Here is a 55,355-nt window from a genome sequence, read left to right as displayed (position 1 = left end):
CGAAGGGCTGTTGAAGGTGTATGACGCCGACAACCGGATGATCGCGCAATTTCCGGTGACGACGGGATCGGAGCATGATCCGCTGCCGATCGGCGAATGGACGATCAAGGGCGTGAGCCGCAATCCCGACTTCCACTACAATCCCGACCTCTTCTGGGACGCGTCGTCGAAGGACCAGAAGGCCGTGCTCAAGCCCGGTCCCAATGGCCCCGTCGGCGTGGTGTGGATCGACATCAGCAAGGATCATTACGGCATTCACGGCACGCCCGAGCCGCAGACGATCGGGCGGACGGAAAGCCATGGCTGCATCCGCCTCACCAACTGGGATGCGGCGCGTCTGGCCCAGATGGTGAAGAGCGGCATGAAGGCACGGTTCCAGGCATGACCGCGCGGCGGTGGGGCGGCATCGCCGTCGCGCTGCTGCTGTGCGTCGCCTTCGCGCGGTTCTGCGTGCGGATCGTGCCGGCTGATGGGCCGGAGGAGCACGCGCCGCCGGCCGCGCAGAAGCCGGCCGTGCAGACGCCGGTTGATGCCGGCGCGCTGCTGATCCCGGTCGACGGGGTGCCGCCTTCCGCGCTTACGGATAGCTTCGCCCAGGCGCGCGCCGGGGGCGCGCGGGCGCATGACGCCATTGACATCATGGCGGCGCGGGGCCGGCGCGTTATCGCGGCGGCCGACGGACGGATCGAGAAGATCTTCTGGAGCGAGGAGGGCGGGCGTACCCTCTACCAGCGGTCGCGCGACGGCAGGCTGCTTTATTATTACGCCCATCTGGACAGCTACGCGCCGGGATTGGGCGAGGGGATGGCGCTGCGGCGCGGGCAGGGGATCGGGAGCGTCGGCAGCACCGGCAACGCCGATCCGGCCGCGCCGCACCTGCATTTCGCGGTTCATGTCATGCGGCCGGGCGAGCCATGGTATGGCGGACAGGCGATCAACCCCTATCCGCTGCTGGTGCGGCCAAGATGACGTAGGGGAAACATGGTTACGCCATTTGTAACCATGATGCGACTCGCATATGATCGCCCACGCGGCGGGGGCCGCGCGGGAGGCGGGCATGGCTTCTGTTGCGATTTTCAATTCCAAGGGGGGCGTCGGCAAGACGACGCTGGCGGTCAATCTGGCATGGGAAGCGGCACGGGCCGGGCATCGCGTGCTGCTGTGGGAGATGGACGAGGGCGGCGATAGCAGCTGGCTGATGTCCGAAGGCCCGGCCATGCCCCGGCCCGACATGGAACAAGTGGTCAACGGGCTGCAACCCATCGACGACAGCGTGCATCCCAGCAAATATCCCGGCATCGCCTGCATCGCCGGGGACAACAGCGCGCGGCGGACCGATCGTTTCTTCGTGCGGATGCGCCGCGAGCGCCGCATGGTCGCCCTGATGGATGGCCTCAAGGCGCGGTTCGACGTGATCGTCATGGATTGTTCGCCCGGCTTCAGCGACGCCAACCGGCAGATATTGATGCTGGCCGACCTGGTGATCGTGCCGACCATTCCGTCGATCCTGTCGATGCGGGGGATGCAACGGGTGCGGCAGTTTCTGACCCGCTATCGCGACCGGGCCCACCCGCCGATCCTGCCGGTCTTTTCGATGGTCGATCGCCGGCGCAAGGGGCACAAGGCGGCGCTGGCGCAATATCCGGCCTGGCCCTGCATCCCGATGGCGGCCGAGATCGAGCAGATGGCCGATCGCCGCGCACCAGTCGGGGCGTTCGCGCCGTCGGGCGCGGCAGCGGCGCTGTTCGGCGGGCTGTGGGACGGGGTGGAGGACAAGCTGCGCAAGATGCGCCGCATCCGCGCGCCCCGCCATGACGGGCACATCGCGGTCCCGGCCGCGGAGCCGGCCCCCCTTGCCCTTCCAGCCTGAGGGATGTAGAGGCACCGCCGTTCTTTATCATCCTTCGGAAAAATACAGGCAGGCGGTCCCATGAAGATCAGCGGCGTGGACATTCGTCCCGGCAACAATATCGAATATGAAGGCGGCCTGTGGCGCGCCGTCAAGATTCAGCACACCCAGCCCGGCAAGGGCGGCGCCTATATGCAGGTGGAGCTGAAGAACCTGATCGACGGGCGCAAGAACAATGTCCGCTTCCGTTCCGCCGAAACGGTCGAGCGCATCCGTCTCGACACGAAGGATTTCCAGTATCTCTACGCCGAAGGCGACATGCTGGTGTTCATGGACACCGAAACCTACGAGCAGATCAATCTGCCGCAGGATCTGATCGGTGACGCCGCCGCCTTCCTTCAGGACGGCATGATGGTGGTGCTGGAAATGTATGACGAGCGCCCGATCAGCGTGCAGTTGCCCGAAACCATCGAGGCGACGGTCGTGGAGGCCGACGCGGTGGTGAAGGGGCAGACCGCTTCGGCCAGCTACAAGCCCGCGATTCTCGACAATGGCGTGCGCGTCATGGTGCCGCCGCACATCGTCACCGGCACGCGCATCGTCGTCGATGTCTATGCGCGCGAATATGTGAAGCGGGCCGACTGATGCGGCTGGCGCGCGGCAGAGCAGGGGCGGCGATCCTGGCGATCGCCCTCATGCCGGCTGTGCTCCATGCCCAGACGACCGCGCCGGCCCGGCCGAGCCGCGCCCAGATCGACAACGCCGCGCAGGTGTTGCGGATCATCATGACCGCGCTGCAGTCGAGCGAGGTCGGGCAGCCGGTCAAGAACGCGCTGTTCGATTGCGTCTATTCCAACCCCATCGGCATGGTGAGCGCCGAGACCGACAAGGTGATCGCCGCCAATACGGGCAAGGTCGATCGGAAGGACGCGTCGCAGATGCTGGCGGTGATCGCGGGTGTTTGCGGATATCGCGCCGCCGCCCCGGCGGCCAAGCCTGCCCCCCAAAGATAGCAAACCAACCGCGCCTGCCCCTGATGCGGCGCGGCGGAGACAAAGACCATGGTATCGCACTCCGGCCTTCTGACCGTCATGGAACGCGCCGCGCGCAAGGCCGGCTCCAGGCTGCGCCGCGATTTCGGCGAGGTCGAGCATCTTCAGGTGAGCCGCAAGGGGCCGGCCGACTTCGTGTCGAAGGCCGACCAGCAGGCCGAGCGCACGCTGGTCGAGGAACTCCAGAAGGCGCGGCCCGATTGGGGTTTCCTGCTGGAGGAGGGCGGTGTCATCGATGGCGACCCGACCAAGCCCCGCTGGATCATCGACCCGCTCGACGGCACTACCAATTTCCTGCACGGCATCCCGCATTTCGCCATTTCGATCGCGGTGGAAGAACCGCTATATGGCGGCAACAAGCGCGAGGTCACGACCGGCCTTATCTACCAGCCGGTGACCGACGAAAGCTATTGGGCGGAAAAGAGCCGGGGGGCGTGGCGGCACGACCAGCGGCTGCGGGTATCGGCGCGCCGCGACCTGGGCGATTGCGTCATCGCGACCGGCATTCCGTTCATGGGCCATGGCGACTTGGCGCAATGGACGCGCATCTTCGGCGCGGTGGCGCCGTCGGTCGCGGGCATCCGCCGCTTCGGCGCGGCCTCGCTCGATCTCGCCCATGTGGCGTCCGGCCGTTATGACGGCTATTGGGAAAGCGGCCTGCAACCGTGGGATGTCGCCGCCGGCCTGCTGCTGGTGCGGGAGGCGGGCGGCTTCACGAGCGATTTCCGGGGCGGTGATCAGATGATCGAGCGGCAGGAAGTGATCGCCGGAAACGACGCTATTCATTCCAAATTGCACAAGTTGGTGGCCGGCGCGTTGCGCTGATGTAACAGACGTCCAGCGTTTCGGGTGACTGCCCTTTTTTGCGAGTCATTCTCACCGCCGCCGCCCCTTGCTTCGCATGTGCAGCGGGCCTAAAGCGCGCCCACAACCTTTTCGCCCAGGGGATACCGTTGGTCGATCTAAGCCAATATCTGCCGATCCTGATCTTTCTCGGGGTCGCGCTGCTGCTCTCCGGCACGTTCGTTTTCCTGCCGATGCTGGTGGGCCGCCTGACCGGCGCGCACCAGCCAGACCCCGCCAAGCTCAGCGAATATGAGTGCGGATTTCCAGCGTTCGAGGAGCCGCGCAGCCAGTTCGACGTGCGCTTCTACCTCGTCGCCATCCTGTTCATCATTTTCGACCTGGAGGCGGCGTTCCTCTTTCCCTGGGCGGTGAGCCTGGACCAGATCGGCTGGGCCGGCTGGGCGACCATGATGATCTTCATAGCGGAGCTGGTGCTCGGCCTCGTCTATGCGTGGAAGAAGGGAGCACTCGATTGGGAGTAGAACTCACGACGCCAGCGCCCGGCACCCTGCCGCCGCTCGGCACCCAGCCCGATCAGGCCTTCTTCGACTCGCTGAACGGCGAAGTGAACGACAAGGGCTTTCTCGTCACCTCGACCGAGGAGCTGTTCCAGTGGGCGCGCACCGGGTCGCTGTGGTGGATGACCTTCGGCCTTGCCTGCTGCGCGGTGGAGATGATCCACGTCAACATGCCGCGTTACGACATGGAACGCTTCGGCGCGGCGCCGCGCGCGTCCCCGCGCCAGAGCGACGTGATGATCGTCGCCGGCACGCTGTGCAACAAGATGGCCCCGGCGCTCCGCAAGGTCTATGACCAGATGTCCAACCCGAAATATGTGATTTCGATGGGCAGCTGCGCCAATGGCGGCGGCTATTATCATTACAGCTATTCGGTGGTTCGCGGGTGCGACCGCATCGTGCCGGTGGACATCTACGTTCCCGGCTGTCCGCCGACCGCCGAGGCGCTGCTCTATGGCGTGATGCAGTTGCAGCGGAAGATCCGCCGCATCGGAACGATTGAGCGCTGATATGGGCCATTCCGCACCGAAGATCGCGACCATCGACGGGATCGCCGAGGAAATCGGCGGGCTGCTGGGGTCGATGCTGGTGGAGACCGTCCACCATGCCGATGAATATAGCTTTACCGTCGTGCGCGAGAGCCTGGCCGAAGCGCTGACGCTGTTGCGCGATCGCGCCGGCTATCAGCAGCTGATGGAGATTGCCGGGGTCGACTATCCCGACCGTCCCGAACGGTTCGAGGTCTGCTATCATCTCCTCAGCGTCACCCGGAACCATCGCGTGCGGGTGAAGGTGACGACCGACGAGGATAGGCCCGTTCCGTCCGTCACGCACATCTGGCCGGTCGCCGGCTGGCTGGAGCGCGAGGTGTTCGACATGTATGGCGTGGTGTTCGACGGCAATGCCGACCTGCGCCGCATCCTGACCGACTATGGCTTCAAGGGTCATCCGCAGCGCAAGGACTTTCCGCTGACCGGCTATGTCGAGCTGCGTTATTCGGAGGAAGACAAGCGCGTCGTCTATGAGCCGGTCAAGCTGGCGCAGGATTTCCGCAGCTTCGACTTCATGAGTCCGTGGGAAGGCGCGGAATATATCCTGCCCGGCGACGAGAAGGCCCCGCAGGCGCCCGGCGCGCCGTCGCCTGCCGCTGCGCCGCCGCCGCCTCCTGCCGCGCCAAAGGGTGACGCTGCGGCTGCGACGCCCAAGGTGACCGAGAAGAAAGAAGACACCGGCGCGGGCGAAGCCGCCAACGCGAAGGCGGCGGAGAAATCGGCTGACGCGCCGGTCAAGCCGGAACACCATACCGACGAGGGCAAAGGCGTCGCCAAGCCCGAGGACAAGGGCTGATGGCAGACTATCTCGACGAACTGGCGCACCGCACCGACGCGGCCGATCCGACGCTGGGCGACACGGACATCCAGAATTACACGATCAATTTCGGCCCGCAGCATCCCGCCGCGCACGGCGTGCTGCGGCTCGTCATGGAACTGGACGGCGAGATCGTGGAGCGGTGCGACCCCCATGTGGGCCTGCTGCATCGCGGCACCGAGAAGCTCATCGAATACAAGACCTATCTTCAGGCGCTGCCCTATTTCGACCGGCTCGACTATTGTTCGCCGCTCGGGATGGAACACTCCTACGTTCTGGCGGTCGAGAAGCTGCTGAATCTGGAAGTGCCGCTGCGCGCGCAATATCTGCGCGTCTTTTTCGCGGAACTGACCCGCATCTGCAATCACATGCTGAACCTGGGTTCGCACGTCATGGATGTGGGCGCGATGACGCCCAACCTGTGGCTGTTCGAAATCCGCGAGGATTGCCTCAACTTCTTCGAGCGGGCGTCGGGCGCGCGGATGCACTCGGCTTATTTCCGGCCGGGTGGCGTGCATCAGGATGTGCCGCTGAAGCTCCTGACCGACATCGCCGACTGGCTCGACACGCGCCTGCCGCGCCTGTTCGAGGATGCGATGAGCCTGGTCGCGGACAACCGCATCTTCAAGCAGCGCAATGTCGACATTGCCGTGGTCAGCAAGGAAGACGCCCTGAAATGGGGCTTTTCCGGCCCGATGATCCGCGGCAGCGGCATCCCTTGGGACATCCGCAAGGCGCAGCCCTACGACGTCTATGACCGCATGGAGTTCGACGTCCCGGTCGGCACCAATTTCGACTGCTACGACCGGTTCATGGTCCGCGTCGAGGAGGTCCGCCAGTCCGCGCGGATCATGAAGCAGTGCCTCAATGAAATGCCCGAAGGTCCGATCGCCAGCTTCGACCGCAAGGTGGTGCCGCCCAAGCGCGGCGAGATGAAGCGATCGATGGAGGCGCTCATCCACCACTTCAAGCTCTATACCGAGGGCTTCCACGTGCCCGCCGGCGAGGTCTATGTGGCGACCGAAAGCCCCAAGGGCGAATTCGGCGTCTATCTCGTCGCGGACGGCAGCAACAAGCCCTATCGTTGCAAGATCCGCCCCACGGCCTTCTCGCACCTGCAGGCGATGGACTTCATGATGAAGGGCCACATGCTCGCCGACACCACCGCCGTGCTGGGCGCGATGGACATCGTGTTCGGGGAGTGTGACCGGTGACGAGCTGGCGCTTTTTTAGAGTGGCTGCCAAACAGTTTTGCTTCGGCTTCACGCTGTTTACGCTCGGCGGTTGGGCTCGTTCGCGAGCGGATGTTGTGGAGTTCGGTATCGTCGCAGGACTAGTTTGCGTGGCTTTCGGGCTTTGGCAGGAATTTACTGAAGCGCCCCTTGATGTTTTGCTTTCGGAGCCAAAGCATGGCTGACGCACCCCATATTCCCGACGAAGCCGAGACCCGCGCGCGCTGGGGCGCGTTTGCGTGGACGGCTGAAAACGCCGCGCAGGCGGAGAAGGTCATCGCCCGCTATCCCGCCGGCCGCCAGCAGTCTGCGGTGATGCCGCTGCTCGATCTCGCTCAGCGGCAGGTCGGCGCGGAGACGCAGACGCAGGGCTGGCTGCCCGTGCCGGTGATGGAATATATCGGGCGGCAGCTCGATATGCCGTATATGCGTGTCTATGAGGTCGCGACCTTCTACACCATGTACAACCTCGCGCCGGTCGGCCGCTATCATGTGCAGGTGTGCGGCACGACGCCCTGCATGTTGCGCGGCTCCGACGATGTGTTCGCGGCCTGCAAGAACAAGGGGCTGGTGAAGGGCGCGACCACACCCGATGGCCTGTTCACCCTGACCGAGGTCGAGTGCCTGGGCGCGTGCGCCAACGCGCCGATGGTCCAGATCAACGACGACAATTATGAAGACCTGACCTATGACAGCATGACGGCGGTGCTGGACACGCTGGCGGCTGGTGGTCAGCCCAAGATCGGGCCGCAGATCGACCGCCAGACGAGCGCGCCCGAAGGCGGCCCGACGACGCTGAAAGAGATGATCAGCGAAAATCACGACTATCGGGGAGAGTGGTGATGACCATTCCGCTCGAAATCCACCGTTCGTCCAGAGTAGCCACTGAGCTTGTCGAAGTGGCGTATCGAAGGACGGTTGTTGCGCATGACCCTTCGATACGGGTCTTCGGCTTCGCTCAGCCCCTACTCAGGGCGAACGGATGTCAGATGGGACTGTTCGCATGACCGACGCACCCGCACCCGCCCCCTTCGTTGGCCCGCTCGCCGACAAGGACCGCATCTTCACCAACGTCCATGGCTTCCAGGATTGGGGCATCGACGCCGCCATGAAGCGCGGCGATTGGGACAATACCAAGAAGCTGCTCGAAATTGGGCAGGACGAGATCATCAATATCATCAAGGCGTCCAACCTGCGCGGCCGTGGCGGCGCGGGCTTCCCGACCGGCATGAAGTGGAGCTTCATGCCCAAGGAAAGCAAGGACGGCCGCCCGAGCTTCCTGGTGATCAACGCCGACGAATCCGAACCCGGTTCGTGCAAGGACCGCGAGATCATCCGCCACGATCCGCACAAGCTGATCGAAGGCGCGCTGATCGCCGGTTTCGCGATGCGTGCGCGCGCCGCCTATATCTACATCCGCGGCGAGTTCATCTATGAGGCGAAGGTGCTCTTCGCCGCCGTGGAGCAGGCCTATGAAAAGGGCTTCCTCGGCAAGAATGCCTGCGGGTCGGGCTATGATTTCGACGTGTTCGTCCATCGCGGCGCGGGTGCCTATATCTGTGGCGAGGAAACCGCGCAGATCGAAAGCCTCGAAGGCAAGAAGGGCCAGCCGCGCCTCAAGCCGCCCTTCCCGGCGGGCGCGGGCCTCTATGGCTGCCCGACCACGGTCAACAATGTGGAATCGATCGCGGTCAGCCCCACGATCCTCAGGCGCGGCGCGGCGTGGTTCAACGGCTTCGGGCGCGAGAATAATCGCGGCACCAAGCTGTTCCAGATCAGCGGCCATGTAAACAAGCCCTGCGTGGTCGAGGAAAGCATGTCGATCCCGTTCCGCGAACTGATCGACCGCCATTGCGGCGGCATCCGGGGCGGGTGGGACAATCTGCTCGCGGTCATTCCCGGCGGCTCGTCGGTGCCTCTGGTGCCTGCGAAGGAGATCATGGACGCGCCGATGGACTTTGACGGGCTGCGCGCGCTTGGGAGCGGCCTCGGCACCGCCGCCGTCATCGTCATGGACAAGTCCACCGACATCGTCCGCGCGATCAGCCGCCTCAGCTATTTCTACAAGCATGAAAGCTGCGGCCAGTGCACGCCCTGCCGCGAAGGCACTGGCTGGATGTGGCGCGTGATGGAGCGGTTGCGCACCGGCGACGCCGACCAGAGCGAGATCGACATGCTGTTCCAGGTGACCAAGCAGGTCGAAGGCCACACCATCTGCGCGCTGGGCGATGCGGCAGCCTGGCCGATTCAGGGCCTGATCCGCCACTTCCGCCCGGAAATCGAACGCCGGATCGCCGAACGCGGCGCGCCGGTGATGGAGGCGGCGGAGTAATGGGGCTGGTTCGCCAACATATCCGGCTGTCGAATTTCGCTGAACCGCAGATCGAAGAAGTCGATGCGAATGCGCTGGTGGATAGCGGTGCGCTCGAACTGTGCATTCCGCGCCTGATCGCCAAGCAACTCCGCCTGACGAAGGTAGAAGAGCGCAAGGTCCATCTGGCCGACGGTCGCGTGGAGATTGTCGACTATGTCGCGCCGGTCAAGATCGAGGCTTTCGGGCGCTCGGCCGTCGCGGGTGCGCTGGTGATGGGGGATATGGTCCTGCTGGGCGCGATCCCGATGGAATCCATGGACGTGCTGATCGATCCAGTTCGCCAGCAGCTGATTCCGAACCCTGAAAATCCTTTTATTCCCGGAGCACTCGCCATGGGTTTCACCTATGCCGAAAAGGGCGACGATCATGCCTAAAGTCAAAGTAGATGGCGTAGAAATCGACGTCCCGGCGGGCGCCACGGTCCTTCAGGCGTGCGAACTGGCCGGCAAGGAAATCCCGCGCTTCTGCTATCATGAGCGCCTGAGCATCGCCGGCAATTGCCGCATGTGCCTGGTCGAGGTGAAGCCCGGACCGCCCAAGCCGCAGGCGTCGTGCGCGCTGCCGGCGGCGGACAATCAGGAAATCTTCACCCAGACCGAAATGGTGAAGAAGGCCCGCGAAGGGGTGATGGAGTTTCTGCTCATCAACCACCCGCTCGATTGCCCGATTTGCGATCAGGGCGGCGAGTGCGACCTTCAGGACCAGTCGGTGGCCTATGGCCGCGGCGCGTCGCGCTATGACGAGAACAAGCGCGCCGTCACCGAGAAATATATGGGGCCGATCGTCAAGACGGTCATGACCCGCTGCATCCAGTGCACCCGCTGCGTGCGCTTTGCCGAGGAAGTCGCCGGCGTGCCGGAAATCGGCGCGATCTATCGCGGCGAGAATATGCAGATCACCACGTACCTCGAACATGCCGCCAAGAGCGAGCTGTCGGGCAATGTGGTGGACCTGTGCCCGGTGGGCGCGCTGACGTCCAAGCCCTATGCGTTCGAGGCGCGGCCGTGGGAGCTGAAGAAGACGCACGCCATCGATGTGATGGACGCGGTCGGCACCAACATTCGCCTCGACAGCCGTGGTCGTCAGGTGCTGCGCGCCGTGCCGCGCATCAATGACGACGTGAACGAGGAATGGGCGTCGGACAAGACGCGCCACAATGTCGATGGCCTGGTGCGCAAGCGGCTCGACAAGCCGTTCGTGCGCAAGGACGGCAAGCTGGTTCCTGCGACCTGGGAAGAGGCGTTCAAGGCCATCGCGGCCGTTCCGCATGGCGGCAGTGTCGCGGCCATTGCCGGCGACCTGCTCGATTGCGAGACGATGTTCGCCGGCAAGCTGCTGGTCGAAAAGCTAGGCGGCACGATGCTGGAGGGACGGCAGACGGGCCTGGCCTATGACGTGTCGAGCCTGTCGGCGGTGGTGTTCAACACGCCGCTCGCCGATCTGGAAACGGCGGACGTCATCCTGCTGGTCGGCACCAATTTGCGCTGGGAAGCGCCGCTGGTGAACACGCGGCTGCGCAAGGCGATCAAGCGCGGGGCGAGGGTGTTCGGCATCGGGCCGGAACATGACCTGACCTACAAGGTCGAATGGCTGGGCGACGATGCGGCGCTGCTGGGCAAGCTGCCGCAGGCGGTGCTTGATGCGTTCGGCGGCGCGGCGCGGCCGGCGATGATCGTGGGCGGCGGCACGCTGGCAAAGGACGGCGCGCATGGCGACACGCTGGCGCTGGTCGAGACGCTGGGCCTGATCAAGGACAACTGGAACGGCTATAATGTCGTGCATTTTGCCGCGGCGCGGATGGGCGGGCTGATGCTCGGCTGGGCGATGGACGGCGGCGTCAAGGCGATGGCGGCGGCCAAGCCCAAGCTGCTCTTCTCGTTCGGCGCGGACGAGGTGGATTATTCGGCGTTCGGCGAAAGCTTCAAGGTCTATGTCGGCCATCATGGCGACAAGGGCGCGCATGCGGCGGACGTGATCTTGCCGGGCGCAAGCTATGCCGAGAAGGCGGGCACCTACGTCAATCTGGAAGGCCGGGTTCAGCGCGGCGACAAGGCCGTGTTCGCGCCGGGCGATGCGCGCGAGGACTGGTCGATCCTGCGGGCGCTGTCCGACGTGATGGGCGCGCGGTTGCCGTTCGATAGCTTTGAGCAGCTTCGCACCCAGATGGCGGAGGCGGTGCCGGCGCTGGGGGTCGAGGGGCTGGCCGACTATGGCTGGTCCGTGCCCAAGTTGCCGACCGGGGCGACCGGCGCGATCGGGTCGCCGATCAAGGATTATTACCTCACAAACGCGATCTGCCGCGCCAGCCCGACGATGCAGCAATGTTCGGCGGAACTGGTCCATGGCGAGACCTTTGCGGAGGCGGCGGAGTGATGCCGTTGGCCGCGACCACCCACAGCCGTTCGGTTCGAGCCTGTCGAGAACTGCGCGCCAACTTCTCGACTGACGCTTCTCGGCTTCGCTCGAAGCTGCTCGAAGCGAACGGGGAGGGTAACGAGAAGTAATGACCGCTTTCTTCCAAAATCTGGGCCTGCCGTTCGAGGGCGCGTGGTTCGTTTCGACCATCATCGGCATTTTGCTGATAGCGCTGCCGGTCATGCTGGCGGTGGCGATGATCATTTATGCCGACCGCAAGATCTGGGCGGCGATGGCGTTGCGGCGCGGGCCGAACGTGGTCGGCCCGTTCGGGCTGCTCCAGTCCTTCGCGGACGGCCTGAAGGTCTTCCTTCAAGAAACCATCATCCCGTCGGCCGCGAACAAGACCCTGTTCCTGATCGCGCCGATCATCACCTTCACCGTCGCGCTGATGGCCTGGGCGGTGGTGCCGTTCCAGGTCGGCGTGGTGCTGGCGAACATCAATGTCGGCCTGCTCTACATCCTCGCGATTTCGTCGCTCGGCGTTTATGGCGTGGTGCTGGCGGGGTGGGCGTCCAACTCCAAATATCCCTTCTATTCCGCGATTCGCGCGTCGGCGCAGATGATTTCCTACGAAGTCTCGATCGGCTTCATCCTGATCTGCGTCGTGCTGTGGGCGGGCAGCTTCAACCTGACCCAGATCGTGGAGAGCCAGAAGGGCTATTATGGCTTTCTGAACGGCAACGGCTTCAATCCGCTGCTCTTCCCGATGGCGATCATGTTCCTGATCTCCGCGATGGCGGAAACGGCGCGCGCGCCCTTCGACCTCACCGAAGCGGAAAGCGAGCTGGTCGCGGGATACCAGACCGAATATTCGTCGATGGCTTTCGCCCTCTACTGGCTCGGCGAATATGCCAACGTCATCCTGATGTGCGCGCTGAACGCCATCCTGTTCTGGGGCGGCTATCTTCCGCCCGTGGACTGGGCGCCGCTCTATTGGGTGCCGGGCATCCTCTGGCTGTTCGCCAAGATCCTGTTCTTCTTCTTCGTCTTCTCCTGGGTGAAGGCGACGGTGCCCCGTTATCGCTATGACCAGCTGATGCGGCTGGGCTGGAAAATCTTCCTGCCGACCTCGCTGCTGTTCGTGTTCCTGGTGTCGGGCTTCCTCATGCTGACGAGGTATGGGGGATGATGGGGTTAGCATTTGCCGCGCTTGCGAGCATCTGTACCGCAAGCACATTCGGATCATCGGGTGATCAATTTGTGATTGAACTTACCCGGGATGGAGCTGTGCCTCATGTGGCGGTGCGTTCAAATGAGCGTACGTCATGGTTGACAGGCCGCGTTGACGCGAGCCGCAGCATCGTCCGTGTGTTTGATCGTGACGATGGGTCCAAAGTTCTAATGGGCGATGCGCGAGGTGGCGCGGACGGAAAATATTATTCGATCCAGTTAAGTGGCGATGTTGTTGGCGGCAAAGCTGAAAATCTTTCTGTAGATGTAGTTAGCTACACCGATGACACCTATCGGAAAGGATACAAGCGAATAGTATCCGCAGATTGCAAAAGCGTGTCGGGCGAGTTTAGCGTGGAAGGCTTGTGATGAGCGTCGGATACTACGTCAAATCCTTCACCCTCTGGGAGTTCATGAAGGCGCATTGGTTGACCTTGAAGTATTTCTTCAAGCCCAAGGCGACCATCAACTATCCCTATGAAAAGAACCCGATCTCGCCGCGCTTCCGGGGCGAGCATGCGCTGCGTCGCTATCCCAACGGGGAAGAGCGCTGCATCGCGTGCAAGTTGTGCGAGGCCATCTGTCCGGCGCAGGCGATCACCATCGAGGCGCAGCCGCGCGAGGATGGTAGCCGCCGCACCACGCGCTATGACATCGACATGACAAAGTGCATCTATTGCGGCTTCTGCCAGGAAGCCTGCCCGGTGGACGCGGTCGTGGAAGGGCCGAATTTCGAATTTTCGACCGAAACCCGCGAGGAGCTGATCTACGACAAGGCCAAGCTCCTCGAGAATGGCGACAAGTGGGAACGCGCGATCGCCGCGAACCTTGCCGCCGATGCGCCCTATCGGTAATGGGCGTGCGGAATCTCCAAGAGCCGTTCGGCCTGAGTAAGGACCGAGCTTGTCGAGGGCCTGTATCGAAGGCTCTGCGCGCGTCCTTCGATACGCTGCTTCGACAGGCTCAGCAGCTACTCAGGATGAACGGGGTAGGGGCCGAGGGGGCCGAGTATATCCAATGATCCATGTAATCGCCTTCTACCTGTTCGCGACGCTCGTCGTGTGCAGCGGTGCGCTGACGATCCTGTCGCGCAACCCCGTTCATTCGGTGCTGTGGCTGATCCTCGCCTTCTTCAACGCGGCCGGCCTCATGGTGCTGCTGGGGGCCGAATTCATCGCGATGCTGCTGGTCATCGTCTATGTCGGCGCGGTCGCGGTGCTGTTCCTGTTCGTCGTCATGATGCTCGACATCGATTTTGCCGAACTGCGCGCGGGGTTCGTCGATTATCTGCCGTTCGGCCTGCTGATCGCGGCGGTGCTGCTGGCCGAGATCGTGCTGGGCATTGGCCTGTGGAGCGCGGGGCCCATCGAACTGGCGCAGCGTGCCGCGCCGGCCAACCCGGAACTGAGCAACATCCAGGCGATCGGCGGGCTGCTCTATACGCGCTACATCTTCCTGTTCGAGGCGGCGGGCATCGTCCTGCTGGTGGCGATGATCGGCGCGATCGTGCTGACCCATCGGGCGCGGGGCGGGGTGCGCGGCCAGAATATCGCCCGCCAGAACCAGCGCCGGCCGCAGGACGCGGTGCGCAACGTCAATCAGCCCGTCGGGCAGGGGGTGGAGCTGTGATCTTTCGCACCGTCATGCCAGCGAAGGCTGGCATCTCGGGCCGGCTGGCGCGGCACGTGGGGCATGAGACCCCAGCATTCGCTGGGGTGACGGCCTCCTTCGAAAGGATGCCGTCATGATCGGCCTGCAACATTATCTGGTCGTGAGCGCGATCCTGTTCGTGATGGGGGTGCTGGGCATCTTCATCAACCGCAAGAACGTCATCATCATCCTGATGGCGATCGAGCTGATCCTGCTGAGCGTGAACATCAACCTCGTCGCTTTCAGCGCCTTCCTGGGCGATCTGGTCGGGCAGGTGTTCAGCATGTTCGTGCTGACCGTCGCGGCGGGCGAGGCGGCCATCGGCCTTGCGATCCTCGTCATCTATTTCCGCGGTCGCGGCACGATTGCCGTCGATGACATCAACCAGATGAAGGGCTGAGCCGTTTCATGATCCAGCTTATCGTCCTTCTTCCCCTGCTGGCGGCGGCCATTGCCGGCCTTGGCAACAAGGCGCTGGGCAAGCTGCCGGCCAAGATCGTCACCACCGGCGCGCTGTTCGCCAGCTGCGCCATGAGCTGGCCGATCTTCATCGGGTTCCTGACCGGCCATAGCGAAGCCTATGTGCAGCCGCTCTTCACCTGGATCGAAAGCGGCAGCTTCGACGCGCAATGGGCGCTGCGGGTGGACACGATGACGGCGGTCATGCTGGTGGTCATCACCAGTGTGTCGAGCCTCGTCCACCTCTACAGCTGGGGCTATATGGAAGAGGAGCCGGATCAGCCGCGCTTCTTCGCCTATCTCTCGCTCTTCACCTTCGCGATGCTGATGCTGGTGACGGCGAACAACCTGCTCCAGATGTTCTTCGGCTGGGAAGGGGTGGGCCTCGCTTCCTACCTCCTCATCGGTTTCTGGTTCCGCAAGCCGTCGGCCAACGCCGCCGCGATCAAGGCGTTCGTGGTCAACCGCGTCGGCGACCTCGGCTTCATGATGGGGATTTTCGGCACCTATCTGGTGTTCAACACCATCTCCATCCCCGAAATCCTGGAGGCCGCGCCGTCGATGGCCGGCTCCACCATCGGGTTCCTGGGGCACCGCTTCGACACGATGACGGTGCTGTGCCTGCTGCTGTTCATCGGCGCGATGGGCAAATCGGCGCAGCTTGGCCTCCACACCTGGCTCCCTGACGCGATGGAAGGCCCGACGCCGGTGTCGGCGCTGATCCACGCGGCGACCATGGTGACGGCGGGCGTGTTCATGGTGTGCCGCCTGTCGCCGATGTTCGAGACGTCGCCGACGGCGCTTGGCTTCGTGACCTTCATCGGGGCTGCGACCTGCCTGTTCGCGGCGACGGTCGGCACGGTGCAGAACGACATCAAGCGCGTGATCGCCTATTCGACCTGTTCGCAGCTGGGCTACATGTTCTTCGCAGCGGGTGTCGGCGCTTATGGCGCGGCGATGTTCCACCTCTTCACCCACGCCTTTTTCAAGGCGCTGCTGTTTCTGGGCGCGGGATCGGTCATCCATGCGATGCACCATGAGCAGGACATGCGCTATTATGGCGGCCTGCGGAAAGAAATCCCGGTCACCTTCTGGACGATGACGCTGGGCACCCTCGCCATCACCGGCGTCGGTCTGCCGCTGATCGGCTATGGCTTTGCGGGCTTCTATTCCAAAGACGGCATACTGGAAGCGGCCTTCGCGTCGGGCGGATCGGGCGTGGGCGCATATTATGTCGGCATCTTCGCCGCGCTGCTGACCAGCTTCTATAGCTGGCGGCTGGTGTTCCTGACCTTCTTCGGCAAGCCGCGCTGGGCCGCTTCGGAGCATATCCAGCACGCGCTGCATGACGCGCACGGGCATGACGATCATGCCACGCACGGCCACGGGTCGGAACATGACAATGCGCCGGCGCAGGAAGATGCGGGCCATGATCCCCATGGGCATGAGGCGGGCGCGCATGCGCTGCCCACCGGCACCGGCGGCTATCATCCGCATGAGAGCCCTTGGGTCATGCTGGTGCCGCTCGTGGTGTTGAGCCTTGGCGCGGTGTTCGCAGGGTTCGTCTTCCATGACCAGTTCATCGGACCGGAGGGCGGGATCGAGTTCTGGAAGGGCGCGCTCGCGTTCGACAGTCATCTGATGCACGCGGCGCATGAAGTGCCGACCTGGGTCAAGTTCGGGCCGTTCGCGGTGATGTTGACGGGGCTGCTGATCGCCTGGCTGAGCTACATCAAGAACACCGACTGGCCGCGGCGTTTCGTCTCGCAGTTCGGCGCGCTGTACCAGTTCCTGCTCAACAAATGGTATTTCGACGAGCTGTATAATGTCCTGTTCGTGAAGCCCGCCTTCGCCATCGGCCGCTTCTTCTGGAAGTTCGGTGACGTGGGCTTCATCGACCGCTTCGGCCCCAATGGGCTCGCCGCGCTCGTGGTGCAGGGCAACAGGATCAGCCGCCGGCTCCAGTCCGGCTACCTCTACACCTACGCGCTGGTGATGCTGATCGGGCTCGCCGCGGCCGCAACCTGGGCGATGACACGATAATGGACGGCTTCCCCATCCTTTCCCTGATGATGGCAGTGCCGATGGCGGGGGCCATCGCCTGCCTCTTCGCGGGCGCCAATGCCGCGCGCTGGATCGCGCTGATCGCGACCTTGGTCGATCTGGTGCTGGGCATCGTCCTCTGGGCGAACTTCGACCAGGGCGGCCTCCAGTGGCAGTTCCAGGAATATGCACCGATTTTCGGTCGCTTCGCTTGGGCGCTGGGGATCGATGGCATCGCGCTGATGCTGATCGTCCTGACCGTGTTCCTGATGCCGATCTGCATCGGCGCGAGCTGGGAAGCCATTCAGAAGCGCGTCGGCGAATATATGGCGGCCTTCCTGTTCATGGAGGTGCTGATGATCGGCGTCTTCACGGCGCAGGACATCTACCTTTTCTACGTGATGTTCGAGGCCGGCCTGATCCCGATGTACCTGATCATCGGCATCTGGGGCGGCGCGGACCGCATCTACGCCAGCTATAAATTCTTCCTCTACACGCTGCTCGGCTCGGTTCTGATGCTGATCGCGATGATGTGGATGGTGCATGAGGCCGGCACGACCGAAATCCCGGCGCTGATGGCCTATGATTTCGACCCGCATGTCCAGACGTGGCTGTTCCTGGCCTTCTTCGCCAGCTTCGCGGTCAAGATGCCGATGTGGCCGGTCCACACCTGGCTGCCCGACGCGCACGTGCAGGCGCCGACCGCAGGGTCGGTCATTCTGGCCGGTGTGCTGTTGAAGATGGGCGGATACGGCTTCATTCGCTTCTCGCTGCCGATGTTCCCGGAAGCCTCGGCGCAACTCGCCTGGCTGGTCTGGGGTCTTTCGATGGTCGCGGTGGTCTATACCAGCCTCGTTGCGCTGGTGCAGAGCGACATGAAGAAGCTGATCGCCTATTCCTCGGTCGCGCACATGGCGATCGTGACGGTCGGCCTGTTCGCCTTCAATCAGGCGGGCATAGAGGGCGCGATGATGGTGATGCTGGGCCACGGCCTGGTGTCGGGCGCATTGTTCCTGTGCGTCGGCGTCATCTACGACCGGCTGCACACGCGCGAGATCAGCCGTTATGGCGGGCTCAGCATCAACATGCCCAAATATGCGGTGCTGTTCCTGCTGTTCACCATGGCCTCGGTCGGCCTGCCGGGCACGTCGAATTTCGTCGGCGAATTCCTGTCGCTGATGGGCATCTATCAGGCATCGAGCTGGGTGGCTCTGGTCTGCACGACCGGCATCATCCTCGGCGCGGCCTATATGCTCTACCTCTATCGCCGCATCGCCTATGGCGAGCAGGTCAATGCCGACGCGGCGGCCATGCCCGACCTGTCGGTGCGCGAGATCGCGCTGCTGGCGCCGATTGCGGCGGCGGTGCTGTGGATGGGCGTCTATCCGGAAAGCTTCCTGGCGCCGATGCGGTCCGACATCCGTGCGCTTGAAGCGCGCCTGGCGCCGGCGGCGCCCGCAGGCGATTCCCACATCAAGATGGGCGCGCCCAAGCCTGCCGGCGGCGCCACCCATGAAGAAGCTAGCGCGCACGGGGAGGCGCACTGATGATCGATTCCGCTTCCCTTCTGGCGGTTCTGCCGGAACTCATCCTGACCGCTGGCGGCCTGGTGCTGATGCTGGTCGCGGCTTTTGGCGGCGACGGCACGGCGCGCGTCGTCAACTGGCTGGCGGTGCTGACGCTGGCGATTGCCGGCGTCTCGATCTCGACCTCGGTCGCGCATGGTCCCGACGCATTTGACGGCCTCGTCCGCGCCGACGCCTTCTCCGCCTTCGCCAAGGCGCTGATCTACGGTGCGGCGGCGGCTGCGATCCTGCTCGCGCCGCGCTTCTTCCAGACCGATGGCAAGGAGCGGCCGGAATATCCGGTGCTGATCCTGTTCAGCAGCATCGGCATGGGCATGATGGTGTCGGCGGGTGACCTGCTGACCCTTTATGTCGGTCTCGAAATGCAGAGCCTTGCCGCCTATGTGCTGGCGAGCTTCATGCGGCAGGATGGGCGTTCGTCCGAAGCGGGGCTCAAATATTTCGTGCTGGGGTCGCTGGCGAGCGGCATCCTGCTCTATGGCTCGGCGCTGCTCTATGGCTTCACCGGGACGACGGCGTTTGACGGTATCGCGGTGGCGATGGGCGACGGCGTGTCGAACGGCGAACTGTTCGGCATGGTGTTCCTGCTCGCCGGTCTCGCCTTCAAGATGAGCGCCGTGCCCTTCCACATGTGGACGCCCGACGTGTATGAAGGCGCGCCCACGCCCGTCACCACCTTCTTCGGCAGCGCGCCCAAGGTCGCCGCTATGGGCCTTGCCGTGCGCGTGGCGATCGAGGCGCTGGGGCCGGCGGGCCTCGACTGGCAACAGATCGTGATCTTCGTGGCGCTGGCCTCGATCATTCTCGGTGCGGTGGCGGCGATCGGCCAGACCAATATCAAGCGGCTGATGGCCTATTCGTCGATCAACAATGTCGGCTTCGCGCTGATCGGCCTCGCCTGCGGCACGCCTGCGGGTGTCGCCGCGACGATGAGCTACATGGCGATCTATGTCGTGATGACGATCGGCGGCTTCGCGTGCGTACTCCAGATGCGCGACGCGCACGGCAAGCCGGTCGAGACCATCGCCAGCCTGTCCGGCCTGTCGCAGAGCCGCAAGGGGCTGGCCGCTGCCTTTGCCATCTTCATGTTCTCGATGGCCGGCATTCCGCCGCTGTTCGGTTTCTGGGCGAAGTTCCTGGTGTTCGACGCGGCGGTCGCCGCCAACCTGACCGCGCTTGCCGCCTTCGGCATCGCGGCCTCGGTGATCGGCGCCTTCTATTATCTCAAGATCATCAAGACGATCTATTTCGACGAGCCGGCCGCCGCCTATGAGGCGAAGGGCGGGGCGGTCGAGAATGTCATCCTGACGGCGTGCGCCGTGGTGATCGTGTTCGGTTATCTGCTCAATCCCATGCTGGATGCGGCGAGCGCGGCGGCGGCGGCGTCGCTCTTCTGACGTTGCTTCGTTACGTCGAGGAGACCGGCTCCACCAACGCCGACATGCTGGCGCTGGCGGAGCAGGGCGCGCCCGAAGGCACATGGTTGCGCGCCGGTCGCCAGACCGGAGGCAAGGGGCGGATGGGGCGGTCCTGGGAAAGCCCGCACGGCAATCTTTATTGCTCGACGCTGGTGCGGGTGGGGCCGAACGATCCCGCGCCGCATACGCTGGCGCTGGTCGCGGCCAATGCGGTTCATGCCCTGGTTGCGCCCTTGTGCGGTGAGGGACGTGATCCTGCGGACGCAGGAGCCCAGGGTGCAAGCCACTCCAGTCATCCCTGGGCTCCGGCTTTCGCCGGAGCACAAGCTGCGGCGGGGCCAGGCGTCACCAAGATCAAATGGCCCAATGACATCTTGGTCGATGGCGCAAAGATCGCCGGCATCCTGCTTGAGCGGGTGGGCGATGCGATCGTCGTCGGCATCGGCGTCAATGTGACGGGCCATCCCACCGGCCTCGACCGTCCCGTCACCAGTCTGGCGGCACAGGGCGCTGCCGACGCGGAAGCGGGCGCCTTGCTGGAACGGCTGGCGCAGATTTTCGCCCATTGGCTCGGCATCTGGCGCGCACAGGGGCTGGAGCCGGTGCGGGTCCACTGGCTGCTCAACGCCCACCCCGCCGGCACGCCGATGCGCGTCGCCTCGCCCGATGGAGAGGTGGTAGAGGGCGCGTTCGATACTCTGGACCGTAACGGCATGCTGATCCTGCGCTTGGCGAACGGGCAGAGCCGTGCCATTCACGCCGGCGACGTCATTCTCACCTGAAGGACAGGCCCCATGCTTCTCGCGATCGACGCGGGCAACACCAATGTGGTTTTCGCGCTGCTCGACGGGCGGGAAATCCGCGCGCGCTGGCGGATCGCCACCGATCCGCGCCGCACCGCCGACGAATATGCGGTGTGGCTTAATCAGCTGCTGATGCTGGAGGGCTATGGCATCGCCGATGTGAGCGCGGTCATCATCGCCACGGTGGTGCCCCGCGCGCTGCACAATCTTCAGGTGCTGGCCGACAAATATTTCAAGACCAGCGCGCTGGTCGCCGGGCAGGCGCCGGTCGAATGGGGCATCGAACTGGACGTGGCGGAGCCGGCCTCGGTCGGCGCCGACCGGGTTGTAAATGCCATCGCCGCCCACCATCTTTACGAAGGCGATTTGATCGTCATCGATTTCGGCACGGCAACCACGTTCGACGTGGTCGACTACACGGGCGCCTACAAGGGCGGGATCATCGCGCCGGGCATCAACCTGTCGCTCGACGCGCTGGTCGCGGCGGCGGCGAAACTGCCCAAGATCGCCATCGCCGCGCCGGAGAGCACATCGGTAGTCGGCCGCACGACCGAAGCGCAGATGCATATCGGCGTCTTCTGGGGCTATGTGGCGATGATGGAAGGATTAGTGGCGCGGATGCGCGCCGAAATAGGCCGCCCGGCTCGGGTGGTCTCCACCGGGGGCCTCGCGGTCCTCTTCAACGACAATAGCGATATTTTCGATGCGATCGCGCCGGACCTAACCATTCAAGGTCTTGCGCTATTGTACGAACGGAGTTTGAAAAAAGAATGACACCTGGAAATGAGCTGCTCTTCCTGGCCCTTGGCGGGTCGGGAGAGATCGGCATGAACGTCAACCTTTACGGCTGTCAGGGCAAGTGGGTCATGGTCGATCTCGGCCTGACCTTCGCGGACCCTGCCTATCCCGGCGTGGAGCTGGTGCTGCCGGACCTCTCCTTCATCGAGGATCGCCGCGACGACCTGCTCGGCATCGTGCTGACCCATGGGCATGAGGATCATATCGGCGCGATCCCCTATCTGGCCGCCGATCTGGGTGTGCCGCTTTATGCCACGCCCTTTACCGCTGGCCTCATCCGGCTGAAGCTGGAGGAAGAGGGCCTGACGAGCGACGTGAAGCTGCACGTCATCGAGAATGAGGGCAGCTTCGCGCTCGGCCCGTTCGGTTTTCGTTATGTGCCGCTGGCGCATTCGATTCCCGAAGGCAACGCGGTGCTGATCGACACGCCGCACGGCCGCATATTCCACACCGGCGACTGGAAGCTGGACGAGCAGCCCTTGCTCGGCCAGCCATCGACCCCGCAGGAACTCACCGCGATCGGCGACGAAGGCGTATTGGCGCTGGTGTGCGACAGCACCAACGTCTTCAATCCCGAGGCCAGCGGTTCCGAGAGCGAGGTGCGCGAGGGGCTGATGCAGACCATCGCCGGGGCCAAGGGACGGGTGCTCGTCACCACCTTCGCGTCGAACGCCGCGCGGGTACAGACGCTGGGCGAAGTCGCCATCGCCACCGGGCGCAAGCTGTGCGTCGCGGGGCGCTCGCTCGACCGGATCATCGGCACCGCGAAGGCTGCGGGCTACCTCAAGGACTTTCCGCCGCTGGTGGATTGGGACGACGCGATGGCGCTGCCTCGCGACGAGGTGATGATCGTCGCGACCGGCGGGCAGGGGGAAGCGCGTGCGGCACTCGCCCGCATCGCCTTCGACAGCCATCCGATCAAGCTGAGCGAGGGCGATATGGTCGTCTTTTCCTCCAAGCAGATCCCCGGCAACGAGATCGCCATCGGCCGCATCCAGAATGCGCTCGCGCAGAAGAACATTCTGATGGTCACCGATCGGCAGGCGGAGGTCCATGTGTCGGGCCATCCCGGCCGACCTGAGTTGGAGGCCATGTATCGCTGGATCAGGCCGCAGATTTTGCTGCCCGTCCATGGCGAGCGCCGCCATATGGCCGAGCAGGCGCGGCTGGGGATCGCCAGCGGCATCCCCCATGCGGTGGTGCAGTCCAATGGCGACCTGTTGCGGCTGGCCCCTGGCGCGCCTGCGATCATCGGGCATGAAGAGACCGGGCGGCTGGTGCTGGATGGCGACGTCATCCTGCCGGCCGACGGATCGACGATGAACGAGCGCCGCAAGGTCGCGCTGCACGGGCAGATCAGCGTCGCCGTGGCGCTCGACCGCAAGGGCAAGCTGATCGGTGATCCCGCGCTCCGCACCCAGGGCGTGCCGGTAGAGGAGGACAAGGACGCCTTCCTTGCCGAAGCGGCCGACGAAGCCGCCGCCGTGATCGCCAAGGGATCGTCCGAGCAGGAGGCGCTGCGCGAGCGAGTCCGCCTTGCCGTCCGCCGCACCGCAACCCGCTGGACGGGGAAGAAGCCGGTGGTGGACGTGCTGCTGATCCGCGCCTAAAATCGCAAGCTATGAACTGGTACGCGATCTTCGCCATTTACTTCCTGATATGGGTCATCAGCGCGTTCGTGATGCTCCCCTTCGGCATCCGCACGCCCGACGAGACTGGCGAGGTGCTGCTGAAGGGGCAGGCGGACAGCGCGCCGAGCAATTTCCGGCCGGGCTTGGTGGTTGTCCGAGCGACGATATTATCAGCTGTGCTGTTCGGCCTTTACTACGCCAACTATGTGCAGGGCTGGGTAACGATCGACATGCTGCCGGGATATCCCGCCGCGCGATGAGCGAGGGGGTGTCGCAGATCGTGGCCGCGGGCGCGCGTCATGTCGAGCGCTGGGCATTGATGCGCGCGGCGCTTTGGCCCGAGGGGAGCATTGCCGAGCATCGCGAGGAGATTCTCGACCTTTTGCGGCAAGGCGACGGCAAGGGGGTCACGCTGCTGGCTTTGGACGCGCAGGACGAGGCGATCGGTTTTGTCGAAGTCGCGCTACGCCATGATTATGTGAACGGTTGCGAAACTAGCCCGGTTGCCTTTCTGGAGGGCATCTATGTCGATCCCGATGCGCGGCGGCGGGGGGTGGCGGCGGCGCTGACCCGCGCGGCGGCGGACTGGGGGCGGGCGAGGGGCTGCACCGAGATGGCATCGGACGCCGACATCGCCAACGCCGCCAGCCATGCCTTCCACGCGGCGATCGGCTTTGCCGAGACCGAGCGGGTGGTCTATTTCAGGCAGTCCATCGGCTGATCGGATTTGCGCTGAGGCGATGTGTCAGGGTGCGGGCGGCGCGACGCCTTCGACGATGAACTGGCGGCCGGTGGCGGCGCGGCGGCGCAGGGTCAGGGCTTCCTGTTCCTCGGGCGAAAATTGGAATGTGCGGGCGGCGGCGAGGCTCGGAAATTCCATGATGACGACGCGCGGGGCGGGCGGAGCGCCTTCCGCCGGCACGGTTTGGCCGCCGCGCGCGAGATAAACGCCGCCATATTTGGCCGCGGCGACCCCTGCCTTGACGATATAGGCTTTATAGGCCTCGGGGTCGGTGATGGTGATTTCGGCGATGACATAGGCCTTGGGGGCAGGCGGTGTTTGGGCGTGGGTTGGGCCGGCAAAGCCCAGGCCGATCATCATCGCCGTCCATCGCAGAGTGCCGCCCATGCCCGTTCTCCCTCTCAATCCACCCAGTCCAGCCCGATGTCGCGGTAGATGAAGCGGTCGTCCTCCCAATCCTCCTTCACCTTGACGTGGAGGTAGAGGTGGACCTTGACGCCCAATAGCTGGGCGAGTTCGGCGCGGGCTTTCGATCCGATTTCCTTCAGGCGCTGGCCGCCCTTGCCCAGCACGATGGCGCGCTGGGTCGGGCGGGCGACGAGGATTTGCTGGTGGATTTCGACCGATCCGTCCTCGCGCTCCTTATATTGCTCGGTATCGACGGCGGCGGCGTAGGGCAGTTCGGCGTGAAGCTGGTGATAGAGCTGCTCGCGGGTGATCTCCGCCGCCAGCATCCGGTCGGTGGCGTCGGAGACCTGATCCTCGGGGAAATGCCACGGCCCTTCCGGCATGGCGTCGGCAAAGGCGGTCTTGAGCTGCGCGAGGCCGTCGCCGGTCTGGGCGGAGATGAAGAAGGTCTCTTCAAAGCCGATGCGCTCGTAAAGCTTCTGGGTGTGGACCAGCAGCTTTTCCTTGATGGCGATGTCGACCTTGTTGAGGATCAGCCATTTGCGTTCGGGACGGTGGACGAGCGCCTCGACGATCGGTTCCATCTTGGGACCGAGGCCCGCCTTGCCGTCGACGATCAGGGCAATGAGGTCCGCGCCCTGCGCGCCGCCCCAGGCGGCCTGCACCATGGCGCGATCCAGCCGGCGCCTGGGCGCGAATATGCCCGGCGTGTCGACCAGCACGATCTGCGCGTCGCCATCGATCGCAACGCCCATCACGCGGGTGCGGGTGGTCTGCGCCTTGGGGCTGGTGATCGCGACCTTCTGCCCCACAAGGGCATTCACCAGCGTGGACTTGCCCGCATTGGGGGCGCCGACGATGGCGACGACGCCGCAGCGTTGGTTGTTGGTTTCGGTTTCCAATTCTACTCCGTTCGCCTTGCGACAATCCCGTCATCCCGGCGAAAGCCGGGATCCCGCTTCTGCTCTGGCGTTTCAGAAGAAAAGCGGGATCCCGGGTCAAGCCCGGGATGACGATGATGCTTTAGGTCTTTTCTCCAGTGAGAGGAAGCGGGGCTCACCCAACCAACTTTTCCAGCAGCGCTTTGGCCGCCGCGGTTTCCGCTTCCTGCTTCGATGCGCCGGTGGCGCTGGCCTCGCCTGCGCCGTTGATGCTCACGGTCACGGTGAAGCGCAGCGCGTGCTGGGGGCCGGAGCGGTCGGTGAGGGCGTATTCGGGGGGCTTGCGCCTGTTGGCGGCGGCCCATTCCTGAAGCGCGGACTTGGGGTGGCGCGGCGCGCTGGTCTGGGTGTCGACGCGGTCGCCCCAGAGGCGGCGGACGAGGGTGCGGGCTTCGGCGAGGCCGCCCTCCAGATAGAGCGCGCCGATCAGCGCTTCCATGACGTCGCCCAGCACATTGTCGCTGTCCGCCGCGCCATCGTCGCGCGCCTGCTTGCCCAGGATCAGATGGTCGGCGACCCCCGCGCCGCGCGCGATTTCCGCGCAGGTTTCGCCCGAGACGAGCGCGTTGTAGCGGCGGGACAGTTTGCCTTCGGGTTCGGCGGCGTAGCGTTCGAAGACCCATTCACCGATCAGCAGGCCAAGGACGCGGTCGCCCAGAAATTCTATCCGCTCATAATTGTCGGGGCTGGCGCTGCCATGCGTGAGCGCTTGCGCGAAGGCGGCGCGGTTGGTGGGCGCGCGGCCGATCAGATCCTTGAGCCAGGCGTCGGTGTCCGGCTTGCTCAAAAGCCTTCCCCGATGCGGCTCCAGCGGGCGGCGGTGAACCAGGTCCAGGGGAGCAGCCAGTTCGCGCTGCCGTCGGTCGAGAACACCGAGATCAGCGCCTTGCCCACGAGGTTCTTTTCAGGGACGAGGCCGATGCCGCCGCCTTCGACCGCCGGGAAGCGGCTGTCGGCGCTGCGGTCGCGATTGTCGCCCATCATGAAGAGATGGCCTTCGGGCACCAGCACCGTGTCGCGATCGTCCGCCGGGCCATCGGGCACCAGGTCGAGGACGTTATAGCTTTTCCCGCCGGGCAGCGTTTCGCGATATTGGGGGTAGCGGCACTGGCGGCCGCCGCCCGGCGCGGCTTCCTCGAACTCGGGGCGGTAGCAGGGGGACGGCGCGCCTTCCTTCTCGGCGGCGTCGACCATGTTGGCGCTGGCGGGGATGACGAGGTCCGCGACCTTCTGCTTGGGGATCGCCTGGCCATTCAGGTAAACGGTGCCGCCACGCACCGCGATCATGTCGCCGGGAAGGCCGATGACGCGCTTGATATAATCATTCTTCTGGTTCGGCGGCGCCTTGAACACCACCACATCGCCGCGCTGCGGCGTCGAGGCGAAGATGCGGCCGGGGATCAGCGGGACGCTGAACGGCAGCGAATAGCGCGAATAGCCATAGGGCCATTTGGCGACCAGCAGATAGTCGCCGATGAGGAGGCGCGGCTGCATCGATTCCGACGGGATGTTGAAGGGCGAGACGATGAAGCTGCGCAGGATGAAGACGAACAGCCCCAGCTTGACGAGAAACCAGATGAAATCCCGTGTTTCGGATTTGGCGGTCATGCGGGTGCGTTACGTCCTTCTTGTCGGCCCGGAAAAGGCCCGTCGCGGCTTTTGCGGTGTCGTTATCCCCGCGTCAAGCATGGCGGAGGGTGCATAAACGCGCCTACCTGTCTAGGTAAGGCCCGAATCGACAGGTGCAGCGTCGATCTCGACCAACGCCATGGAAGGACATTTCGCATGACCAGCCCTGCATTGGCGGCCATCGCCGCGCTGCCGCAAGCCGATCTCAAGACGATTTTCGATACCGACCCCGATCGCCTGTCCCGCCTGGTTCTGACCCACGGGCCGCTCCGCTTCGACTGGTCCAAGACGCATCTGACGCCCGCGCTGTTCGACGGCTTCGTTGCGCTGGCCGAGGCGCAGGGCTTTAAGGCGCAGCGCGACGCGCTGTTCGCGGGCGAGGCGGTGAACAATACCGAAGGCCGCGCCGCCGAGCATCCCGCCGAGCGCGGCGAGGGCAAGGCCGAAAGCGTCGCGCGCGCCAAGGCGCTGCATGCGCGGATGCGCGCGCTGGTCGATGCGATCGAGGCGGGCGCGCTGGGCGAAATCCGCCATATCCTGCATATCGGCATCGGCGGGTCGGCGCTCGGCCCCGACCTGATCATCGACGCACTGGACGGCGATGGCATCCGTTATGACGTGGCGATCGTGTCCAATGTCGACGGCACTGCGCTCGAACGGGCGATGGACAGTTTCGACCCTGAGCATACGCTGATCGCGGTCGCCTCCAAGACATTCACCACCACCGAGACGATGCTGAACGCCGCGAGCGCGATCAACTGGATGGTCGAGGCCGGGGTGGACGACCCCTATGGCCGGGTGGTCGCGCTGACCGCATCGCCCGACAAGGCAATCGAATGGGGCGTGGACGAAACGCGCATCCTGCCCTTTTCGGAGTCGGTCGGCGGGCGCTACTCGCTCTGGTCCTCGATCGGCTTTCCCGCCGCGCTGGCGCTGGGATGGGATGCGTTCGAGAGCCTGCTGGAGGGCGCGGCGGCGATGGACCGGCATTTCCGCCTGTCGGCACCGCATGAGAATGCGCCGCTGATCGCGGCCTTCGTCGATCAATATTATGCGCGGGTGCTGGGGTGCCAGACGCGCGCGCTGTTCGCCTATGACGAGCGGCTGAAGCTGCTGCCTTCCTACCTCCAGCAGCTGGAGATGGAGAGCAACGGCAAGAGCGTGACCCGCGACGGCCAGCCCGTGGAGGGGCCGACCGCGCCGATCACCTGGGGCGGGGTGGGCACCGACGCGCAACATGCGGTGTTCCAGCTGCTGCATCAGGGGACGATCCTGACCCCGGTCGAGTTCATCGCGTCGATCGAGCCGGGCCATACGCTGGACCCCGCGCATCATCGCGCGCTGCTGGTCAACTGCTTCGCGCAGGGGGCGGCGCTGATGCGGGGGAAGGCGAACGACGCGGACCCGGCGCGCGCCTATCCGGGCGGACGGCCGTCCACCACGATCCTGATGGAGGATGTGACGCCCGAGGCGTTGGGCGCGCTGATCGCCTTCTACGAGCATCGCACCTTTGCCAACGCGGTGCTGATGGGGATCAACCCGTTCGACCAGTTCGGGGTCGAGCTGGGCAAGGAGATCGCCAAGTCGATCGAGGCGAATGGGGCGACGGGGTTCGATCCGTCGACGATGGCGCTGATCGAGGTGGCGCTGGGGGGATGAACATAATTCCTCTCCTTTAAGGGGAGGTGGCTGGCCGCAGGCCAGACGGAGGGGTGTCATGCTATCGAGAGGGCGACACCCCTCCACCACTTCGTGGTCCCCCTCCCCTTCCAGGGGAGGATTTGGGGTTTGTAACTCACCCGCTCACCCGCCATATGCGCCGCAAAGCAGCGGAGGCGGTTCATGAGCGACTATGACTACGACCTTTTCGTCATCGGCGCGGGGTCCGGGGGCGTGCGGGCGTCGCGCGTGGCAGCGGCGCACGGCGCGAAGGTCGCGGTGGCGGAGGAGTTTCGGGTCGGCGGCACCTGCGTCATCCGGGGCTGCGTGCCCAAGAAGCTGCTCATCTATGGCGCGCATTTCGCCGAGGATCTGAAGGACGCGCGCCGCTTTGGCTGGGACGTGCCCGAATGCGGCTTTGAATGGGCGACGCTGCGCGACAATGTGCTGGCGGAGGTCGATCGGCTGGAAGGGCTGTACGGCAATACGCTCGACAACCACAAGGTCGACGTGATCCGCGAACGCGCGGTCCTTACCGGTCCGCATGGCGTGAAGCTGGCGAGCGGGCGCGAGGTGAGCGCCAAGGTCATCCTGGTCGCGACCGGCGCTTGGCCGATCCGGCCCGAGATCGAGGGGGCGGAGTATGGCATCACGTCCAACGAAGTATTCCACCTGCCCGAATGTCCCGGCCGGATCGTGATAGTGGGGGGCGGCTATATCGCCAACGAATTTGCCGGCATCTTCCATCAGCTGGGCAGCCATGTGACGATGGTCAACCGGGGTAGCGACCTGCTGCGCGGATATGACGCACAGATCCGCGACCGGCTGCTCCAGATTTCGATGACCAAGGGCATCAATTTCCGCTTCAATGCGAAGATGGAGCGGATCGAAAAGAACGACGATGGGACGCTGTCCGTCCGGTTCGAGAGTGGCGATCCGGTCGCGGCGGACGTGGTGATGTTCGCCACCGGGCGGCGGCCGCATACCGAAGGGCTGGGGCTGGATACGGCCGGGGTCGAGTTGAACGACAAGGGCGCGATCAAGGTCGACGAGTATAGCCGCACGAGCTGCGAAAGCATCTATGCGGTCGGCGACGTTACCGACCGGCTGCAGCTGACCCCGGTCGCGATCCGGGAGGGGCACGCCTTCGCCGACACGGTGTTCGGCGGCAATCCGCGCACGGTCGATTATGGCTGCGTGCCGTCGGCCGTATTCAGCCATCCGCCGCTGGCGGGCGTCGGCATGACCGAGGCGGAAGCGCGCAACAAGCTGGGGACGGTCAAGATCTACACCTCGGATTTCCGGCCGATGAAGAATGTCTTGGCCGGCCGTGACGAGCGGGCGCTCTACAAGATGGTGGTGGACGCGACGACCAACCGGGTGGTGGGGCTGCACATGATCGGGCCGGATGCGCCCGAGATATTGCAGGCCGCCGCCATCGCGGTGAAGGCCGGGCTGACCAAGCAGGACTTCGACGATACGGTCGCGCTGCATCCGAGCATGGCGGAGGAGCTGGTGCTGCTGAAGTAACGCCATGCGCCCCGGTGCAGGGGGGAGGATGCTTCGCGATCGGTCCTCAACGCGTTAGGCGCGCCGCCCCTGCACCCATGCGTCGACATTCGCCGCCAGCACCGTCATCGGCACGCCGCCGCCCTTCACCACCGCGTCGTTGAACAGACGGAAGTCGAACCTGTCGCCCAGCGACTTCTGCGCCGCCGCGCGGAGGCGCACGATCTCCCCATGGCCGACCTTGTAGCCGCACGCTTGCCCCGGCCACGCGCAATAGCGATCGACCTCGCCCTGCACATCTTCGACTGTCGAGCCGTTGGTGCTCGCGAACCAGTGGATCGCCTGATCGCGTGTCCAGCGTTTCGCGTGAAGGCCGGTGTCCACCACCAGCCGGCAGCAGCGATAGGCGATCGACTGGAGATAGCCCAGCCGCCCCGCGGCATCGCCCTCATACACGCCCAGTTCGTCGCCCAGTTGTTCGGCATAGAGCGCCCAGCCCTCCGAATAGGCGTTGAAGGCGAGAAGCGAGCGGATCAGCGGCAGTTTGTAGGTATATTCGCCCTGCCAAATATGGCCGGGGATGCCTTCATGGAAGCAGAGGGTGGGCAGCGCGTAGCGCGGCCAGATGCTGGTATCGCGCAGGTTGATATAATAATTGCCCGGCACGCTGCCGTCGATCGAGCCCGCCCCGGCATAGGCGCCCGGCGCGCCCGCCTCGATCTCCACCGGCACGCGCTTGACGATCAGCTTGGCGGGCACCAGCGTCGCGAAGGCGCGCGGCAGGCGGGTGCGGATGTCGGCCAGGCGACCGTCGATATAGCTCAGGATCTGCGCGCGGCCCTTGTCGTCGTTCGGGAAGAGATATTGTGGATCCTTGCCCATAGCGGTCATGCGTTCGCCGACCGTGCCCTTCGTCATCCCCAGCCCCTTGAGCAGGCCGTCCATCTGCGCTTGCAGCGCGGCGAGTTGGTCGAGACCGAGCTGATGCACCTCGTCCGGGGTCGTGCGGGTGGTGGTGCCCGCTTGCAGCGCCCAGGCGTAATAAGCGTCCCCCTGCGGCAGTTTCCACACGCCCGCGTCCATGGTCGCGGTAGCGCGCTGGCGCTGGAGTTCGGCGATCTGCGCGGCGAGCGCGGGGGCGACCTTGTCCTTGACGATGGCGGCGGCCTTCGCGCCATAGTCGCCTGCCATGTCCTTCGTGCGGCGCGCGATGGAGGCGACCGGCACCCATTGCTCGACCGGCTGCGCCTGCACGGCGGCCATCTGCTTCAGCGTCTTGTCGAGCAGGAAGGCTGGCGCGACCACGCCGATGCCAGCGTCATGGCGCAGCCGTTCGGTCTCGCCGGCGAGATTGGCGGCATAGGCGGAGAGGCGGGCCAGATAGGCGTCGGCGTCCGCCCGGTCCTTGATCCCGTGGTTGCTGTCGAGGAAATCGGGCGTCTCGACGAAGCTGCCGGTATTTTGCGCCACCGCATAGGGGCTGTTGCGATAGGACCAGTTGCTGTTCATCATCGCCATGTCGCCGAAGGGGAAGGCGAAGCCCTGCGCTGCCAGTTCATGCGCGGCGAGCACGACATCGACATCGGTGCGGGTGGTGGGCGACAGCGCCGCGCGATCCACCGCGCGCAGCCGGGCGAGGCGTTCCTTCACATGGGCGGCGATCCGCGCCTGGCCCGCCGGGCTCTTGTCGCCCAGCCGGCTCTTGAGCGCCGCGCGCGCGCCGGTGTCGATGCCAAGGCCGCTGGCGGTTTCCGGTGCATCGGCCAGCATCGCTTCGGCCATGTCGGCGAGCATCGCTTGCGCTGAAGCATCCGCGCTCTGGGCCGCGCGGGCGGGCAAGGCGGCGAGGGCCAGGGCGGAAGAGCCGGCGATCATGACATCGCGGCGATTATAGGACATGGCGGGAGGCTCCAGGATGATGTGCCGCTCACCTTTGCATATTATCCGGCCGCACGAAAAGGGGCTGGCCTCGCGCGCCAGCCGGGCTAAGCAGGCGCCAGTCTGACCCAAGGAGACGCCCCATGCTGCTGCGCCACGCCCGTTCGCTGCTGTTCCTGCCCGCGTCCAACCCGCGTGCCATCGCCAAGGCGCGGTCGCTCCCCTGCGACATGGTGATACTGGACCTTGAGGATTCGGTCCCCGATGACGCCAAGCAGACCGCGCTCGACGGCGCGATCGCGGCGCTGGGCGAGGGGTTCGGCGGCCGGCTGGTGGCGGTGCGGATCAATGTCGAGGGGACGCCCACGCACGGGACCGAGATGATCGCGCTCAAGGGCGCCCCGGCCGACTATGTCGTGCTGCCCAAGGTCGAGCATCCCAACCAAGTTCGGGATGTCTTCAGCGTCGCGCAAAAGCCCGTCATCGCCATGATCGAAAGCGCCAAGGGCGTTCTCGCCGCGCCTTCCATCGCGGCGGGGGAGGGGTGCGCCGGCCTCTTCATGGGCAATAACGATCTTCGCAAGGATCTGGGCATCCCGCCTTCGGCCGGTCGCGGGGGCCTTGGTCATGCGATGCAGGCGGTGGTGCTGGCGGCGCGGGCGGCGGGCATTGCCGTGTTCGACGGCGTGTTCAACCGGCTGGAGGATGAAACCGGCCTGGAGGCCGAATGCGCCGAGGGTCATGCCCTGGGCTTCGACGGCAAGACCCTGATCCACCCCAGCCAGGTGACCGTCGCCAATCAGGTGTTCGGCCCCGACGCGCAGGCGGTCGCCGACGCCCGCCGCCTGGTCGAGGCGGCGACTGGCGGCGCGGAACGGTTCGAAGGCCGGATGATCGAGACGATGCATGTCGAGGAAGCACAGGCGCTGATCGCGCGGGCGGAGGCGGTGGGGGGCTGAAGCGCGCATGGAGACTGTTGCACTGATGTGACACACCCCTGCTAAAAGCGCCGTCGGAGGCTCCATAAGGCGCACAAACATTGATCTATTTCACCATTTCGAGCGTTTTCGGTGGATCGGCTCGCAGGGGCGAGCGGGAATAAAGGGGTCCATCATGCTGCATCGCTCTGCCTTTGTGGTGCGCCGGCTGCTCGCCGCCAGCGCGCTTTCGACCTTGTTCGCTTGCCCGGTGATGGCGCAGGATGCCGCCCCTGCCGACAATGACGACACCATCGTCGTCACCGGCAGCCGCATCCAGCAGTCCGGCTACAATCTCGCCAACCCGCTGGTGACTGTTACCGCAGAGACGCTGGAGCAGGCGGGCAATGTGCAGATCATCGACACGCTGCGGCAGAACCCCGCTCTGATCGCGTCGTTCGGCGGGGCGCAGACGTCCGGATCGAATTCGGATTTCGGGGCGGTCGGCGTGCAGCTTCTCAACCTGCGTGGTCTTGGCGAGCAGCGCACGCTCGTGCTGGTCAACGGCCGCCGTCATGTCGCGAGCCTTGCCGGCACGGCGGCCGTCGACATCAACACCATCCCAACCGATTTGATCGACGGCGTCGACGTGCTGACCGGCGGGGCCTCCGCCATTTATGGCGCGGACGGCGTGTCGGGCGTGGTCAATTTCCGCCTGAAGCGCGATTTCGACGGTTTGCTCGCGAGCGGGCAGATCGGCATTTCCAGCCGGGGCGACGCCGGCCAGCGTTATGGCTCCATCACCTATGGCAAGAATTTCGCCGACGGGCGCGGCAACATCGCCCTGTCCTACGAATATCGCGATCAGGATCGCCTCAGCAGCTTCGCTCGCGAACGCACCGGTAACCCTCTCAAGACCTTCGGCATCGTCCGCAACCCGGCGGATTTTCCCGACGATCCCGCTGTCCCCGACCGAATCCCGTTCAACGATCTGCGCTATGCCGACAGTTCGCTCGACGGCGCGGTCGATCTCGACCTGGACGGAATTCCCGATTTCACCGGCTCAGGCAAAGTCTATGATCGCGGCCTGTTGCTGCGGTCGTCGGGCGGGTTGACGCAGGGCGGGGACAGCACGCCGCTCGCGGGCTATCAGGGCGATCTGCAAGCGGCGAACCGCGTTCACAACATCAACCTGCTGTCGCATTACGACTTCAGCGACGCGGTCAAATTCTTCCTTGAAGCGAAATATGTGAAGAACCGCACCTTCACCCTCGCGCAGCCCTCGTTCGACTTCTTCACCTATCTCTCGCCCGACAATCCCTATCTTCAGGATCGCTACGCCGGCATCGCCGACACCTCTCAGGGCGCGCTCATCTCGCGCGACAATTTCGACCTCGGCGTGCGGGGCGAACGCAACGATCGCGAGACGATGCGCTTCGTCGGCGGGTTCGAGGGGGCGATCAGCGATCATGCCCGCTACGAGTTGTCCTACACGTACGGCCAGACCAAATCGAGGGTGCTGCTGACCGATTACCGCATCGGCGATCGCTACTGGGCGGCGATCGACGCGGTGCGCGATCCGGCGAGCGGACAGATCGTCTGCCGTTCGACGCTGGACCCCACCGCCAACATCAATCCGGACAATTATGACGCCCCTGCCACCACCTTCACCCCTGGGGCGAATGGCGGTTGCCGCCCGCTCAACCTGCTGGGCAATGGCGTGCGGGACCAGGCGGCGCTCGACTGGGTCAACGCCGACATCCTCAACCGCGCCAAATTGCAGCAGCATGTCGTTTCGGGATCGATCAACGGCGATTTTGGCCAGTTCTTCGAGCTGCCCGGCGGTCCGGTCAGGTTTGCGCTGGGCGCCGAATATCGCAAGGAGAAGAGCACGTTCCGCACCGATCCGCTGCTCAAGACCGGCGCGCTCGCCGATTTTTCCGCGCAGCAGGACGAAAGCGGCAGCTTCGACGTCAAGGAAGCCTTTGCCGAATTGTCGGTGCCGCTGCTCAAGGAGATGCCTTTCGCGCATAATCTGAGCTTCGGCGCGGCGATCCGCCTGTCCGACTATTCGACCATCGGCAAGACGACGACCTGGAAGGTGGACGGCACCTATGCGCCGATCCCGGACATCGCGTTCCGGGGTACATGGTCCGAAGCGGTGCGCGCGCCCAACATCACCGAGCTTTTCGCGCCGCTGAACGGCGGCTTTTCGTTCATCGGCGATCCCTGCGATCCGGTTTACATCACCGAAGGCACCCAATATCGCGCCGCCAATTGCCAGGCGACGCTGTCCGCGCTCGGCCTGAGCCCCGCGCAGATTGCCGCCTTCAACCCGGAAAATGATCCGACCGCGACCGTCAGCCTGCCGGGCAACAGCGGCGGCAACCGCAACCTGCGCGAGGAGACGGCCCGCACCTGGACCGCCGGCGTCGTGCTGCGGCCCGGCTTCCTGCCCGGCCTCGTCGCCTCGTTCGACTGGTACGACATCAAGCTCAAGAACGCGATCAACACCGCTACGGCGGAGGAGGTCGCCGAACTCTGCGTCGATCAGCCGAGCCTCGACAACCAGTTTTGCGGCAACATCTCGCGCGATCCGTCGACCGGCTATATCAATGGCTGGTTCGTCCAGCCGCAGAATGTCGCCAGCTTCCGCACGTCGGGCGCGGACTTCAAGCTCAACTATAAGTTCCAGACCAGTGGGGCGGGCAAGTTCTCGATCGGCCTGGTCGGCGGCTATCTCAACAAGCTGGAATTCATCCCGACGCCCGGCGCGCAGGTCGACGTCGATCGGCTGGAAGCCTATTATCCCAAGTGGAACGCGACCGGCGACATCACCTGGCAGCTCGACAAGCTGACCGTCAACTACGGCGTCAGCTGGTTCAGCAAGACCCGCCGCTACACCACCGAGGAACTTGCGGCCAACCCCGACCTATCCGACCCCAAATATTTCTGGTACAAGGAAAAATGGCAGCACGACATTTACGTCGCCTACGACGTGGATGAACGCTTCCGCTTCTTCCTGGGCGCGAACAACCTGTTCGACCAGCAGCCCGCCATCGCCTCGTCAAACTATCCGATCAGCTATGTCGGCCGCTATATGTATGCCGGTGCGAAGATCACGATGTAAACGGGTGGGGGCGGGTCGTCGTGGCCCGCCCCGGGCCGCCGCCGCGCTCAGCGGCCGGTATTTTTGTTGACGCAATTTTCCATCGCGACGAACACATTCGTCATATCGACTCCCTGCGTCAGCCATTTGAACCGGACGCCGTCATAGTCGATCTCGATGGAGCTTTTCGCCTTCATGATCGCATCCACCATCTGGTTCGACAGCTTGGTGCCGGGACGCTGGACATTGCCGTTGCCGGCCACGATTTCGCCCTGCGCGCCGTCCAGCCCGATCTTGAGCTGGGGCGCCAGCCCCTTGTATGCATGCCCGGGGATGCTCACCCAATAGGTGCGATCGACCGCGAACCAGGCGATCCGCATCATCCCGCCCGGTCCGTTGATGTCGGCGGCGCAGCGGCTGAACTTTCCGCCTTCGTTGATCATGGTGATCTGGAACGGCCCCTGCTGCCCATATTTGGCCGCGGCATATTGGGCAGGCGCGGCAGTGGGCGCCGCGACGAGCAAAGCGGTTGCGGCGAAAATGACGGTGCGTGCGGTCATCGATCTGGCCCCCCCTAATAGCCTGGACGTGACAAAAGGGGCGGCGCGTCATCCTCCCCCCGCTGCACCCCCCGGCGCAGCCTTTGGTCCAGTGTCGAGATGTAGAAGCCGCCCGAAAGTTGCGCAAGAGGAACGATAGGCGATCAGCCGGCGTGCCGCGCTGTTAGCAAATAGTTGATCGCCTTGTTGTCGGACAGGACGAAGCCGCGCGCCGGATCGAAGGTCAGGCCGCTGCTGTCCACCACCTCCAGCCCCGCGCCGGTCAGCAGATCGGTCAGCTCTTCCGGGCTCAGGAACTTGCCCCAGTCGTGAGTCCCTTTGGGGATGCCGCCGATGCTTTCGCCAATGGTGATCATCGCCAGGCGGGAGAGGGGGGTGCGGTTGGGGGTGGACAGGATCAGCAGCCCATCGGGGGAAAGCCGGTCGGCAAGCGCCGCGACGAAACCCGCCGGATCGGCGACATGCTCGATCACTTCCATCGAGGTGACGAGATCGAAACGCTCGCCCGCCAGTTGCTCGACCGGGGTCGCGCGATAGTCGATCACCAAAGCTTGGCTGATGGCGTGCTCCTGCGCCACCGCGACATTCTCCAGCGCCGCGTCCAGCCCCGTCACCCGCGCGCCGAGGCGCGCCAGCGGCTCCGTAAGCAGGCCCGCGCCACACCCGACATCGAGCGCGCTCTTGCCGGCAAGCGGGCGAAAGCTCTGCTCAGCCCCCGGCCACTGGCGGTCGACCGCCGCACGGATGTAGCGCAGGCGTACCGGGTTCAGCTTGTGCAGCATGGCGCTCGATCCAGCGGGATTCCACCAATCGGCGGCCATCTCGCCGAAATGGGCGGCTTCTTTCGGGTCGATCGTCGCGGCTGGCTTTGTCATGCCGTCTCTATAGGCGGCCGCCGGCCCGCTGCCTAGCTGCCGCCGGCCTTGTCCTCTTCGTTCAGCCGTTCGCGCAGGTCGCGCGTCGCCTGCTCGGTGTGGGCGATCTCGGTCGGCTCGCGGTGCTGCTGGTTCCCCTCGCTTGCCATATCTGCCGCGACTGCTAATAGGAGCGCCGTTTTCGCCCCTTGGGGACATATTCTTTCACGCACATAGGGTGGTTCGACAAGCAAATGGCGCGCATCGTGATGAAATTCGGCGGCACCTCCATGGCGGGGATGGAGCGAATTCGCAACGTGGCCGCGCGCGTGAGGCATGTCGTCGGGCAGGGGCATCAGGTCGCTGTCGTCGTGTCCGCCATGGCGGGGGAGACCGACCGTCTGGTGGGCTTTTGCAAGGAAGCCTCGCCGCTCTACGACCCGGCCGAATATGATGTCGTCGTCGCCAGCGGCGAGCAGGTGACGAGCGGTCTCCTTGCCATGACATTGAAGGCCATGGGTGTGGACGCGCGCAGCTGGCTCGGCTGGCAGCTTCCGATCCGCACGATCGAGGCCCATGCCAAGGCGCGCATCTCGACCATCGAGACCGAAGCGCTGGTCGCCGCGATGCAAGCCGGGCAGGTCGCGGTCATCCCCGGTTTTCAGGGCATGATGGACGACGGCCGGGTATCGACGCTGGGCCGGGGCGGTTCGGATACGTCGGCGGTGGCGGTCGCGGCGGCGGTGAAGGCGGATCGCTGCGACATCTATACCGATGTCGACGGCGTCTATACCACCGACCCGCGCATCGTCGCCCGCGCCCGCAAGCTGGACCTCGTCACCTATGAGGAGATGCTGGAACTCGCCTCGGTCGGCGCCAAGGTGCTCCAGACCCGCTCGGTCGGTCTCGCCATGAAGGAAGGCGTGGTCGTGCAGGTGCTGTCCTCCTTCGATGATCCCACCCAGGACGACCTTCCCGGCACGCTGATCGTGAGCGACGAGGAACTGGACGCCAAGCTCAAGGAAACCAAGATGGAACGGCAACTCATCACCGGCATCGCCCACGACAAGAACGAGGCGAAGATCATCGTCACCCGCGTGCCCGACAAGCCGGGCGCGGTCGCCAGCATCTTCGGTCCGCTGGCGGACGCGGCCATCAATGTCGACATGATCATCCAGAACGACAGCAAGGAGAAGGAGGAGACCGATGTCACCTTCACCGTGCCGCGCGCCGACCTCGCCCGCAGCGTCGACATATTGGAGGCAAACAAGGAAAAGATCGGCTTCCGCCGCGTCATCACGGACGTCGAGGTCGCCAAGATCAGCGTCGTGGGCGTGGGCATGCGCAGCCATGCCGGCGTCGCCGCGACGATGTTCAAGACGCTGGCCGATCGCGGTATCAACATCGAAGCGATCTCGACCAGCGAAATCAAGGTCAGCGTGCTGATCGACGAGGACGAAACCGAACTGGCCGTGCGCGTGCTGCACACCGCCTACGGCCTGGACGCGCCGGCGGCCTCGTAAGCGGTCTGCCGCGTCCTCCCCGCCCGTGGCCCTATTTTGCGATTTGCCCAATCTGTTCGCGGACGCTAAGGGGCTTGGCTTTCCGGGCGGCCAAATGCGCCGCTCAGGCAGGGGAAGCAGGCAATGAGCGGGGCGGTGGCAGTCGGCATCATCATGGGGTCGCGGTCCGACTGGGACACCATGCGCCATGCCACCGAGACGCTCGAAGCGCTGGGCGTGACGCATGAGTGCAAGGTCGTATCGGCCCACCGCACGCCGCAGCGGCTTTACGACTATGCCACCGGAGCGGCCGGGCGCGGCCTCAAGGTCATTATCGCGGGCGCTGGCGGCGCCGCGCATCTGCCGGGCATGGCGGCTTCCATGACGCGGCTGCCGGTGCTGGGCGTGCCGGTGGAGTCCAAGGCATTGAAAGGCATGGATTCGCTGCTGTCCATCGTCCAGATGCCGGGCGGCATTCCTGTCGGCACGCTGGCGATCGGGAAGGCGGGCGCGATCAATGCGGGATTGCTCGCCGCGGCCATCCTCGCCACCGGCGATCCCGCGCTGGCCGAACGACTGGAGGCCTGGCGTGCGAAGCAGACCGACAGCGTCGCGGAAACGGTCGAGGACTGAGCGCGCGCATGACGACCATTGCTCCGGGCGCGACCATCGGCATCCTCGGCGGCGGCCAGCTTGGCCGGATGATCGCCATCGCGGCGGCGCAGCTTGGATATCGCACGCATATCTTCGCGCCGGAGGAGAGCGGTCCCGCGGCGGACGTTTCGCCCCGCTGGACGCGGGCTGAATATGTGGACGAGCGGGCACTCGCGGCCTTTGCCGATGGCGTGGATGTCGTCACCTATGAGTTCGAGAATATCGACCCGGCGGCAGTCGAGACGCTCGCCCATCATGGCCTCGTCCGGCCCGGCGCGCAGGCGCTCAGGGTGGCGCAGGACCGGATCGCCGAAAAGCGCTTCGTCTGCGATCTGGGCGGGTTGACCGCGCCGTTCGCGCCGGTCGAGAGCCTCGATGATCTGGAGGAGGCGCTGGAGGAGATCGGCAGCCGCGCGATCCTGAAAACCAACCGCATGGGCTATGACGGCAAAGGGCAGGCGCGCCTGTCGGAGCCGGGCGATGCGGTCGGGGCGTGGAATGCGATCGGGCGGCAGAGCGCGATCCTGGAAGGCTTCGTCACCTTTGCCGAGGAATTTTCGGTCATATTGGTGCGCGGCGCCGACGGGGAAGTGCGCTTCTGGGATTCGCCCGCGAACGTGCATGTCGATGGCATCCTCTCGACCTCGACCCTGCCGGCCGGGGCGTCGATCGGCGGGCAGGTGGAACGGGCGCGTCGCCTCGCGCAGCAGGTGGCCGACGCGCTCGACTATGTCGGGGTGCTGACGCTGGAGTTCTTCGCCAGCGCCGACGGCCCCGTCTTCAACGAGATGGCACCGCGCGTCCACAATAGTGGCCACTGGACGATCGAGGGCGCGGTGACGAGCCAATTCGAAAATCATGTCCGCGCGATCTGCGGCCTGCCATTGGGCGACACTGGGCTTGCCGCGCCGCATGTCGCGATGCGGAACCTGATCGGCGACGAGGCGCATGACTGGCCGGCGATCCTGTCCGACCCCGCCAATCATCTTCACCTCTACGGCAAGCACGATGCGCGGCCCGGCCGCAAGATGGGGCACGTTACCCGACTGACCTTCTGACGGGTCAGATCGCCTGGCCGGCTGCCCATCCGCTGGCCCAGGCCCATTGGAAATTATAGCCGCCGAGCCACCCGGTCACGTCCACCGCCTCGCCAATGGCGTAAAGGCCCTGCATCTTGGTCGCTTCCATCGACCGGGACGAAAGGCCCGACGTCGCAATCCCGCCGACGGTCACTTCGGCCTTGGCATAGCCTTCCGTGCCATTGGGCAGGAAGGCCCAGTCGGCGATGCGCGCGCCGGCCTGCCGCAGCGCCTTGTCGGAGAGGGCGCCGAGTTCGCCCTCAAGTCCCAGCCGCCCGAGAAGCGCGTCCGCCAGCCGCTCGGGGAGCGCCTGCGCCAACAGTCGGCGGAGGGGCAGGCGCGGGCTTTCGCGCTTTTCGGCGAGTAGCCAGTCCGCCGGACGATCAGGCAGGAAATCGACATGGATCTGCGTTCGATGCTGCCAATAACTGCTGATCTGGAGCATCGCCGGGCCGGAAAGGCCGCGATGGGTGAAGAGCGCCGCCTCGCGGAAACGGGTCTTGTTCCAGCGGACCACGACCTCCGTCGAGACTCCGGACAGCGAATTGAACAGCTGTTCGTCTGATCCCAAAGTCAGGGGCACGAGCGCCGGGCGGGGCTGCACCACCGACAGGCCGAAACGGCGGGCGACGTCATAGGCGAATCCAGTCGCGCCCAATTTCGGGATGGAGGGGCCGCCGGTCGCCAGTATCAGAGCGGGCGCGCGATGCTCTCGGTCGCCGACGGTCGCGCGGAACAGAGCGTCACCATGGTCGATGGCGGCGACGGGCTGGCCGAGCGCCATGGTGACGCTGCCCTTGGCGCATTCGTCGACCAGCATGGCGACGATCTGGCGAGCGGACCCGTCGCAGAAGAGCTGGCCCAGCGTCTTTTCGTGCCAGGCGATGCCATGTCGTTCCACTAACGCAATGAAATCGGCGGGCGTGTAGCGGCCGAGCGCCGATTTCGCGAAGTGCGGGTTGGCGGACAGATAGCGGTCGGCGGCGGTGTGGATGTTGGTGAAGTTGCACCGTCCGCCGCCGGAGATCAGGATCTTCTTGCCGGGCGCGTCGGCATGATCGACCAGCAGGACGCGCCGGCCGCGCTGTCCCGCGATTGCGGCGCACATCAGGCCGGCCGCGCCCGCGCCCAGGACGATCGCGTCATAACCGGCCATGTCAGCGCCCGCGCTTCAGGCGCACCAGCGCTTCATCCAGCGCCGAGAGGAAGCGCGAGCGGTCGGCTTTCGAGAAGGGCGCGGGGCCGCCGATGGCATCGCCCATCGCGCTGGCGCGCAGGTCCGCCATGATCGCGCGCGTCGCGACCGCCGCGCCGATCGAACTGGCCGTGAAGGGCTTGCCATTGGGGGCGATGACGACCGCGCCGGCCTTCAGGCAGCGATCGGCCAGCAATATGTCGGCCGTGACGCAGATGCTGGTGGCGTCCGCCCGCTCGGCGATCCAGTCGTCGGCGGCGTCGAACCCGTCGCTTACCACGACGCGGTCGACAAGGGGATGCGCGGGCACGCGGATCGGGCTGTTGCTGACGATCGTCACCGGCGCGCCATGCCGCCAGGCGACCTTGTAGATTTCCTCCTTCACCGGGCAGGCGTCGGCATCGACCAATATCTTCATGGCGCGGTGGTGCTCGGGTTGCAGGGTGCGCCAACCTGTTCCAGCGTCAGTTCCCTGGACTTGCGCACCTCACATGTGCGGGTGATCATCCTTGCCTCGTTCATGTAACCTATTTGGTTTTCCGCTTTCCTACAGTTTGCCCTGCGCGGCAAGGGGGCCTGTCTGGTTCGGCGATGGGGCGCGTGCTAATGGGCATGTCGCTGGTCAAGCAGGTGATCGGAGACCCGGCGGGGCGGCGGCGGACGAGGCGATCCGGCGCTGATGCAGATGGCGGCGCGCGAGCGGTTCGACGGGGCGGCCAGGGCGGCAGGGCCGGGGGCTGGCCGACATATTGTAGCGCGTGGTGTGCGCGGGCGAGGGGCTGGTCGCGGCGGGAAAGACGCTGGGCTGGCCGAGCCGCGCGGGGAAGCTGGTGCTGACGCTGGCGCTGGACCGGCTGGCGGGATGGTATCGGGTGCCGTAAGGGGGGCGGGGCGCCATCATCCTCCCCTCGCAGGGGAGGTGTCGCGCGCAAAGCGCGTGACGGAGGGGTGTTCACCTCTCGATAGCGCGACACCCCTCCACCATTCGCTTCGCAAACGGTCCCCCTCCCCTTGCAGGGGAGGATGGGAAACGATCAGAAATTGCCGTTTGTCGTCGTCAGTGAATGGCCGGTTGGCCCATATTCAGAACAAAAATAGCCCCGTCGGCCGGGCCGAAATTTTTGCAGATTATTTCCCCATCATAAACCACGCCTTCAATGGCGCTTCTAAGGGGCGAAGAGCTTAAATCCTCATAATTCTGCATTACTGTTGACGGGTTATAAAATTCGCTACTAAATATGATCAAGTAACGCTTTCTGTCTATGGTCCGCCGGGCAGGGAATTCTCCTTCCGCGTCCAACGAAAATTTACCCGAGATAATCGTGCCTTTTTGTCTAACAGGTGATACTATTTCGCACACGCCATCTAGGCTTCTATCCCAACTAGGGGCACTCGGCTCCAAAGCCGATAATCTCGTCGATTGACCACAAGAAAGTAGCAAAAGGCCTGAAATCGGCAATGAGGTTTTAGGCCAGCTTCGCATCTGCATCTCGCCGTTGCCGATAGATGTATGTGCCAGTCGAGATATCGCATGTCAAAGCGACTGCCATGTGAAAGCTAATTTTGAGGCCCATTCATCTCCGTCGTGCCAGCGTAGGCTGGCATCTCTATGTTCTGACGACGAGCTTGAAGAAAAACGGGATCCCAGTTTTCGCTGGGATGACGGGGAAGAGGGTCAGCTACTTGCCGCTTTTCCCGCTACGCTACGCCACCATGTCCGCGCCCAGAAGCACCAGCAGTTTGACGTCCATCGCGTAGCCCTCCGCGCGCCAGGCGGCTAGGCGCTGCGGGAGGTCCGCCAGCGGCACGCGGCGCACCACGATATCCTCGCCCGCGACGCCGCCGCCTGCGCCGGCTTTCGTGAGGCCGTGGGCGCGGAAGAGGGTGAAGCCTTCGGAGACCATGCCGGGTGAGCTGAAGAACTCGCCGAGCTGTTCCAGACGGTCGGGGCGGTAGCCGGTTTCTTCCTCCAGCTCGCGCGCGGCGGCGAGCGCGGCGTCCTCGCCCTCCTGCTCGTCGCCGACAAGGCCGGCGGGCAGTTCGATGCAGCGGCGGCCCAGGGGCACGCGATATTGATCGACCAGCAGGACGTGGCGGCCGCGCGCATCGTCGTCGATGGCGAGGATGACGGCGGCGTGGATGCCGCGCGTGCGGCTGACATATTCCCATTTGCCACGGGTCTTGGCGGCGATGAAGCGGCCCGCCCACATCGTCTGTTCGGGGGCATTGCGATCCGGGTCGGTCATAGTTCGATCAGCCTGTCGGGAAGCTCGTTGACGTCGTCGTCCGCGCGCGGGAAATGCTCCGCAAGGACGAGGCCGACGCGGCGCACGGCTTCCGCCAGCCCTTCGCCGGGGCGGCCATCGCGGATCGCGGCGATCAGCGCGGCCATGGCGTCGCCCCATACCTCCGGCGCGACCTTCTCGTTGATGGCGCGGTCGGCGACCAGCTCGGCGCGATGCTCGTCGAGGCTCAGATAGAGGAGGACGCCGGTGCGGCCCGTCGTGCGCGCTTCGGCGGCGGTGCGGAAGAGGAGGATGGCGCGGCGGCGGACGCGGCGGGCCTTGGTCGCCTTGGGCGTCACCAGCATCCGTAGGGGCATGATGGCGAGCAGGTAGCGGACGACCAGGAATTTGGCGATCAGGAGCGCGAGCAGGCCCATCAGCAGCTTCCAGTCGGCCAGCTCATGCTCCCAGTCGAGCAGCAGGGCGGAGAGGAAGGCGCGCAGATGGGCCGGGAAGGCCGCCGCGAAGGCGAGGGCGACGAATACCGTCGCCGCCGCCCAGCTCAGGCCCACATCATGGTAGGCGTCGGAGCGGCGGGCGACGATGGTGACGATCTCGCCGGAGGTGTGCGCTTCGGCCTGCGCCACGGCGGCGGAGACGAGGTCGTGGTCGGCCTGCGAAAGATGAAGCTGCATCACCAGTCCCCCGATGCGCCGCCGCCGCCGAAGCTGCCGCCGCCTGAAAATCCGCCCCCGGAAAAGCCGCCTCCCTCGCCGCTGCCCCAGCCGCCGCCCGATCCCCAGCCGCCCGAGCCGCTGCCCGGTCCCCAGATGATGATAGGGGGGGAACCGATGCCGCCGCTGCGGTAGCGCCGGCCGCCGCGCATCCGCGAGAGCAAAGGCAGGGCGACGAAGAAGACGACGAACAGGATGATCCAGAAGGCGATGATGCCGCCGCCGTCATCCTGCCGCCGCGCGTCCGCTTCCGCCTTTGCCGCCTGCGCGCGGGCTTCGTCGGGGGGGAGGGCGAGGAGCGTAGAGAGGGAGTCGACGCCGGCGGTGATGCCGCCCGCCATATCGCCCGCCTTGAAGCGCGGAGTGATGTCGCGCCGGATGATCTGGGACGAGAGCGCGTCGGTAAGGATGCCTTCGAGGCCATAGCCGACCTCGATGCGGACCTTGCGGTCGGCGGGCGCGACGATGAGGAGCGCGCCCTGGTCCTGCTTGTCGCCGATCCCCCAGGCGCGACCCAAGCGATAACCATAATCGGCTATGTCATAGCCCTGAAGGTCGGGAATGGTCGCGACGACCAGCGCGCGGCCGCTCGCCCGCTTTTGCGCGATGAGCTTCTGGCTGAGCGCCTGTTCTTGAGCTGGGTCAAGCAGGTTGGCGGCATCCACCACACCGCTGTCGTCGAATTTGGGGAAGTTCTGCGCCCCTGCCGCCGGCGCTAGGGCAAGCAGCAGCAGGGCGAGGAAGAGGACGACATATGTCCCTGATCGCCTTCCCCAGAACGAAGGCAGGGGCTCTTCGACTGACTGCTTGCAGCAGTCGCTCAGGACAGGCTTCGACAGGCTCAGGCCGAACGGAGGGTGGTGCGTTAAGGCGGAGAACACGTCCCGGTCAGTTGCCGAAGTCGACCTTGGGCGCTTCTTCCGCGCCGGGCGTGGTCGCCTGGAACGGGGTCATGGGCTTGGCGCCGTGGATCAGCTTCGCGCCGATGGCGTCGGGGAAGGTGCGGATGCGGGTGTTATAGGCCTGCACCGCGCCGTTATAGTCGCGGATGGCGACGGCGATGCGGTTCTCCGTGCCCTCCAGCTGCGACTGGAGCTGAAGGAAATTCTCGTTGGTCTTGAGGTCGGGATAGGCTTCGACCGAGGCGAGCAGACGGCCGAGGCCCTGGCTCAGCTGCGCCTGCGCCGCCTGATATTGCGCGACCTTGGCCGGATCGGACAGGTCTTCGGCGTTGATCTGGATGGAGGTCGCCTTCGCGCGGGCTTCGGTGACGCGGGTCAGCGTCTCCTGCTCCTGCTTGCCCGCCGCCTTCACGGTGGCGACGAGGTTGCCGGTCAGGTTGGCGCGGCGCTGATATTGCGCCTGCACGTCGGCCCATTTCGCCTTCGCCTCCTCTTCGGCGATGGGGACGCTGTTGATGCCGCAGGCGGACAGAGCCAGCGCGGCGGACAAGGGCAGCAGGACGGAACGCAGGGGGCGCAGAGCAGGCATGGATCATCCTCGGCTTTGTTTCGATATGGAAATAGGAGGTTGCCCCGCGCCGCGCAACGGGCCATCCAGCAATGGGCATATCAAGACAGGCAAGGGGCTTGATCCATGGGACTGATTTCCGAATTCAAGACGTTCATCAACCGGGGCAATGTGATGGACCTGGCGGTCGGCGTCATCATCGGCGGGGCGTTCGCCACCATCACCAAGTCGCTGACCGACGATCTGATCATGCCGGTGGTGGGGTGGATTTTCGGCGGCGTGGACTTTTCCCGCTACTTCATCCGGCTGGGGGCGATCCCCGAAGGGTTCAAGGGCAATCCGCAAAGCTATGCCGACCTGAAGGCCGCCGGGGTCGCGATGTTCGGGTGGGGCCAGTTCCTGACGGTGATGGTCAATTTCCTGATCCTGGCCTTCATCATCTTCCTGTTGGTGCGGACCATGAACCGGCTGACCGCCAAGCCCGAGGCAGCCCCGGAGGCTCCCGCGCCGACGCCGGAGGACATCGTGCTGTTGCGCGAAATCCGGGACAGCCTCAAAAAATAATCGTTTATGCGACGAAACGAGTTCACGGCCGGAACAATCCCTCATGCGGCCAGTTGATCGGCGTCAGGGTTGCCTATCGCAGTATGCGGAGCGGAACCCGTGCCGAACGACGTATGCCCCAGGGGGCGCAACAGGAGATAACGCCGTGAAAACCTTCGTCACTGTCCTTGGTATTGCCAGCATGGTCGCGCTGAGCGCCTGCGATTCCAAGCAGGAGAATAAGGTCGAGAACGCGTACGACAATCAGGCCGACGCACTCGACAACCAAGCGGACAATATGGAGGCCATGGCCGACAATCTGAGCGGCAACGCCGAAGCGGCCGCTGAAAATGCCGCCGACAAGCTGGAGAACAAGGCCGAAGCCACCCGCGAAGCGGGCGAGAAGGCCGAGGACGCGGTCGAAGAGAAGCAGTAAGCCTCTCAACCGATGCGAAGAGGGCGCGGCGAACAAGGGTTGCCGCGCCCTTTTTCGTGGGCTTGTCCTCCGCCTTTAACCGCCCCTTAACCACGCAGTCCCATGGTGCCCGGGCGCGCATTCCAGGGACCATGGTTGAATGGACGAGCTGTTACAGGAATTCATCTCCGAAACGCAGGAGACGCTGGAGGCGCTCGCCGGAGAGGTGGTCGCCTGGGAGGCCGACCCGGCCGACAGCGACCGGCTCGACGCGATCTTCCGATTCTTCCACACGGTCAAGGGAAGCTGCGGCTTCCTGAACCTGCCGCGCTTCGAGCGGCTGAGCCATGCGGCCGAGGATGTGCTGTCCGAAATCCGCGCCGGCAAGCGCAAGGCCGATCCCGCGACTGTGAGCGCGGTGCTGGGCGTCATGGACCGGATCGGTGAACTGGCCGAAGCGGTGGCCGTGGGCGCGGCGCTGCCGAGCGAGAATGACGACTTCCTGATCGCGGCGCTGACCGCGCAGGAGGAGGATGCGCCGGCTGAGGATGCCGAGAGCGCCGCGCCGGTGGCGGTCGCGCGCCAGGCCAGCGCCCAGTCCGGGCCGCGCACCATCCGCCTGCCGCTGACCCTGATCGACCAGCTGATGAATGGCGTGTCGGACATGGTGCTGGCGCGCAACGAATTGTCGCGCAAGCTGCGCGAGCGGTCGGCCGATCCCGAGCTGGACAATGTGTTCGAGCGGCTGTCGACCTGCGTCGCCGACATGCGCGACATCATTTCCAAGACACGGATGCAGCGGGTCGAGCGGCTGTTCGCCGCGATCCCGCGCATGGTCCGCGATCTTGGCCGCGACCTTGGCAAGCGGATCGAACTGACACTGGAAGGCGGCGACGTCGAGATGGATCGCGAGATGGTGGAGATGGTCGTCGATCCGCTCACCCATATCGTGCGCAACAGCATCGACCATGGCATCGAAACGCCGCAGGCGCGCCGCGCGGCGGGCAAGCCCGAAGCCGGCAGTCTGCGGCTGGAGGCGCGCCAGTCGGGGAACCAGATCGTCATCGCCATCGCCGACGACGGGGCGGGAATCGACACCGGGCGGTTGGTGGACAAGGCGATCGCGGCCGGACGGCTGACGCCCGACGCCGCCGCGCGGATGACCGAGCAGGAGAAGCTAGACCTCATTTTCCACGCCGGGGTTTCGACCGCAAGCAGGGTCACGGCCATTTCGGGGCGCGGCGTCGGCATGGACGTGGTGCGCGCCAACATCGAGCGGATCGGCGGCGTCATCGCGCTGGACAACGCGCCGGGCAGGGGGCTGTGCATCACGCTGCGCGTGCCGCTGACGCTGACGATCATTCCGGGGCTGATCATCCGGGCGGGCGGGCAGCATTTCGCGATCCCGCGCGCGGCGGTGGTCGAGATATTGCACGATAACAACGACATGCTTCAGGTGAGCGAAGTGGGCGGGGCGAAGATCGCCTCGATCCGGTCGGTGCGCCATTCGATGATCGACCTGGAGCATGTGCTGGGGCTCGAGAAGCCCGAGCAATCCGGGCCGCGCGCGGTGATGGTGGTGCGGTCCGCCACCGGCGTGCCCTTCGCCATGGGCGTGTCGGCGGTCGACAATCATGAGGAGCTGGTGATCCGCCCGGCTTCGCCGCTGGTGATGGCGAGCGGGCTTTATGCCGGCATGACATTGCCCGATAACGGCAAGCCGATGTTGCTGCTGGACGCCGCTGGCCTCGCCAACGCCGCCAACCTTTCCAATGTCGAGGATGATCGGGCCACGCGGGCGCAGGAAAGCGCGGCGCAGGAAAATGGCGCGGAGATGGTGCCGGCGCTGCGATTCGAGGAATTGTCGGGCGAGCGGCGGCTGCTGAAGCTGTCGCTGATCGAGCGGGTCGAGGACGTGGACACGTCGCTGTTCGGCCGGTCGGGCGGTCAGGCTTTCGTGCGGCTCGACGGGCGACTGGTGCCGGTCGCCAATGGGCTGTGGCAGTTCGACCGCCCCAGCGTTGCGGCGTTGCGGTTGCGCGATGACCGGCGCGAAGCCTGCTATCCGGTCGCGGCGGTGCTGGATATCGTCGAGATGCCCGCGGTGCCCGACATGGTGGCGATGCACGGGATGTTGAGCGGCGTCGCTGTGGTCGATGGCGAGCATCTGGAGGTCATCAATCCCTTCGCCTTGTTCGCCGCGCTGCCCGAGGAAGCGGACATGGGGCGCGCGCGAGGACGCTGCGTGCTGGCGGATGCCGAGGACGGATGGACGCGCGAGATATTGGCGCCGCTGCTGCGGCAGGCGGGGCATGACGTGGTCATGGGGCTGCCCGTCGACGGGCCGGTCGAGCCCGACGACATCGTGCTGTGCGGTGGCGCGGACGCGGCGCAGGCGGCCGAGGTCATGGGATGCCGGGTGGTGCAGCTGCGCGCCTCGCCGCGCCCGGTGGGACCGCGGGACGGCAGCATCTATCGCTACGACCAGGCCGCGCTGATGGCGGCGATCGCGGGGGGCAGGAGGTGAGCGCGATGATGGACGAACTCTATCTGTTCGCCGTGCTGGCGGGCACGCGGGTGGCGGTGGACGCCGCCGAGGTCGAGGCGGTGGTGCGCCTGACCGACATATCGCCGGTGCCCGGCATGGGCGCGCATGTCGCCGGCCTTTCCGCGCTGCGCAGCCGGGTGCTGACGGTCATCGACGTCGCCGCGCTGATCCATGGGCGGCCGATGCCGGCCGAGGCCCGGCGGCTGGCGATCATCGCCAATATCAGCGGGCATAGCTACGGGTTTCTGGTCGACAGCGTGCTCGACATTTGTCGCATGGCCGAAGGGCCGGCGCCGCTGCGCGGGCAGTTGGACAACGCCTGGGCGCCGCATGCGCGGGCTATCGTGGAGAATGAGGGGCAACCCTGGCTGCTCGTGTCGCTGGCTGCCTTCATTGAGGGCGGCGCTCTGGCGCAAGCGGCATGAGGCAGGCTGGAAATCTCGTTTACCAAATCATCGCTTTTGGTCGCTAACCCCGTTCAACGGGACGAAAAAACACCTGAAGGACACTTCATGAAAAACTGCCTGGTCGTCGACGATTCCAAGGTCATCCGCAAGGTGGCCCGCCATATCCTCGAATCGCTCGACCTGACGGTCAGCGAGGCGGTGGACGGACAGGACGCGCTGACCCAGTGCGAAGCCTCCGCGCCCGATGTCGTGTTGCTGGACTGGAACATGCCGGTCATGAGCGGGATGGAATTTCTCCAGGCTTTGTCCTCCGCCAAAATGGCGGCGCGACCCAAGATCATCTTCTGCACCACCGAAAACGGCATCAGCCACATCAAGGCGGCGGTCGAGGCAGGCGCGGACGAATATGTCATGAAGCCGTTCGATCGCGAGACGCTGGAAAGCAAGCTGTCGATCGTCGGTGTGATCTAGCGCGGCCGGCCGCCGCATCACCAGAGGGAGCCGCCCCTTTTCGCCTACCGATCGCACGAAAGCCCGTTCACCGATGACCGCCATGGTTCCGATCATGTCCAGCGACAGGCGCGAGGCGCCGGTGATCCGCACCCTGGTCGTCGACGATTCGGTGGTGGTGCGGACGGTGATCGGGCGCATATTGGAAGCGGAGCCGGCCTTCGCCGTGGTCCACAAGACCAACAGCGCCGAACATGCGTTGAGCTATCTGGCCGAGAATGCGGTCGATCTGGTGCTGCTGGATATCGAATTGCCGGGGCAGAGCGGACTCGCCGCGCTGCCGCAGATATTGAGCGCCAACCCGAACGTGAAGGTGGCGATCCTCTCGGGCAAATGCGAGGAGGGGAGCGCCGCAGCGGTCGAGGCGCTGGCGCTGGGTGCGAGCGACATCGTGTCGAAGCCAGGCAGCGGCAGCTTTGGCGAGCAATTTCCAAGCGCGCTGGTCGATCGGCTGGTCAGGCTGTTCAGCGACCGGCCGGCGGCAACGCCGCTGCCGCGCCCGATCGCGACGACGACGCCCGTGCCTGCGTCCGAGCCGCTCGCCTGTCTGGGCATCGGGGCGTCGACCGGGGGCATTCACGCGCTGGGGCAATTGTTCCAGGGGCTGAACGCGCCGCTGGGCGTGCCGGTGCTGCTGACCCAGCATCTGCCGGCAAGCTTCACCGTCTATTTCGCGCAGCAATTGGGGCGCATGACCAGCCTGCGGGTGAAGGTCGCCGAGATGGGCGAGGCGCTGATGCCCGACACGGTCTATGTGGCGCCGGGCGACGCCAATCTCCAATTGCGGCGCGGGCTGCATGATCGGGTGCTGGTGGCGCTGAGCCCCGAACGGACGCCGGCGGGCAACCTGCCGGGCGTGGACCCCATGTTTTCGAGCATGGCGGAGATATATGGCGCTGGCGCGGCCGGCGTGGTGCTGACCGGCATGGGCCGCGACGGGACCATGGGCGCGCGCGACATCGTGGCGGCGGGCGGCTGGATCGTCGCGCAGGATGAGGCAAGCAGCGTCGTCTGGGGGATGCCCGGATCGGTGGCGGGAGCAGGACTGACATGTTCGATAATGGAGCCGGTGGCGATCATGGATTTCGTCGCGCGGCGCGGCCGGGTGGCGGGCTGATGGCCTTGCCTCCCTCCGCCCCCGACGGGCTTCAGGGCGCGGCGCGCGTGCTGACCGGCCTGCTGGAGGCCCGCACCGGGCAGCTCTTGTCCGAAAATCGCGCATGGCGGATGGAGACGGCGCTGCGCCCGGTCATCCGCGCCCACGGCCTGAAGGACATTGACGATATCGCCGCGGAGCTGTTGCGCGGGCGTAATCCGGGGCTGGAACGCGACGTGGTCAACGCGCTGCTCAACAATGAGAGCAGCTTCTTCCGCGATCTCCAGATTTTCGACATGATCCACAAGGACATATTGCCGCGCATTCGCGAGGAGCGGGCCGATCGCACGCTGCGGGTGTGGAGCGCGGGCTGCTCGACCGGTCAGGAAGCCTATTCATTGGCGATCCGGCTGCGGAACGAGGAGGCGCGCTGGCGCGGATGGCGGATCGAGATCTTGGCGACCGACATTTCGACCGCCGCGATCGAGCAGGCCAAGTCGGGCGTGTTTTCACAGATGGACGTTCAGCGCGGGCTGGCGGTCGGCGACCTCATCAAATGGTTCGCGCCCCATGGCGAGGATTGGCGCGCGAGCGCGGAATTGCGCGGGATGATCGATTTCCGCCACGACAATCTGTTCGATCCGCGCGCGCCTTTGGGCCAGTATGACCTGATCCTGTGCCGCAATGTGCTGCTATACTTCACCTCAGAACGGCGGCAGGCGGTGCTGGGGCTGCTGGCGCGACATGCCCACGCGCAGACGATCTTGCTGCTGGGCGCGGGCGAGACGGTGATCGGGCAGGGCGATGATTTCGTGCCACACCCCGAATTTCGCGGCAGCTATGGGCGAAAGGCCGTTCTGCCCGATTGCGCCGGCGGGCCAATGCGCCGAAGCGCCTGAACAGGCGGGATCACAAGCCTGCTTGATTGCTACGGCGCACTACGCCATGGTCGGCGCAGGACCGCGACGGATCGACAGGCGGCCGGAAGGGCGCGATGATCGAACCGCAGCAAGTGACTGGCCTTTCCCGATGACCGACATCCCCATGATCGAGACGCCGTCGCCCAATTTCGACGAGCGGTCGCTGCCGGTCAGCCTGCTGGTGCTGCATTATACCGGAATGCCGGACGCGGCGAGCGCGATCAATTGGCTGGCGAACCCCGAATCGAAGGTTTCGGCCCATTATGTCGTGACCGAGGACGGGCAGATCATCCGGATGGTCGATGAGGCCAAGCGCGCCTGGCACGCCGGGCGATCGCATTGGCGCGGGATCGACGATGTGAACTCCGCCAGCATCGGGATAGAGATCGTCAATCCGGGCCACGATTGGGGATACCGGCCGTTTCCGGAGGCGCAGATGGGGTCGCTGATCCCGCTGGTCCACGACATCGTGACCCGGCACAAGATCACGCGCGGCAACATCGTTGGCCACAGCGACGTCGCGCCCGCGCGCAAGCAGGATCCTGGCGAGCTATTCCCGTGGGGGCAGCTTGCGCGGCTGCGGCTGGCGCTGCCACGCCCGACGAAGAATCTGATGGACCCGCACTGGACCGACAGCGGCTTCATGCTGGCGCTGGAGCGCTTCGGCTATGACATCGCCGATCCGCAGGCGGCGGTCGTTGCCTTCCAGCGCCGCTTCCGCCCCGAGCGGATGGACGGGGTGATCGACGGCGAATGCCGCGCGATATTGCTGGCGCTGCTCCTCCCTAAACCGCAGGGGGATGACTAAGCCGCCCAAGCGCGCTATGGCCCGCCCTGCCAGAGGGCCGGGCGGCCGCGGCGTGGCGGGTAACTGCCACGGCGAGGAAAGTCCGGGCTCCACGAAATGACGGTGCCGGCTAACGGCCGGCTGGAGTGATCCAAGGGACAGTGCAACAGAAAGCAGGTCGCTCAGGTTTCGACCCAGTGACATTGAAAGGGTGCGGTAAGAGCGCACCGCGCCCCCGGCAACGGGCGGCGGCACGGTAAACCCCACCGGGAGCAAGACCGAATAGGGGCGGCGCGCCGGAGCGATCTGGCTAGGCATGTTTCGGCCGAGACCGCCCGGGTTGGTTGCTTGAGGGACGGAGCAATCCGTCCCCTAGAGGAATGGTCGCCCATCCCGTTCACGGGTGGACAGAACCCGGCTTACAGGCCCTCTGGCATTTGTCTCGCGCGCCGATTAAGGCTTGTCCTGCAACGGGTTGGGGCAAGGGGCGTCGGCGCATATGAACAGGATGATGCTGAGTGTGGCACTGGTTTCCATCCCGGTGGTCGCCGCGGCGCAGGAGGTAGCGCCGGTCGCCCAGCCCGCGTTGAGTGTGCAGCAGACGTTCGACACCGCTTCGGCCGCTATGCTTGCCGGAGACAATGCCAGGGCGTTGGTGCTGCTGGAGGCGCTGGAGCAGCGGGTCAAAAACCCGCGGAGCCTCGCGATCGTGCGGCTCCGCAAGGGCATGGCACTGGGCAAGCTCAGCCGATGGCGTGAGGCGCGTCCGCTGCTGGAGCAGGCGATCGCGGCGCTTCCGGCGGACGATGCAAGCTTGCGAAGCGATCACATTCAGGGGCTGATCGCGCTGGGACAACTGGAACTGGGCGACCTCGATTATCAGACGGCGCATGATTATTATGCCCAGGCGCTGGCGGCGGCGGTGGAGCCGGACGACCGGATTTCTGCTTTGCTGGGGAAAGCTCAGGCGGGCATTTTCCTCAATCCGGCGAAGGCGCTGGTTGACGCGGAGGAAGCCGAGCGGCTCGCCGCCGCCGCGCCGAAGCCGGAAAAGGGGCTGGTGGGCTATGCGGCGGGGATGCGGGGCCGGGCGCTGCTCAATCTCGGCCGCTTCGCTGAGGCGGAGGCGGCTTTCGCCAAGAATGTGCGCGCGGAAGGCGGGCTGACGCTGAAGGTCAATTATGACGATCTGGTGGCGCGATCGGACGCGTCGATCGCGGCGATGCTGGCCGGTAAGCGCGACAAGGCGCGGGAGTATTTGATCTATACCGGGGCGGGGAGGATGGAAAAGCAGGACTTTACCTACGCCGCCGACATGCGGCCGCCCCAATGCGGGGAAGAGGGCGTCCGGCCGGACGACGTTGCCGTGGTGGAATTCGGCATCGGCAGCAATGGCGCAGTGGCCTATGCCCGCCCCGTCTATGGCTCGCGACCGGGCGGCATGGCGCTGGCGTTCGCTCAAGCGGTGCGGGAATGGTCCTGGCGGCCCGAGGATGTCGCGAAGATTCCAGCGCTGTTCCGCATGGTGACGCGGCTGGAACTGCGCTGTTCGGCGGCACAGGGCGGCCCGAGCCTGACCGAGGGCGCGCGCAAGGCTTTTCGCGACTGGATCGAGGCAGCGGGCGTCGCGCGGTTCGAAGTGGCGGGAGATTCGGAGGCCGTCCGTCGCGAGGCGCTGGTGGAGCAGCTTGCACGGCTCCGCGTTGCGCCGGACACGTCGCCGCTGGCACGTGCTGCCGTGCTGGCTGGCCTGCTGGAAAATCCGCTCGTCACCGGGAAGGTCGCGGGCGAATATGCCGCCGATCTCAGGGCGATCGTGATGGCTGCCGCGCCGCCGCCCGCGGTGCAG

58 protein-coding genes, 1 other RNA gene and 1 pseudogene (2 of these 60 cut by a window edge) are annotated in these 55,355 nt (G+C 65.3%); 46 read left to right on the top strand and 14 right to left on the bottom strand.

The window, feature by feature from the left end:
- From ACETPF_RS01870 to aac(6'), 28 genes are all read left to right on the top strand, one after another.
- Positions 1–385, top strand: partial view of a L,D-transpeptidase family protein gene (locus ACETPF_RS01870; protein WP_373932564.1) — the 3' end only. Its footprint begins 716 nt before the window's first position; only the last 385 of its 1,101 coding nucleotides appear in the window; the start codon falls outside the window, past its left edge; the stop codon is at positions 383–385.
- Positions 382–969 carry a M23 family metallopeptidase gene (locus tag ACETPF_RS01865; RefSeq protein WP_373932563.1) on the top strand — a complete coding sequence of 196 codons (588 nt, stop codon included), beginning with the start codon at positions 382–384 and terminating at the stop codon, positions 967–969. Before ACETPF_RS01870 ends, ACETPF_RS01865 begins: the two co-directional genes overlap by 4 nt.
- 88 nt (positions 970–1,057) lie before the next feature.
- Positions 1,058–1,870 carry a ParA family protein gene (locus ACETPF_RS01860; protein ID WP_373932562.1) on the top strand — a complete coding sequence of 271 codons (813 nt, stop codon included), beginning with the start codon at positions 1,058–1,060 and terminating at the stop codon, positions 1,868–1,870.
- Between the two features lie 60 nt (positions 1,871–1,930).
- Complete coding sequence (efp, locus tag ACETPF_RS01855) at positions 1,931–2,494, top strand: elongation factor P (protein ID WP_373932561.1); 564 nt, start codon at positions 1,931–1,933, stop codon at positions 2,492–2,494.
- Positions 2,494–2,862 carry a hypothetical protein gene (locus tag ACETPF_RS01850; RefSeq protein ID WP_373932560.1) on the top strand — a complete coding sequence of 123 codons (369 nt, stop codon included), beginning with the start codon at positions 2,494–2,496 and terminating at the stop codon, positions 2,860–2,862. The genes efp and ACETPF_RS01850 overlap by 1 nt, the downstream gene beginning before the upstream one ends.
- 48 nt (positions 2,863–2,910) lie before the next feature.
- Positions 2,911–3,726, top strand: coding sequence for an inositol monophosphatase family protein (locus ACETPF_RS01845; protein WP_373932559.1), 816 nt, complete (start codon positions 2,911–2,913; stop codon positions 3,724–3,726).
- Between the two features lie 128 nt (positions 3,727–3,854).
- The gene (locus ACETPF_RS01840; RefSeq protein ID WP_373932558.1) at positions 3,855–4,229 is read left to right on the top strand and encodes an NADH-quinone oxidoreductase subunit A; all 375 of its coding nucleotides are present in this window, start codon (positions 3,855–3,857) and stop codon (positions 4,227–4,229) included.
- A complete protein-coding gene (locus tag ACETPF_RS01835) occupies positions 4,220–4,774 on the top strand; it encodes a NuoB/complex I 20 kDa subunit family protein (RefSeq protein WP_373932557.1) in 555 nt (184 codons plus the stop codon). Before ACETPF_RS01840 ends, ACETPF_RS01835 begins: the two co-directional genes overlap by 10 nt.
- Position 4,775: 1 nt before the next feature.
- The gene (locus ACETPF_RS01830; RefSeq protein WP_373932556.1) at positions 4,776–5,612 is read left to right on the top strand and encodes an NADH-quinone oxidoreductase subunit C; all 837 of its coding nucleotides are present in this window, start codon (positions 4,776–4,778) and stop codon (positions 5,610–5,612) included.
- Positions 5,612–6,847, top strand: a complete 1,236-nt coding sequence (locus tag ACETPF_RS01825; protein ID WP_373932555.1) for an NADH-quinone oxidoreductase subunit D — start codon at positions 5,612–5,614, stop codon at positions 6,845–6,847. Before ACETPF_RS01830 ends, ACETPF_RS01825 begins: the two co-directional genes overlap by 1 nt.
- Positions 6,844–7,050, top strand: coding sequence for a hypothetical protein (locus tag ACETPF_RS01820; protein ID WP_373932554.1), 207 nt, complete (start codon positions 6,844–6,846; stop codon positions 7,048–7,050). Before ACETPF_RS01825 ends, ACETPF_RS01820 begins: the two co-directional genes overlap by 4 nt.
- Complete coding sequence (locus tag ACETPF_RS01815) at positions 7,043–7,708, top strand: complex I 24 kDa subunit family protein (RefSeq protein ID WP_373932553.1); 666 nt, start codon at positions 7,043–7,045, stop codon at positions 7,706–7,708. The genes ACETPF_RS01820 and ACETPF_RS01815 overlap by 8 nt, the downstream gene beginning before the upstream one ends.
- Positions 7,709–7,868: 160 nt before the next feature.
- Positions 7,869–9,197 (top strand): NADH-quinone oxidoreductase subunit NuoF, encoded by a 1,329-nt coding sequence (nuoF, locus tag ACETPF_RS01810; RefSeq protein WP_373932552.1) that lies wholly within the window; start codon positions 7,869–7,871, stop codon positions 9,195–9,197.
- On the top strand, positions 9,197–9,613 hold the full coding sequence (locus ACETPF_RS01805; RefSeq protein WP_373932551.1) for a clan AA aspartic protease: 417 nt from the start codon (positions 9,197–9,199) through the stop codon (positions 9,611–9,613). The genes nuoF and ACETPF_RS01805 overlap by 1 nt, the downstream gene beginning before the upstream one ends.
- Positions 9,606–11,612 carry an NADH-quinone oxidoreductase subunit NuoG gene (nuoG, locus tag ACETPF_RS01800; RefSeq protein ID WP_373932550.1) on the top strand — a complete coding sequence of 669 codons (2,007 nt, stop codon included), beginning with the start codon at positions 9,606–9,608 and terminating at the stop codon, positions 11,610–11,612. Before ACETPF_RS01805 ends, nuoG begins: the two co-directional genes overlap by 8 nt.
- A gap of 130 nt (positions 11,613–11,742) precedes the next feature.
- On the top strand, positions 11,743–12,786 hold the full coding sequence (gene nuoH, locus ACETPF_RS01795; protein WP_373932549.1) for an NADH-quinone oxidoreductase subunit NuoH: 1,044 nt from the start codon (positions 11,743–11,745) through the stop codon (positions 12,784–12,786).
- A complete protein-coding gene (locus tag ACETPF_RS01790; RefSeq protein ID WP_373932548.1) occupies positions 12,783–13,196 on the top strand; it encodes a hypothetical protein in 414 nt (137 codons plus the stop codon). The genes nuoH and ACETPF_RS01790 overlap by 4 nt, the downstream gene beginning before the upstream one ends.
- Positions 13,196–13,681 carry an NADH-quinone oxidoreductase subunit NuoI gene (gene nuoI / locus ACETPF_RS01785; protein ID WP_373932547.1) on the top strand — a complete coding sequence of 162 codons (486 nt, stop codon included), beginning with the start codon at positions 13,196–13,198 and terminating at the stop codon, positions 13,679–13,681. Before ACETPF_RS01790 ends, nuoI begins: the two co-directional genes overlap by 1 nt.
- Positions 13,682–13,844: 163 nt before the next feature.
- Positions 13,845–14,456 (top strand): NADH-quinone oxidoreductase subunit J, encoded by a 612-nt coding sequence (locus ACETPF_RS01780; protein WP_373932546.1) that lies wholly within the window; start codon positions 13,845–13,847, stop codon positions 14,454–14,456.
- Between the two features lie 115 nt (positions 14,457–14,571).
- The gene (gene nuoK / locus ACETPF_RS01775; RefSeq protein WP_009821720.1) at positions 14,572–14,877 is read left to right on the top strand and encodes an NADH-quinone oxidoreductase subunit NuoK; all 306 of its coding nucleotides are present in this window, start codon (positions 14,572–14,574) and stop codon (positions 14,875–14,877) included.
- 8 nt (positions 14,878–14,885) lie between these two features.
- Positions 14,886–16,979, top strand: a complete 2,094-nt coding sequence (nuoL, locus tag ACETPF_RS01770; RefSeq protein WP_373932545.1) for an NADH-quinone oxidoreductase subunit L — start codon at positions 14,886–14,888, stop codon at positions 16,977–16,979.
- A complete protein-coding gene (locus ACETPF_RS01765; RefSeq protein WP_373932544.1) occupies positions 16,979–18,526 on the top strand; it encodes an NADH-quinone oxidoreductase subunit M in 1,548 nt (515 codons plus the stop codon). The genes nuoL and ACETPF_RS01765 overlap by 1 nt, the downstream gene beginning before the upstream one ends.
- Positions 18,526–19,962, top strand: coding sequence for an NADH-quinone oxidoreductase subunit NuoN (nuoN, locus tag ACETPF_RS01760; RefSeq protein ID WP_373932543.1), 1,437 nt, complete (start codon positions 18,526–18,528; stop codon positions 19,960–19,962). Before ACETPF_RS01765 ends, nuoN begins: the two co-directional genes overlap by 1 nt.
- Before the next feature lie 44 nt (positions 19,963–20,006).
- Positions 20,007–20,765 (top strand): biotin--[acetyl-CoA-carboxylase] ligase, encoded by a 759-nt coding sequence (locus ACETPF_RS01755; protein WP_373933045.1) that lies wholly within the window; start codon positions 20,007–20,009, stop codon positions 20,763–20,765.
- Between the two features lie 12 nt (positions 20,766–20,777).
- A complete protein-coding gene (locus tag ACETPF_RS01750) occupies positions 20,778–21,560 on the top strand; it encodes a type III pantothenate kinase (RefSeq protein ID WP_373932542.1) in 783 nt (260 codons plus the stop codon).
- Positions 21,557–23,194: a ribonuclease J gene (locus ACETPF_RS01745; protein ID WP_373932541.1), complete on the top strand. Its 1,638-nt coding sequence runs from the start codon at positions 21,557–21,559 to the stop codon at positions 23,192–23,194. Before ACETPF_RS01750 ends, ACETPF_RS01745 begins: the two co-directional genes overlap by 4 nt.
- 11 nt (positions 23,195–23,205) lie before the next feature.
- Positions 23,206–23,475, top strand: coding sequence for a DUF1467 family protein (locus ACETPF_RS01740; RefSeq protein WP_373932540.1), 270 nt, complete (start codon positions 23,206–23,208; stop codon positions 23,473–23,475).
- Positions 23,472–23,936 carry an aminoglycoside 6'-N-acetyltransferase gene (gene aac(6'), locus ACETPF_RS01735; RefSeq protein ID WP_373932539.1) on the top strand — a complete coding sequence of 155 codons (465 nt, stop codon included), beginning with the start codon at positions 23,472–23,474 and terminating at the stop codon, positions 23,934–23,936. The genes ACETPF_RS01740 and aac(6') overlap by 4 nt, the downstream gene beginning before the upstream one ends.
- Positions 23,937–23,960: 24 nt before the next feature.
- Here the strand turns inward: aac(6') and ACETPF_RS01730 are convergent, their stop codons facing one another.
- The 4 genes from ACETPF_RS01730 to lepB all read right to left on the bottom strand — a co-directional run bounded on the left by ACETPF_RS01730 (position 23,961) and on the right by lepB (position 26,914).
- On the bottom strand, positions 23,961–24,344 hold the full coding sequence (locus tag ACETPF_RS01730; protein ID WP_373932538.1) for a DUF1330 domain-containing protein: 384 nt from the start codon (positions 24,342–24,344) through the stop codon (positions 23,961–23,963).
- A 14-nt stretch (positions 24,345–24,358) separates the two neighbouring features.
- Positions 24,359–25,267 carry a GTPase Era gene (gene era, locus ACETPF_RS01725; RefSeq protein ID WP_373932537.1) on the bottom strand — a complete coding sequence of 303 codons (909 nt, stop codon included), beginning with the start codon at positions 25,265–25,267 and terminating at the stop codon, positions 24,359–24,361.
- Positions 25,268–25,421: 154 nt separating this feature from the next.
- Complete coding sequence (rnc, locus tag ACETPF_RS01720; protein ID WP_373932536.1) at positions 25,422–26,093, bottom strand: ribonuclease III; 672 nt, start codon at positions 26,091–26,093, stop codon at positions 25,422–25,424.
- Positions 26,090–26,914 (bottom strand): signal peptidase I, encoded by an 825-nt coding sequence (lepB, locus tag ACETPF_RS01715; protein WP_373932535.1) that lies wholly within the window; start codon positions 26,912–26,914, stop codon positions 26,090–26,092. Before lepB ends, rnc begins: the two co-directional genes overlap by 4 nt.
- 177 nt (positions 26,915–27,091) lie before the next feature.
- Between lepB and pgi the strand changes: the two genes are divergently transcribed.
- Both pgi and gor read left to right on the top strand, forming a co-directional pair.
- Complete coding sequence (gene pgi, locus ACETPF_RS01710; protein WP_373932534.1) at positions 27,092–28,594, top strand: glucose-6-phosphate isomerase; 1,503 nt, start codon at positions 27,092–27,094, stop codon at positions 28,592–28,594.
- Between the two features lie 183 nt (positions 28,595–28,777).
- Entirely contained in the window at positions 28,778–30,124 is a 1,347-nt protein-coding gene (gene gor / locus ACETPF_RS01705) for a glutathione-disulfide reductase (protein ID WP_373932533.1), read from the top strand.
- Between the two features lie 54 nt (positions 30,125–30,178).
- Here the strand turns inward: gor and ACETPF_RS01700 are convergent, their stop codons facing one another.
- Complete coding sequence (locus ACETPF_RS01700) at positions 30,179–32,002, bottom strand: DUF885 domain-containing protein (protein WP_373932532.1); 1,824 nt, start codon at positions 32,000–32,002, stop codon at positions 30,179–30,181.
- A 122-nt stretch (positions 32,003–32,124) separates the two neighbouring features.
- Here ACETPF_RS01700 and ACETPF_RS01695 point away from each other — a divergent pair, with 122 nt between their 5' ends.
- Positions 32,125–32,940, top strand: coding sequence for an HpcH/HpaI aldolase/citrate lyase family protein (locus ACETPF_RS01695; protein ID WP_373932531.1), 816 nt, complete (start codon positions 32,125–32,127; stop codon positions 32,938–32,940).
- A gap of 154 nt (positions 32,941–33,094) precedes the next feature.
- Entirely contained in the window at positions 33,095–36,028 is a 2,934-nt protein-coding gene (locus ACETPF_RS01690) for a TonB-dependent receptor plug domain-containing protein (RefSeq protein ID WP_373932530.1), read from the top strand.
- A 47-nt stretch (positions 36,029–36,075) separates the two neighbouring features.
- On the opposite strand, the gene ACETPF_RS01685 is transcribed toward ACETPF_RS01690, so the two are convergent.
- Complete coding sequence (locus ACETPF_RS01685) at positions 36,076–36,567, bottom strand: hypothetical protein (protein ID WP_373932529.1); 492 nt, start codon at positions 36,565–36,567, stop codon at positions 36,076–36,078.
- A 143-nt stretch (positions 36,568–36,710) separates the two neighbouring features.
- Positions 36,711–37,442 (bottom strand): bifunctional 2-polyprenyl-6-hydroxyphenol methylase/3-demethylubiquinol 3-O-methyltransferase UbiG, encoded by a 732-nt coding sequence (gene ubiG, locus ACETPF_RS01680; protein WP_373932528.1) that lies wholly within the window; start codon positions 37,440–37,442, stop codon positions 36,711–36,713.
- 233 nt (positions 37,443–37,675) lie between these two features.
- Here ubiG and ACETPF_RS01675 point away from each other — a divergent pair, with 233 nt between their 5' ends.
- The 3 genes from ACETPF_RS01675 to ACETPF_RS01665 all read left to right on the top strand — a co-directional run bounded on the left by ACETPF_RS01675 (position 37,676) and on the right by ACETPF_RS01665 (position 40,635).
- Positions 37,676–38,944 (top strand): aspartate kinase, encoded by a 1,269-nt coding sequence (locus ACETPF_RS01675; protein WP_373932527.1) that lies wholly within the window; start codon positions 37,676–37,678, stop codon positions 38,942–38,944.
- A gap of 123 nt (positions 38,945–39,067) precedes the next feature.
- A complete protein-coding gene (purE, locus tag ACETPF_RS01670; RefSeq protein WP_373932526.1) occupies positions 39,068–39,556 on the top strand; it encodes a 5-(carboxyamino)imidazole ribonucleotide mutase in 489 nt (162 codons plus the stop codon).
- A gap of 8 nt (positions 39,557–39,564) precedes the next feature.
- Positions 39,565–40,635 (top strand): 5-(carboxyamino)imidazole ribonucleotide synthase, encoded by a 1,071-nt coding sequence (locus ACETPF_RS01665; protein ID WP_373932525.1) that lies wholly within the window; start codon positions 39,565–39,567, stop codon positions 40,633–40,635.
- 4 nt (positions 40,636–40,639) lie between these two features.
- Here ACETPF_RS01665 and ACETPF_RS01660 read toward each other — a convergent pair whose 3' ends face one another.
- Positions 40,640–41,812, bottom strand: coding sequence for a BaiN/RdsA family NAD(P)/FAD-dependent oxidoreductase (locus ACETPF_RS01660; RefSeq protein ID WP_373932524.1), 1,173 nt, complete (start codon positions 41,810–41,812; stop codon positions 40,640–40,642).
- Position 41,813: 1 nt separating this feature from the next.
- Positions 41,814–42,269, bottom strand: coding sequence for a YaiI/YqxD family protein (locus tag ACETPF_RS01655; RefSeq protein WP_373932523.1), 456 nt, complete (start codon positions 42,267–42,269; stop codon positions 41,814–41,816).
- A 252-nt stretch (positions 42,270–42,521) separates the two neighbouring features.
- On the opposite strand from ACETPF_RS01655, the pseudogene ACETPF_RS01650 reads away from it, so the two are divergent.
- Positions 42,522–42,732 (top strand): annotated as a pseudogene (locus ACETPF_RS01650) (DUF6456 domain-containing protein); the annotation flags it as partial.
- Between the two features lie 176 nt (positions 42,733–42,908).
- On the opposite strand, the gene ACETPF_RS01645 reads toward ACETPF_RS01650, so the two are convergent.
- The 5 genes from ACETPF_RS01645 to ACETPF_RS01625 all read right to left on the bottom strand — a co-directional run bounded on the left by ACETPF_RS01645 (position 42,909) and on the right by ACETPF_RS01625 (position 46,301).
- Positions 42,909–43,340, bottom strand: a complete 432-nt coding sequence (locus ACETPF_RS01645) for a hypothetical protein (protein WP_373932522.1) — start codon at positions 43,338–43,340, stop codon at positions 42,909–42,911.
- 214 nt (positions 43,341–43,554) lie between these two features.
- Positions 43,555–44,097, bottom strand: coding sequence for an NUDIX hydrolase (locus ACETPF_RS01640; RefSeq protein ID WP_373932521.1), 543 nt, complete (start codon positions 44,095–44,097; stop codon positions 43,555–43,557).
- Positions 44,094–44,771 (bottom strand): TPM domain-containing protein, encoded by a 678-nt coding sequence (locus tag ACETPF_RS01635; RefSeq protein ID WP_373932520.1) that lies wholly within the window; start codon positions 44,769–44,771, stop codon positions 44,094–44,096. The genes ACETPF_RS01640 and ACETPF_RS01635 overlap by 4 nt, the downstream gene beginning before the upstream one ends.
- The gene (locus ACETPF_RS01630) at positions 44,771–45,598 is read right to left on the bottom strand and encodes a TPM domain-containing protein (RefSeq protein WP_373933044.1); all 828 of its coding nucleotides are present in this window, start codon (positions 45,596–45,598) and stop codon (positions 44,771–44,773) included. Before ACETPF_RS01630 ends, ACETPF_RS01635 begins: the two co-directional genes overlap by 1 nt.
- Before the next feature lie 100 nt (positions 45,599–45,698).
- A complete protein-coding gene (locus ACETPF_RS01625; protein ID WP_373932519.1) occupies positions 45,699–46,301 on the bottom strand; it encodes a LemA family protein in 603 nt (200 codons plus the stop codon).
- Positions 46,302–46,406: 105 nt separating this feature from the next.
- Between ACETPF_RS01625 and mscL the strand changes: the two genes are divergently transcribed.
- The 10 genes from mscL to ACETPF_RS01575 all read left to right on the top strand — a co-directional run.
- Positions 46,407–46,844: a large conductance mechanosensitive channel protein MscL gene (gene mscL / locus ACETPF_RS01620; RefSeq protein ID WP_373932518.1), complete on the top strand. Its 438-nt coding sequence runs from the start codon at positions 46,407–46,409 to the stop codon at positions 46,842–46,844.
- A gap of 145 nt (positions 46,845–46,989) precedes the next feature.
- Positions 46,990–47,259 carry a hypothetical protein gene (locus ACETPF_RS01615; RefSeq protein ID WP_373932517.1) on the top strand — a complete coding sequence of 90 codons (270 nt, stop codon included), beginning with the start codon at positions 46,990–46,992 and terminating at the stop codon, positions 47,257–47,259.
- Between the two features lie 139 nt (positions 47,260–47,398).
- A complete protein-coding gene (locus ACETPF_RS01610) occupies positions 47,399–49,765 on the top strand; it encodes a chemotaxis protein CheA (RefSeq protein WP_373932516.1) in 2,367 nt (788 codons plus the stop codon).
- A gap of 8 nt (positions 49,766–49,773) precedes the next feature.
- Complete coding sequence (locus ACETPF_RS01605; protein ID WP_373933043.1) at positions 49,774–50,211, top strand: chemotaxis protein CheW; 438 nt, start codon at positions 49,774–49,776, stop codon at positions 50,209–50,211.
- Between the two features lie 87 nt (positions 50,212–50,298).
- A complete protein-coding gene (locus ACETPF_RS01600) occupies positions 50,299–50,664 on the top strand; it encodes a response regulator (RefSeq protein WP_373932515.1) in 366 nt (121 codons plus the stop codon).
- A gap of 73 nt (positions 50,665–50,737) precedes the next feature.
- Positions 50,738–51,820, top strand: coding sequence for a chemotaxis protein CheB (locus ACETPF_RS01595; RefSeq protein ID WP_373932514.1), 1,083 nt, complete (start codon positions 50,738–50,740; stop codon positions 51,818–51,820).
- Positions 51,820–52,698: a CheR family methyltransferase gene (locus tag ACETPF_RS01590; RefSeq protein WP_373932513.1), complete on the top strand. Its 879-nt coding sequence runs from the start codon at positions 51,820–51,822 to the stop codon at positions 52,696–52,698. The genes ACETPF_RS01595 and ACETPF_RS01590 overlap by 1 nt, the downstream gene beginning before the upstream one ends.
- Before the next feature lie 130 nt (positions 52,699–52,828).
- On the top strand, positions 52,829–53,527 hold the full coding sequence (locus ACETPF_RS01585; RefSeq protein ID WP_373932512.1) for an N-acetylmuramoyl-L-alanine amidase: 699 nt from the start codon (positions 52,829–52,831) through the stop codon (positions 53,525–53,527).
- Between the two features lie 29 nt (positions 53,528–53,556).
- An RNA gene (rnpB, locus tag ACETPF_RS01580) (RNase P RNA component class A) lies at positions 53,557–53,944 on the top strand.
- Positions 53,945–54,005: 61 nt separating this feature from the next.
- Positions 54,006–55,355 carry the 5' portion of an energy transducer TonB gene (locus ACETPF_RS01575; RefSeq protein ID WP_373932511.1) on the top strand. Its footprint extends 597 nt past the window's final position, so 1,350 of the gene's 1,947 nt are visible here — the first part of the coding sequence; its start codon is at positions 54,006–54,008; the stop codon falls past the right edge of the window.

This window comes from Sphingobium agrisoli, from assembly GCF_041877245.1.
In the GTDB taxonomy this organism is placed as follows: domain Bacteria; phylum Pseudomonadota; class Alphaproteobacteria; order Sphingomonadales; family Sphingomonadaceae; genus Sphingobium.
This window is presented reverse-complemented; position numbering and strand designations above follow the sequence as displayed.

Excerpts from the sequence above, each read along its gene's own strand:
- ACETPF_RS01790 (WP_373932548.1), top strand. The coding sequence starts at position 12,783 with ATGATGGGGTTAGCATTTGCCGCGCTTGCGAGCATCTGTACCGCAAGC.
- ACETPF_RS01695 (WP_373932531.1), top strand. The coding sequence starts at position 32,125 with ATGCTGCTGCGCCACGCCCGTTCGCTGCTGTTCCTGCCCGCGTCCAAC.
- ACETPF_RS01655 (WP_373932523.1), bottom strand. The coding sequence starts at position 42,269 with ATGAAGATATTGGTCGATGCCGACGCCTGCCCGGTGAAGGAGGAAATC.
- ACETPF_RS01755 (WP_373933045.1), top strand. The coding sequence starts at position 20,007 with ATGCTGGCGCTGGCGGAGCAGGGCGCGCCCGAAGGCACATGGTTGCGC.
- ACETPF_RS01610 (WP_373932516.1), top strand. The coding sequence starts at position 47,399 with ATGGACGAGCTGTTACAGGAATTCATCTCCGAAACGCAGGAGACGCTG.
- purE (WP_373932526.1), top strand. The coding sequence starts at position 39,068 with ATGAGCGGGGCGGTGGCAGTCGGCATCATCATGGGGTCGCGGTCCGAC.
- nuoH (WP_373932549.1), top strand. The coding sequence starts at position 11,743 with ATGACCGCTTTCTTCCAAAATCTGGGCCTGCCGTTCGAGGGCGCGTGG.
- nuoI (WP_373932547.1), top strand. The coding sequence starts at position 13,196 with ATGAGCGTCGGATACTACGTCAAATCCTTCACCCTCTGGGAGTTCATG.
- ACETPF_RS01665 (WP_373932525.1), top strand. The coding sequence starts at position 39,565 with ATGACGACCATTGCTCCGGGCGCGACCATCGGCATCCTCGGCGGCGGC.
- nuoG (WP_373932550.1), top strand. The coding sequence starts at position 9,606 with ATGCCTAAAGTCAAAGTAGATGGCGTAGAAATCGACGTCCCGGCGGGC.
- ACETPF_RS01625 (WP_373932519.1), bottom strand. The coding sequence starts at position 46,301 with ATGCCTGCTCTGCGCCCCCTGCGTTCCGTCCTGCTGCCCTTGTCCGCC.
- ACETPF_RS01765 (WP_373932544.1), top strand. The coding sequence starts at position 16,979 with ATGGACGGCTTCCCCATCCTTTCCCTGATGATGGCAGTGCCGATGGCG.
- nuoK (WP_009821720.1), top strand. The coding sequence starts at position 14,572 with ATGATCGGCCTGCAACATTATCTGGTCGTGAGCGCGATCCTGTTCGTG.
- ACETPF_RS01815 (WP_373932553.1), top strand. The coding sequence starts at position 7,043 with ATGGCTGACGCACCCCATATTCCCGACGAAGCCGAGACCCGCGCGCGC.
- ACETPF_RS01825 (WP_373932555.1), top strand. The coding sequence starts at position 5,612 with ATGGCAGACTATCTCGACGAACTGGCGCACCGCACCGACGCGGCCGAT.
- mscL (WP_373932518.1), top strand. The coding sequence starts at position 46,407 with ATGGGACTGATTTCCGAATTCAAGACGTTCATCAACCGGGGCAATGTG.
- ACETPF_RS01675 (WP_373932527.1), top strand. The coding sequence starts at position 37,676 with ATGGCGCGCATCGTGATGAAATTCGGCGGCACCTCCATGGCGGGGATG.
- ACETPF_RS01640 (WP_373932521.1), bottom strand. The coding sequence starts at position 44,097 with ATGACCGACCCGGATCGCAATGCCCCCGAACAGACGATGTGGGCGGGC.
- ACETPF_RS01860 (WP_373932562.1), top strand. The coding sequence starts at position 1,058 with ATGGCTTCTGTTGCGATTTTCAATTCCAAGGGGGGCGTCGGCAAGACG.
- ACETPF_RS01865 (WP_373932563.1), top strand. The coding sequence starts at position 382 with ATGACCGCGCGGCGGTGGGGCGGCATCGCCGTCGCGCTGCTGCTGTGC.
- gor (WP_373932533.1), top strand. The coding sequence starts at position 28,778 with ATGAGCGACTATGACTACGACCTTTTCGTCATCGGCGCGGGGTCCGGG.
- ACETPF_RS01690 (WP_373932530.1), top strand. The coding sequence starts at position 33,095 with ATGCTGCATCGCTCTGCCTTTGTGGTGCGCCGGCTGCTCGCCGCCAGC.
- efp (WP_373932561.1), top strand. The coding sequence starts at position 1,931 with ATGAAGATCAGCGGCGTGGACATTCGTCCCGGCAACAATATCGAATAT.
- ACETPF_RS01585 (WP_373932512.1), top strand. The coding sequence starts at position 52,829 with ATGACCGACATCCCCATGATCGAGACGCCGTCGCCCAATTTCGACGAG.
- ACETPF_RS01740 (WP_373932540.1), top strand. The coding sequence starts at position 23,206 with ATGAACTGGTACGCGATCTTCGCCATTTACTTCCTGATATGGGTCATC.
- pgi (WP_373932534.1), top strand. The coding sequence starts at position 27,092 with ATGACCAGCCCTGCATTGGCGGCCATCGCCGCGCTGCCGCAAGCCGAT.
- nuoL (WP_373932545.1), top strand. The coding sequence starts at position 14,886 with ATGATCCAGCTTATCGTCCTTCTTCCCCTGCTGGCGGCGGCCATTGCC.
- ACETPF_RS01595 (WP_373932514.1), top strand. The coding sequence starts at position 50,738 with ATGACCGCCATGGTTCCGATCATGTCCAGCGACAGGCGCGAGGCGCCG.
- ACETPF_RS01745 (WP_373932541.1), top strand. The coding sequence starts at position 21,557 with ATGACACCTGGAAATGAGCTGCTCTTCCTGGCCCTTGGCGGGTCGGGA.
- ACETPF_RS01605 (WP_373933043.1), top strand. The coding sequence starts at position 49,774 with ATGGACGAACTCTATCTGTTCGCCGTGCTGGCGGGCACGCGGGTGGCG.
- ACETPF_RS01830 (WP_373932556.1), top strand. The coding sequence starts at position 4,776 with ATGGGCCATTCCGCACCGAAGATCGCGACCATCGACGGGATCGCCGAG.
- ACETPF_RS01845 (WP_373932559.1), top strand. The coding sequence starts at position 2,911 with ATGGTATCGCACTCCGGCCTTCTGACCGTCATGGAACGCGCCGCGCGC.
- ACETPF_RS01645 (WP_373932522.1), bottom strand. The coding sequence starts at position 43,340 with ATGCAGATGCGAAGCTGGCCTAAAACCTCATTGCCGATTTCAGGCCTT.
- ACETPF_RS01635 (WP_373932520.1), bottom strand. The coding sequence starts at position 44,771 with ATGCAGCTTCATCTTTCGCAGGCCGACCACGACCTCGTCTCCGCCGCC.
- ACETPF_RS01805 (WP_373932551.1), top strand. The coding sequence starts at position 9,197 with ATGGGGCTGGTTCGCCAACATATCCGGCTGTCGAATTTCGCTGAACCG.
- ACETPF_RS01750 (WP_373932542.1), top strand. The coding sequence starts at position 20,778 with ATGCTTCTCGCGATCGACGCGGGCAACACCAATGTGGTTTTCGCGCTG.
- ubiG (WP_373932528.1), bottom strand. The coding sequence starts at position 37,442 with ATGACAAAGCCAGCCGCGACGATCGACCCGAAAGAAGCCGCCCATTTC.
- lepB (WP_373932535.1), bottom strand. The coding sequence starts at position 26,914 with ATGACCGCCAAATCCGAAACACGGGATTTCATCTGGTTTCTCGTCAAG.
- ACETPF_RS01730 (WP_373932538.1), bottom strand. The coding sequence starts at position 24,344 with ATGGGCGGCACTCTGCGATGGACGGCGATGATGATCGGCCTGGGCTTT.
- ACETPF_RS01850 (WP_373932560.1), top strand. The coding sequence starts at position 2,494 with ATGCGGCTGGCGCGCGGCAGAGCAGGGGCGGCGATCCTGGCGATCGCC.
- ACETPF_RS01590 (WP_373932513.1), top strand. The coding sequence starts at position 51,820 with ATGGCCTTGCCTCCCTCCGCCCCCGACGGGCTTCAGGGCGCGGCGCGC.
- ACETPF_RS01780 (WP_373932546.1), top strand. The coding sequence starts at position 13,845 with ATGATCCATGTAATCGCCTTCTACCTGTTCGCGACGCTCGTCGTGTGC.
- nuoN (WP_373932543.1), top strand. The coding sequence starts at position 18,526 with ATGATCGATTCCGCTTCCCTTCTGGCGGTTCTGCCGGAACTCATCCTG.
- ACETPF_RS01700 (WP_373932532.1), bottom strand. The coding sequence starts at position 32,002 with ATGTCCTATAATCGCCGCGATGTCATGATCGCCGGCTCTTCCGCCCTG.
- ACETPF_RS01685 (WP_373932529.1), bottom strand. The coding sequence starts at position 36,567 with ATGACCGCACGCACCGTCATTTTCGCCGCAACCGCTTTGCTCGTCGCG.
- nuoF (WP_373932552.1), top strand. The coding sequence starts at position 7,869 with ATGACCGACGCACCCGCACCCGCCCCCTTCGTTGGCCCGCTCGCCGAC.
- ACETPF_RS01660 (WP_373932524.1), bottom strand. The coding sequence starts at position 41,812 with ATGGCCGGTTATGACGCGATCGTCCTGGGCGCGGGCGCGGCCGGCCTG.
- ACETPF_RS01600 (WP_373932515.1), top strand. The coding sequence starts at position 50,299 with ATGAAAAACTGCCTGGTCGTCGACGATTCCAAGGTCATCCGCAAGGTG.